Below are 57,671 nucleotides of genomic sequence, written 5' to 3' on the forward strand. Positions count from 1 at the left end.
GTGCATGATCGCCTGCCATGTGTGGGACACCATCGGTGCCCAGGCTGCCGGCATGCAGGGCGCCCTGCTGACGCGCCCACACAATGCCGTGCTGCCCGCCGAGAATGTGCCGACCCCGGACTTCATCGCCGCGGAGCTGATGACCCTGGCGGATCAGCTGATCGCGGCCAGGGAGGCCTGAGCGAGCACTGGCCTCTGAGCTCTCTTTCTAGACTCTCTTTCTAGGCTCTCTTTATAAACTCTCTTCCCAAACTGAGTTTCTCAGCTCTGTCTCTGAGTGCTGCCTAGTAAATAAACGCCGCTCGCCCATTCGGGTGAGCGGCGTTGCTGTTCCTGCCTTCCTGTTCGCTCTTTCCTAGCTTTGTCGTCGATCTTTCTGATTTCTCGCCAACCTCTCCGCTTCCTCGGCGATCTCTCCACCACCTCGCCGTTCGATCAGCTGCCGCACACGGCAGCCTTGCCTCCTTGGCGGGACGCGCTCACTTTAGTGAACGGAAGGCCTTGAGCATCTCATCACGGGTCGCCTGCAGCGCGGCCTGAATCTCCGCCCTGCGCTCGCTGATGCGCCACGAGGGGCCGACCACGGACACGGAGTAATGGCCCTGGCTGGTTTCCAGGCCGATTCCGATCGCGCCGACTCCCTGCATATGCTCATCCTCGTCATGGCCGATACCGGTGCGACGCACCTCGGCCAGTTGCGTCAGCAGTGCCGGCATCCCGAGGGTGTTGTCCGTGTAAGCCATGAGATCCGTCCCCAGCAACCGCTCCACCTGCTCATCCTCGAGATGCGAGAGCAGCACCTTGCCGCTGGCTGTCGCATGCAATGACAGGAAGTTGCCGGCCATCGGTGATACCCGCAGCGGCAGCGGCGACAACACCGAGTGCAGTATCAGCAGTTCGTTGCCGCTCAGACTGCAGAGCACCACCGTTTCCTCGGTGGAGCCGCTCAACGCCTCCAGAAACGACTTGGCATGCGTGGTGATGTCGAGCTGGCTATGGCGCGCCAGCCGCATCAGCGCAGAGCCGAGCCGTATCCCACCATGGCCGTGGATTTCCAGCAGGTCTTCCTGGGCCAGCGCATCGACCAGCCGCTTGACGGTCGAGCGCGGCAGATCGTTCCTGGCGGCGATCTCCCCCAGGCTCATGCCCTGCTCACTACCTTCCAGACTCTTGAGAATCGCCGCCACCCTGGCCACGACCTGCACGCCACTACCTTCTCTTGTGGACACAGACACAACTCCTTAACAAGCTAACTACTTGCCTAACGAAACCACCAAGTGGTACAGTGTACCGCATAACGAGACACCCAAGGTGTCTAGCGCTTCACCTCAAAACGGGAACTCTACAGTGGCCGCTCCTCAACCCTTCAATCTACGACTCGCACTCGGTCTTGTGGGCATTCTGCTCGCATCACTGATGTCCGGTGTGGGAGAGCGTGTCACGCAGACCGTCCTGACGGATGTGGTCGGACACTTCGGCTTCTCCCACGATGAGGGCAGCTGGCTGACCACCATCTACAGCGCGGCGGAAGTCTCGATGATGCTGCTCGCCGGTTGGCTGGCCGTCACCTTCAGCCTGCGCCGCTTCGCGATCGGTGCCTGCCTGTCACTGGCCCTGTTCTCGCTGCTGGTGCCCCTGGCCGACAGCTTCCCGTTGATGGCGGGGCTGCGCGTGGCCCAGGGCCTGGCCTCCGGCAGCATCCTGCCGCTGCTGATGATGTCGGCGCTGCGCTTCCTGCCGTGGCACAGCAAGCTCTATGGCCTGTCGGCCTATGCGATGACGGCCACCTTCGGCCCTTATCTGTCGGCACCGCTGGCCGCTCTCTATGGCGACCTGGGCGACTGGAATCTGGTGTTCTGGGAAACCGCGCCGGTATGCCTTCTCGCCGCCGCGCTGGTCTCCTGGGGCCTGCCGCAGGACCCGCTCAAGCTGGAACGCTGCAAGCAGTTCGACTGGCTCGGTGCCCTGCTGGGCGTCACCGCTCTGTGCGCGCTGGTCGCCGGCATGACCCAGGGTGAGCGACTCGACTGGGGCAACTCGCCGTTGATCGTCGCCCTGCTGACCACGGGCGGGCTGGTCTTCGTGACCTTCCTGATCCATGAGTGGTTCCACCCGATGCCGCTCTACAAGCTGCAGCTGCTGGCACGCCGCAACTTTGCCTTCGGCATCATCACCCTGTGTACCTTCATGTTCCTGACCCTGGCCGCCGGCACCATTCCTGCCGCCTTCCTGGGGGAAGTGCAGGGCTATCGCCCCATGCAGCTGTTCCCGGTCATGTTGACCATGGCCCTGCCGCAGCTGCTGCTGGCACCGCTGGTGGCGACACTGATCAACCGCAAGAGCGTCGACAGCCGCTACGTGATGGCCACGGGCCTGGTGTTGATCCTGATCAGCTGCCTGCTGGGCTCGCAGCTCACCAGCGACTGGAATCGCGACAACTTCTATCTCATCGAGGTGCTCAACACCCTGGGCCAGCCGATGGTGGTGGTACCGCTGCTGATGAATGCCACCGGGGCGCTCAGCCCGCTGGAAGGGCCGTTCGCCACCGCGATGGTCAACTCGCTGCGCGCCCTGTTCACGGTGGTGGCCTCCACGGTCTACGGAAGTTTCCTCGTCACGCGTGAAGCGCTGCACACCACCCGCCTGGGCGAGGCACTCGGCCTGCAGGGCAATCAGCCCGCCGGACTCATCCAGGTCGATGCGGCAAGCGATATCACCACGCGCATCTCCGAGCAGGCCTCCGTGATGAGCTATGCGGATGCCTACCTCGCCATCATCCCCTTCGTGGTGGCGCTGCTGATACTTGTCATGGTGCTGCCGATCCGCGCCTATCCGCCCCAACCGGCGCCGGCACCGGCACCTCAACCAGAGCCAGCACAGCGCACTCAGTCTCAGCCCCCTCAGGCTCAGCCCCCTCAAGCACAACCCTCCGGGGCATAGACACAGACAAAGCCGGCGGCTGCCCGCCAGCCATGATTCAGTCACTTCCCCCTTCTTCGACATAGACGACGAGATACGACACCGACATGAACAAGACACGTACCACCCTACTGTTGAGCGTTCTGGCGCTCCTGCTGGTCGCGACCTACGCGGGCCTCTACTGGAAGGGCCACGATGGCCGCGAAGCCACCAACAATGCCTATGTGCGCGCCGATAGCGTGATGGTGACCACACGCGTCGCGGGCCAGATCGACAAGGTGCTGGTGGAAGACAACGAAGTGGTCAAGGAAGGCCAGATCCTGGCCACGCTGGATGACCGCGATTACCAGGCGTCCCTGCACTCCGCCCAGGCCGATCTCGCCGCCCAGCAGGCAGCGGTCGGTGACCTGGATGCCAACATCGAGCGTCAGCACGCCGTCGTCCAGCAGTCCATCGCCGAGGTGAAGTCCACCCAGGCCTCGCTGCGTTATGCGCGCAATGATGCCAAGCGTTACCGCAGCCTGCGCATGACCAACGCCGCCTCCCAGCAGGACAAGGAAAAGGCCGATGAACAGCAGGGCATCTGGGAAGCCAATCTCGTGCAGGCCCAGGCGGCTCAGCGCTCGGCGGAAAAGCAGATCGGCGTCCTTGAAGCCCAGCGCGTGGAAGCCCTGGCCGAGGTCGAACGCTCACGTGCAGCGCTCGAGCAGGCGGAGCTGAACACCGGCTATACCGTCATTCGTGCGCCGAAGGACGGCATCGTCACCCAGCGCTCACTGCGTGTCGGCGCCTACGTGCAACCGGGTGATTCGCTGCTGGCCATCGTGCCGCACAAGGAAGCCTATGTCGTCGCCAACTATCTCGAGACCCAGATGGCCGAGATGGAGCCGGGCCAACCGGTCGAGATGACGCTGGATAGCCTGCCGGGCAAGACCTTCACTGGCCATGTCGACAGCATCGCACCGGCCTCCAGCAGCGCCTTCTCGGCCGTGGCCAGCGAGAACGCCACCGGCAACTTCACCAAGATCACCCAGCGCATGCCGGTCAAGATCGTGTTCGAGCCGAACCAGCCCGACTTCGACAAGGTACGCATCGGCATGTCCGTGATTGCCCATGTCACGACCCAGCAGCCCTGAGCGACTTGCGACAGCCCTGAAACAGTCAAGAGAAGCGTCCTGGAGGGCACGCCGCCCCGGGACGCCTCTGAAGAACGCCATCACGCCATCACTCGATCATCAACGGGATCAACACCATTAAAATTCGCGCCGCCGTCACCGCCACCCAAGGCCAGCCCTTCGACCTCAAGGACGTCGAACTGGCGTCCCCCAAGGGTGACGAGATTCTGGTACGTGTCGTGGCCACCGGGGTCTGCCATACCGATGCCGCCGCACGCGACCTGGGCATCGCCCCCTATCCGATCGTGCTCGGCCATGAAGGGGCCGGTGTGGTCGAGCAGATCGGTGACAATGTCCGCGACATGGAAGTCGGCGACCATGTGGTGCTGTCCTTCGCACACTGTGGCCATTGCAGTCACTGCCTGACCGGACACCCGACCGTCTGCGAGCGTGGCGGTGAGCTCAACTTCGGCGGTGTGATGGATGATGGCGGCAAGCGCCTGAGCTGTGACGGCCATGACGTGGCCACCTTCTTCGGCCAGTCGTCCTTCGCCACTCACGCCGTGGTCAGCGAGCGCAATGCCGTCAAGGTCGACAGCGATGTCGATCTCGCCCTGCTGGGCCCGCTGGGTTGCGGCATCCAGACTGGCGCCGGCACCATCCTCAATCGCCTCAAGCCGGGCTTCGGTGACAGTCTCGTCGTGTTCGGCTGTGGCGCCGTGGGCCTGAGTGCCGTGATGGCGGCCAAGATCGCCGGCTGCAAGAACATCATCGCGGTCGACCTGCACGAGAGCCGTCTGGAACTGGCCCATGAGCTGGGCGCGACCCACAGCGTCAACGGCAAGACCGAGGACCTGGTCGGCGAGATCAAGCGCATCAACGATGGCGGCAGCGAATTCTCCCTCGAGACCACCGGCGTGCCGATGCTGGTGCGCAGCTCCCTGCAGGTACTGCGTCCGCTGGGCACCTCTGCCATCGTCGGCCTGACCCACGATGTGACCCTGGACGTGCACCACGACCTGATGGCGGAAGGCAAGTCGATGATCGGGGTGATCGAAGGCGACGCCGTACCGCGCGTCTTCATCCCGCGTCTGGTCGGCTACTACAAGGAAGGCCGCTTCCCCTTCGACAAGCTGATCCAGATGTATGACTTCGATGACATCGAACAGGCCTTCGCGGATTCGAAATCAGGCCTGACCGTCAAGCCGGTGCTGCGCATCAGCTCGCTGTAATCAGCGCCTGCGCCACCTGGCCTGTACCTAAAAGCCCCCGTGCGTCACTGACGCACGGGGGCTTTCTTCGTTGGGCGACACGACCTCAGTCAGCGCGCTCGCGCATTGCCTACGACTGACACAGCTGCCAGGCGTCGTGGTCGATATCGAGCATGGCGGCGATGGCGGCCGAGGCGATGACATGCGTCTGGCCACTGGCCTCGTCATGCACATTGAGACCGCCCTGCACCACCGTCACCTCGGCGCGCCCACGGGGAAGCTCGCGCGCCACCGCGTCCGTATCCACGGCGTCCGGCTCCTGGACCGCGATGGTGACCTCGACGCGCATCTGGTGGTGATCGATGCCGAGTGACTGGAACATCACGATGGAGGAATGATGCAGGGCGTCATGCACCGCACGGCAGGCAGCCTTGGTGTAGTCCATGCCGTAGAGGTCATTGCCGGTGCCCATCTCGAGAATGATGCGTTGCTCGCTCATGACTGACCTCCTGCCGACTGCCCGGGCGTGGAAGAAGTGGACGCCGCGCCGGCGGCCGCCGCGCCGGTGGCCGCCATGTCGAATGACACGATGATGGCGACATTGGCGATCACGCTGACCCCGCTGCCATCCGGCTTGGCGACGTCCAGCCCGCCCTTGACCACGCGCACACTGGGCTGACCGTAGGGAAAGATGCCCAGCAGGGCGTCACTGTCGACCTTGTCGGGCTGCTGCACGCCGACCTCGACCTCGATCAGCATCGCCTCCTTGGGGAAGCCGAAGGCGTCCGCCACGTTGAGCGAGTTGTGCCACAGGGCATCGCGGATGCCACGTGCCGCCGCCTCGGTGTAGTTCTGGCTGCGAATGGAGGTGCCCATGCCGAACTGGGTCACCATGCGTGTCTTGGCCACATTACCCCCTGATTTCCTGTCACGGAAAAGACGTACCACTCGCGCCGCCTATCAGCGCGGATGCTTGAAAAGCCCGATCACCCAACCTATCCCGCCCAGCAGCAGGGCGCCCTGCCAATCTCCCTGGAACAGCTCGATCAGCGCCAGGACGATCGCCACCAGCTGCGCACTGCGCACCGGGCTGACCGTCGCTGTGGGCTTGCGGTCATCCTGCTCTGACATGCGGCCTCCCGTCGCTGGCCCGATATCTTTATCAGACGATGACAACGTCGCCCCATCGTTTCAGGAAAGCCTCAAGTAGAAAATACGACTTCCGTCCCCGAGCACCAGCAGGCACCAGCCCCGATCAGCTCATCGGGTCGTGGCAGGCGTCTCAAGCGCCAGCTGGCCCCAGAAGTGGCCGGTGCTGCGCGACAGCGTCGGGTCATTCATCAGGTAGGCAAAGGTGGCCATGGGGTCGAGGTCGGCAAAGGTCTCGGGGTGCAGCCAGCGCGCGATGGCCTCCAGCGCGACGATGGCATAGGGCCCCTGGTGGAAGCCATGCCACAGCGCCATCACCCGGCCCTGCTTGACGGCATCGAGTGACTGCCAGCCGGGCAGTGTCTGCACCATGCGCGCCAGATCGTGCTGGATATCCTCACCCGAGATGCCGATGCCGGCACGCAGGCCATCGCCCTTGGCCCACTGGCCGCCGGTATTGAGAATCGCCTCGGGCGGGTGTGCCAGCACCCACTCCTTGCTGAGGGTGGCACCGCTGACCGGCGCCAGTTCAGCGGCCAGATTGCGCCCGCCGGCCCGCGTGACCAGGTCCGCCACGCCGTTGTGCAGATTGGTACGACAGCAATCCACCTTCACGCCCGGTGCGATGTTGATCAGCACACGCGGCCGTTCGGCTATCGTCGCCAGACGTTCGTCAATCAGCGCCAGATGCGCCGCGATGGTGTCATCCACCTCGCGGGCACGCGCCTCGACACCGAGCACGTCACCCAGCAGGCGCACGCTGACCGGAGCATCCTGCAGCGGATGGTGATTGAACTCGACATACAGGTAGGGAGTGCCGACCTCGTCCAGCAGCGCCGCCAACGGCGAGCCTTCGATACGCGAGCGCTGGGAGAGATCGAACAGCACCAGGTCCGGCGTCAGCGCCAGCAGGGCCTCGCCCTCCAGGCTCGGGGTCGAGGCGCGACTCAGCGCTGGCAGCGTGGCAAGTTGCGGCCAACGCGCTTCGAGACGCTCGGTCATCGCCGGGTCAAACACCGCCAAGGGATAGGCCCAGCCGACGATACGCTCAAGCGGCGCATCCAGCAGCGTCAAAAGCGCATACAGCTGGCGCGGCTGGGCGAGGAAGATGCGCTGCGGTGAGGCCGCAAGCGTCACCTCGCGCCCGGCGAGATCCGTGACCTGTCGTGGAAAGCTGGCCTGGGTCTGCCCCTTGGCGACCGGCTCGGCGGCATGGGCAAGGTTGCCCGGCGCGCTCGAGAAGGCGCCTGCGAAGACAGTGGCGAGTGCCAGCAGGCAGGCGCCTGCCAATCTTGTGCGCCTCGCCATCATCGTCTGGCTCCGACATCGCGCGTGATATGGCCGATATCGGCGTGGGCCGAGTCGGCGACGCGGTCGGTGAGCACCACCGGATGGCCCAGCGAGCAGCTCTCGATACGCGCCTCGATACCGTAAGCCTCACGCAGATGCTCGGCGGTGATCACCTCCCGCGGGGCCCCGGTGGCCAGCAGGCCGGAGGGCGCGAACAGGATGATCTGATCACAGAAACGCAGCGCCAGATTGATGTCATGCAGCGCGATCAGGCAGATGGCCTGCTGCTCCTGCACCACACCGCGTACGCCTTCGATCAAGGCCAGCTGCCAGCGCAGGTCCAGCGCACTGGTCGGCTCATCCAGCAGCAGCAGTTGCGGCTGGCGCACCAGCGCCTGGGCGAGGCCGACCATCTGACGCTGGCCACCGGAGAGTGTGTCCATGCGCCGGAAGGCCAGCGAATGCAGCGACAGGCGCGCGAAGACCTGCTCGACCAGCGAGTCGGTTGCCTCGCGGCTCAACTCGGCACGCGCCGCGCGACAGGCGCTGGCCACGGCTTCGTAGGCGACCAGACTGGTCGGCTGCGGCAGCGTCTGCGGCAGGTAGCCGACATGGCGCATGCGGTTCGCCCCGTGCAGCGACGACAGCGCAAGCTCGCCGAGGTGGATGTCGCCCTTGGCCGGGCGCATGCCGGCAATCGCCTTGAGGAAGGTCGACTTGCCGACCGCATTCGGCCCGAGCACACCGACCAGTGAGCCCGCCGGCAGCGGCGGCAGGTCGAGTTGATCGAAGATCATGCGCCGCTGATAGCCGGTGGTCAGCTGCGAGATCCTCAAGGATGCTTGCGAATCAAAGACGTGATGGCTCATCCCTGCCCCCTGCGCTGTCCGAGCAGCAAGGCGAGGAAACAGGGGATACCGATCAACGAGGTCACGATCCCCACCGGCAGCACCAGGCCGGGTACCAGCGACTCACTGGCCGTCGCGGCCAGGGACAGTACCAACGCCCCCGCCAGCGCACTGCCGGGCAGATAGAAGCGATGGTCTTCCCCCAGCGCCAGACGCGCCATGTGCGGCCCGACCAGACCGATGAAGCCGATGGTGCCGACAAAGGCCACTGCCACTGCCGCCAGCAGGCTGACGCGTAGCAGCGCCGTGCGGCGCAGACGGGTGACCGGCACGCCGAAGCTGCGCGCATGGTCTTCCCCGGCACGCAGCGCTGTCAGCGCCCAGGCACGCCGCATGGCGAAGGGCAGGCAGACGACCAAGACGCTTGCGATGATCGCGACTCGCTCCCATGAGGCTTCCGACAGGCTGCCCATGGTCCAGAACACCAGCTGTTGCAGCGCATCGGGACTGGCCACGAACTGCACCAGCGCATTGACGGCGTTGAGCACGAAGACCAGCGCGATGCCGAACAGCACGATGACCTCGCGACTGGCGCCATACAGCGAGGCCACGGCATCGATGGCCAGAATCGACAGCGCCGCGAACACGAAGGCCATCAGCGCGATGGTGTAGCTGGGCGGCAGCCCCGGCAAGGCCACATCCAGGATGATGACCAGCGAGGCACCAAGCGTCGCCGCGGCGCCCACGCCCAGTGTGAAGGGGCTGGCCAGGGCGTTGTTGAGCACGGTCTGCATCTCGGCGCCCGCAAGCCCCAGAGCTGCACCGACCAGCGCCGCCATCACCGCCGTCGGCAAACGAATCTGCCAGACGATGGCTTCATTGATCGGCCCGTGCGAGCCGGGATTGATGAGTTCGCCCAGCAGATCAGACAGCGCGAGATCGGCAGGGCCGGTCATGATGTCGCCAAGGATGGCCAACAGCAGCGCCAGACCCAGCGCGGCGAGAATCACCACACGTTTCCAGGCGAAGCGCCGGTATTGCTGGGCGAGCGTAGGCGACGGTTCAGGCGCTGAGGCCTGAGCGTGCGCGGGGGGAGACATCGGACTTTTTTCAATCACCAGCAAGGTCTGCCACTAGGAGGAGGAAGTGAACTTCCATGCATCAGGGCCCACCGGAGCCGCCAGGCAGCTCGGCTATCAGCATGAATCATGCGCAGATGATAATGATTGACGCCTGCAGTCACAATGCGCACGGCCGCGACTGGCGATATGCGCGCCCCGGCTCACGCACGCTTCGGCAAATACCCGACTCAGTAAATCTCTGGCTCGGAAAATGACAGGCTCGTAAAGTGTCAGGCTCTGAAATGACAGACTCGGTGAACAGGGCGGCAAAAACTTGGTAGCGTCATGGCGGGTTGCTATGTTCAAGACTCGCTCGCCCCTTCTCTTGCCCAGGAGTCTGACATGGCCCGCCTCACTGCAAAGGATTTTGCTCCCGAGTTGCTGGAGCTGTACGACGGATATGTGCATGGCAACATCACTCGCCGCCAGTTTCTGGATCGCGCGGCGACCTTTGCCGTTGCGGGCATGACGGCCACCTCGATTCTGGCAAGTCTGAGCCCCGACTACGCGTTGGCCTCCCAGGTCGAGTTCACCGACCCCGACATCGTCGCCGAATACATCACCTACCCGTCCCCCAAGGGCCACGGCGAGGTGCGCGCCTATCTGGTGAAGCCCGCCAAGGCCAGCGGCCCGCTGCCGGGCGTGGTGGTGGTGCACGAGAATCGTGGCCTCAACCCCTATATCGAGGACGTGGCGCGCCGCGTGGCCAAGGCCGGCTATATCGCGCTGGCCCCGGATGGGCTGAGCTCGGTGGGCGGCTATCCGGGCAATGACTCCAGAGGCAAGGAGCTGCAGGCACAGGTAGACCCTGAAAAGCTGATGAACGACTTCTTCGCCGCCATCGATTACCTGATGAGCGAGGACCGCACCACCGGCAAGATCGGCATCACCGGCTTCTGCTACGGCGGGGGCGTCTCCAATGCCGCCGCCGTGGCCTATCCGGAGCTTGCCTGTGCCGTGCCCTTCTATGGCCGCCAGCCGCGCGCCGAGGAAGTTGCCGCCATCAAGGCCCCGCTGTTGCTGCACTATGCGGAGCACGATGAGCGCGTCAATGCCGGCTGGCCCGCCTATGAAGCCGCGCTGAAGGAGCACGACAAGGTCTATGAGGCCTACATCTACCCGGACACCCACCACGGCTTCCACAACGACTCCACCCCGCGCTATGACGAACAGGCCGCCAAGCTCGCCTGGGACAGAACTCTTGCCTGGTTCGAGAAGTATCTGAGCTGACCTCAGACGGCACCAGGAAGACGGCCTGCCCGCCTCAAGGCAACGAAGCCAGCCATCACGCTATTCCCGTGGTGGCTGGCTTCGTCATTTTCGAGTGAGACCGATACCGGTCTCTTCAGGCTCAGACCCGCTCTAAACACAGCTCAGCTGCACAGCATGCCACTGGCGACGATCTCGCTGAGCGTGCCCTTGCCGATGCCGCTGATGCGGGTCAGTTGACCGCTGGAACTCCACGGACGCTGACGGATGATATCGGCGGCGCGTGCCGGCCCGATATTGGGCAGGCGATCCAGCTGATCGGCGTTGGCGGTATTGAGGTCGATACAGGTCTGACTCGCCGAACTGGAGGCGTTGGATGCACGACTGGCCACCTCTGCGCCCGCCGCCTGCGGCTGGCCGCCGTCCAGCGGCAGTAACGCCAGTGTCTCGCCGGTCACCGACAGATAGATCGGGGCGTGATCGGAGACATCGGCACGCGCCGCCTCATGACTGATGCCCAGATAGTCCGGGAAGCGGAACACCTCGCCGCTGGCGCTGGGCCATTCGCTCGGCACATACCAGATGTTGTCGTAGAGCGAGGCATAGCGGCCATCGGTCTTGGAGAGCGTCGTTGCGCCCTCGGTGATCAGCGGGCGCAGGCCGAGGGTCCGCAGATCTCCCCAGGCAGGCTCATCCGGCGCCATGTTGAAGTCGCCCATGATGATCGCCGGGGTGCCGGGCGAGATTTCCTTCATCAGGTCGTAGATATCCGCCAGCGCACGGATTTCCGGCGCGCGATCCGCCTTGCTGTCGCCGTAGACGATATGCACGTTGGCGGCGCTGAAGGCCCGCCCGCTGTCCTTGTCGACGAAGGTGGCCAGCAGCGGCTCGCGCGAGAACACATCCTCGGGGTCGAGATAAACGGTAGCCCCGCCCTGATAGGCGATCGTCTTGTCGCGATACAGATAGGCGTAACGCTCGGTATAGGTGCTCCGCCCGACCGCATGGCTGACCAGGCTGTCCCACTCATCGCCGGTCAGCGCCTCAAGCTGCTGCTCGAGCTCGCTGACGACCTCCTCCTTCATCACCTCCTGCAGGCCGATCAGGTCCATATGGCTCGCCACCGCCGCGACCTGCTCGAGATGCTTGCCGTTGTTCCAGCCGGCATGCTTCAGATTCCAGCTGGCGATCACCGCATCCGCCTGACTACTGGCCGCAGCGCCCAGCAGCACGGGCACTGTCAGTGCCATCACCACCCTTCTGGCGATGCGCTCAAGCCGAGAACCGCCAGACGGCTGCCGGCCGCGCGCGGGCTTGCTGTTGCTGCTCGTGCTGCTGTTGCTCATGCTGCTGTTGCCAGCGAAATCCAGGTGACTGCTGCTCGTATTGCTGACGCTACCGCGCTGACCTATCCGTATCACTGCGTGACCCTTGACTGATGACTCGTACACAAAAGACCGTAAGAGACTGTATCTTATGGACTTGTCGTCAAGGTTTATAGAACCACGATATTATTTATTATCCTTTGCGCGACTCTTGATGGATGACAGAGAGCTAGCGCGTTACGCCACCGTCAGCGCCGGACCTTGCCACTTGACCTTTCAGCGCCAGCTTTTACTCTCGAGCGCTGATGCTTCCTTTCTCCAGTCACGAGATCCCATGACCCCATCGTCATCCCTTTCTCCCGGCAGCCTGCTGAATCAGCTGCGCCAGACCACGCCGCTGGTGCACAACATCACCAATCACGTCGCGATGACGCCGACCGCCAATACCCTGCTGGCCATCGGTGCCTCGCCGCTGATGGCGCATGCACAGCAGGAAATCCAGGAGATCTCCACCATCTGTGCGGCGCTGTCGATCAATATCGGCACCCTGTCGCCCAGCTGGATCGAGGCCATGCAGCTGGCCGCGATGTGCGCCCACCGCGATGGCAAACCCTGGGTGCTGGACCCGGTCGGCATCGGCGCCTCCAGCCTGCGCCAGTATGCGTGCCGCACGCTTTTGGAATATCGCCCCAGCGTGATTCGCGCCAATGCCTCCGAAGTGCTGGCGCTGGCCGGTGAGATGAATCAGGGTCGTGGCGTGGACAGCGGCGATGACGGTGAGGATGCGCTGCAGCGCGCCAGCCGGGCCGCCGTCGCGCTGGCGCGCACGCAGAACTGCGTGGTGGCGATGACTGGCCGTGTCGATGTCGTCACCGATGGCCAGCGGCAAATCACGGTTCAGGGTGGCCATGCGCTGATGGGGCGCGTCACCGCCATGGGCTGCGCGCTGAGCAGTGTGGTCGCCGCCTTTCTCGCCGCCTCCCTCGCCGCCTCCCTCGCCGGGCATGACGACACCCTGCACGCCACCGCCGCCGCGCTGGCCTGCTACGCCGAGGCCGGTGAGGCGGCGGGCCAGTCGGCGCAAGGCCCGGGCAGCTTCGTGCCACGCTTCATGGATGCCCTGTATACTCTCGACGCCGATTCCACCCCGCTAGCCTCTCGTCTGGAGCTGACCGATGTCACTTGATCTATCCCTTTACCTGGTCACCGACCCCGCGCTGTGCGCAGAGCGCGGCCTGGAAGCCACCGTGATGGCCGCCGTGCGTGGCGGCGTCAGTGTCGTGCAGCTGCGTGACAAGCACGCCAGCGACGAAGAGATGATCGCTCAGGCCATCCGCCTCAAGGCGCTGCTGGACGAGTACGAGGTGCCGCTGATCATCAATGACCGCATCGAGGTCGCGCTGGCCAGTGGCGCCGATGGCCTGCACATCGGTCAGAGCGATGGCGACCCGGTCGAGGCGCGTCGCCGTCTCGGCGAGGACGCCTTGATCGGCCTGTCGGTCCAGACGCTTGAGCAGCTCAAGGCCGTCGATGTCGAGCGCATCGACTACCTCGGCCTCGGCCCGGTGCATGCCACCCCGACCAAGCCGGATCATGCCGCACCGCTGGGTATCGAGGGGCTCACGCAGCTCGTGCGCTCAAGCCCGCTGCCGACGGTCGCCATCGGCGGCATCTCGCTGGCCAATGCCGGCGAAGTCATGACCAGCGGCACCGACGGCCTCGCCGTCGTCTCGGCGCTGTGCAGTGCCGAAGACCCCGCCGCAGCCGCCCAGCAATTCCTGGCGCAGTATCCTTTCTGATCTGAACTGTGCTGATCTGAGCTGAATTGAGCGGATCCAAGCCCGCCAGTCACGACAACGCCCGCCATGGTCAGCCATGGCGGGCGTTGTCGTCTTTGCTACCTGAACTGATTGAGCTGATTGAACTGATTGAGCGGATCAGCTGGCCGCGAGATCACTCTCGGCATTGGCCACCAGCGCGAACTCTTCCTCGGCGGTCTTCGCCACCAGCTGATGGCGGCTGAAGATGGCGTAGTAGGCGATGCCCACCACGAACAGCACCAGAGTGTAGTTGAAGGCGCGCGGGTCAAAGGCATAGACCCCGGTCAGCGCGATCAGCGACAGCACCAGCGCGATGGAAGATGTCACGATGCCACCCGGCGTGCGATAGGGGCGCGCCATCTGCGGCTGGCGCAGGCGCAGCAGGATATGGCTGGCGGCCATCAGTGCGTAGGAGGCGGTCGCCCCCACCACCGCCATGCCCAGGATCAGATCGCCTTCACCGGTCAGCGAGACCAGGAAACCGAAGATGCCCGGCACCACCAGCGCCCAGGTCGGCGCCTTGCGCTTGCTGGTCAGCGACAGCGTCTTGGGCAGATAGCCGGCCCGTGACAGCGCGAACACCAGACGGCTGTAGCCGTAGATGATCGAGAAGAACGAGGCCACCAGCCCGGCCAGCGCCAGCACGTTGACCAGCGTCGCCAACCCTTCGCTGCCGGTCGCGTTCAGCGCATCCACCAGCGGCACGGCACTGCTGCCGATCGCCTCGGCACCGGCGGCACCGGCCAGCAGGAAGACGACGAGCACAGCGGTGAACATCAGAAACAGCATGGCGCCGATGATGCCACGCGGGACATCACGGGCCGGGTTGCGCGATTCCTCCGCCGCCAGTGGCACCCCTTCCACGGCCAGGAACAGCCACATGCCGAAGGGCAGCGCGGCCCAGATGCCATACCAGCCATTGGGCATGAAATCGCTGGCGCCCCAGGCATCCGTCGGCGCGATGTCGAACAGGCGGCTGCTGTCGAAGTCACCGATCAGCGCGACGGCGGTGGCGATGATCGCGAACACCGCCAGGCCGCTGATCACCATCATCACCTTGAGCGCCTCGCCGACCCCCGCCAGGTGGATGCCGATGAATACCAGGTAGAAGATGGCGTAGATGATCGGGCCATTGATGCCCAGCAGCGACTCCACCGCGCTGCCGATGAAGATGACGATGGCTGCGGGTGCCAGCGCATATTCGATCAATACCGCAAGGCCCGTGAGATAGCCGCCAGCCGGGCCCATGGCCTGACGCGCGAAGCTGTAACCGCCGCCGGCGGCCGGTATCGCCGCTGACATTTCCGCCAGCGACAGCACCAGCGCCAGATACATGATGCCCATCAGTAGCGCCGCGATCGCGAAGCCGCCCCAGCCCGCCTCCGCGATACCGAAATTCCAGCCGGCGAAATCGCCGGAGATCACATAGGAGACCCCAAGTCCCGCCAGCAGAATCCAACCCGCCGTGCCCTTCTTTAACTGGCGTCTGGCCAGATAGTCCTGCTCATTCGTGTCGTGGTTCGTGTCGCGAGTCATGGTGCCGCCTTGTTTCCGTCAAGCATTGTCATTGTTGGATCGGGAGATTCCCGCTGATGCGCTGCCATCCCGTCAGGACAGCAGGAAGTTCTGGATACCGCCCCCGCTCTCCAGCGAGTTGTCACCACTTCTGTCCTTGAGCCCCACCCCGGTGAGGCCGAGCTTGCGTGCCTCGCGCAGCAGGTAATGCAGACGCTGGGCAGCCATGGCGAAGTCAAGCCCTGCCGGGCGCACGTTGGAGATGCAGTTGCGACTGGCATCACTGAGGCCGACGCGCGGCTGCCAGGTGAGATAGAGGCCGAGGCTGTCCGGAGAACTGAGACCGGGGCGCTCGCCGACCATCACCAGCACCGCCCGCGCCTTGAGCAGTTCACCGACTTCATCGCCGATCGCGACCCGTCCCTGCTCCACCACGCTGATGGGTGTCAGCGTCCAGGCATCCGGGCCATCCTCGGCAAGCGCTTCCAGCAATGCCGCGATGAAGGGCGCGGCGTTGTTCTGGACCGCCAGAGACGACAGCCCATCGACGATCACGATGGCCAGATCCGCAGGCTCCGGTGCGAGGCTGGACAACTGCTCACACGAGGCCTCATCGAGCCGTCGCCCGTAGTCGGGGCGTTGCAGATAGGTGGTGCGATCCACGGCGCGGCTGTGCAGATGCTGGATCTGCGGAGCATGCTCGAGCGCTGTGAGCTGGTTGAGGTCCTCGATCAGTCGAGGAATCTCCAGCGGCAGGTGGACGGCATCCTGGGCGCGGGCGTGCGCCAGCTGGAATTCCAGCGAACGATTGGTCGGCAGACTGATGCCGGCACGGCCAAGGCCGATGCGCGCATCCGTGAACTGGCCAAGCCGCTGCCAGGGATTGGGCGTGACGATGGCATCGGGTTCGAGGCTGCGCGAGACCGCATCAGCAGAGGGCTGGTCATGTCTCATGCGTCACCTCCTGTCACCTGACGCAGTGAATTGGCGAAGCGGTCGGGCATTTCGCGCGGCAGTGCCTGGGTGGCGACATCGGTGAAGATCTGCATCTCCTCGAGCCAGGCGGCGAATTCCGGCGCCGGGCCCAGGCCCAGCACCCGCCGTGCATAGAGAGCATCGTGGAAGGAGGTGGTCTGATAATTGAGCATGATGTCATCCGAGCCGGGGATGCCCATGATGAAGTTGCAGCCCGCCACCCCGAGCAGCGTCAGCAGGGTATCCATGTCGTTCTGATCGGCATCGGCATGATTGGTGTAGCAGATGTCGCAGCCCATCGGCAGGCCCAGAAGCTTGCCGCAGAAGTGGTCCTCGAGGCCGGCGCGGATGATCTCCTTGCCATTGAACAGATACTCGGGGCCGATGAAGCCGACCACGGTATTGACCAGCAGCGGCGAGTACTTGCGCGCCACCGCATAGGCGCGCGCCTCGCAGGTCTGCTGGTCCAGGCCGTGATGGGCATCGGCGGACAGCGCACTGCCCTGGCCGGTCTCGAAATACATCACGTTGTCGCCCACCGTGCCGCGCTTGAGCGACAGCGCAGCCTGCTGGGCCTCCGCCAGCACGGAAAGCTCGACGCCGAAGCTCTCGTTGGTGGCCTGGGTGCCGCCGATGGACTGGAAGACAAGATCCACCGGGGCGCCCTGCTCGATGCATTCAATGGTGTTGGTGACGTGGGTGAGCACGCAGGACTGGGTGGGGATTTCGTATTTCTGGATCACTTCATCCATCAGACGCATCAGCTTGATGCTCTGGGCCACGTTGTCGGTGGCCGGATTGATGCCGATCACGGCGTCGCCGTTGCCGTAGAGCAGGCCATCGAGAATGCTGGCAGCGATGCCGGTGACATCATCGGTGGGATGGTTGGGCTGCAGGCGCGTGGAGAGATGGCCGCTCTTGCCGATGGTATTGCGAAAGGCCGTGACCACCTCACACTTCTTCGCGACCAGAATCAGGTCCTGATTGCGCATCAGCTTGCTGACCGCCGCGGCCATTTCCGGGGTGATGCCGGCACGCACCTGCGCCAGCACCGCCGGCGTCGCGAGGTCACTCAGCAGCCAGTTGCGGAAGTCACCGACGGTGAGATGGGCGATCGGCAGGAAGGCTACCGGATCATGCTCATCGATGATCAGGCGGGTGATGTCGTCCTGTTCGTAGGGAATCAGCACGTCGTCCAGGAAGGTCTTGAGGGGCAATTCGGCCAGACACAGCTGAGCGATCACTCGCTCTTCGGCGGTTTCCGCGATCACGCCAGCAAGGCGATCTCCGGAGCGGGCGGGGGTCGCCTTGGCCATCAGCTCGGCCAGACTGGCGAAGCGATGGACCTGACTGCCCAGGGTGTAACGGTATTCGCGACTCATGGGTGATTCCTTGCACTGACAGATGTCATTTCATCTCAGTCGTTTTGCAGGAATCACGCCAATTTCTTCAGGTCCCTCTTTGGTCCTGCACATGCCTGCAGACCCCACGCTGCAAGGCGTACCTTCATGACTGACACGCCTGCACGGCGAGAATGAACATCACCGCGGCGACACCCTCGCACCAGATTGGCGCGCCTTCAGTCATTCGCGAACGGAGGCGAGCAGACAGATGCTGCCAATTGGTGCGCCCGCCCAGCCATGTCGCATGAGATGGGACAAGTGCATCGGCGCCAGATCAGCGACGTGCGCCACCCAGCTCCGTGATGATCGCCTCGCGCTGCTTGAGCGAGGCCACGCCTGCCTCTCCCAGCTTGCTGGCCACCTCGCTGAGCAGGCCTTCGGCGAGAAACATGAAGGCGCTCATGCTGTTGCTGTAGAAGAGGCTGTGATTGGGCACATGGAAGCTGTAGCGCGCCAGCGGCTCCAGCGGGGAGCTGGCCGAATCGGTCAACGCGATCACCACGACTCCGCGTTTCACCGCGACCTCGGCGCAGGCCACCACGCTTGGGGTGTAGGGGAAGCAGCTGGCCACCACCAGCACGTCGCCGGCCGCCAGCTGGGCAAGTGCATCCGCCACGCCCTGACGACTGGCATCCAGCGGCGCCACGTCAGGACGCAGCATGCCAAGTCCATAGGCCATGAACAGTGCCAGAGAATTGAACTGACGCATGCCATGCAGGCGCACGCGCGGGGCTTCTGCCAGCAAGGTGGTGGCGGCCTCGAAGGCCGCGGCGTCCACCCTCTCCAACATGCCGAGAATATTGGCGCTTTCCTGTCGCCCCAACCGCGCCAGCTGCGCCATGGCGGTGCTATCGGCGTCTCGCGCCAGCAGCTGCGAGGCCTGCTGGCTGTAGAAATGCTCGCCATCCGTCACCGCCTGGCGAAAGATATCCTGAAACCTGCTGAAGCCCTCGTAGCCCAGCCGCTGGGCCAGACGCGAGAAGGTCGAGGCGTTCACGCCGGTCAGCTCCGCCAGCTGGCTGATGGAAGACACCGCCGTGCGTTGCGGGGACTCGATCAGCACCGCCAGCACGCGCCGGGAACTCGCGCCGAGACGAATCTCCACCTCACGACGATCGATCGCCGCCAGCAGCTGCTTCAACCCCTCCAGGGTCTCCGGCGGCGAGTCAGGGGATGCGGGCCCGGGGGCTCGGGAGGATGGGGGCATGGGATACCTCCTTGGCAAGGGACAGGACAGATGGCGGCAACGGTAGCATCTCTGGCTGGTCGAGTCCGAAGGCACAAGCGACAACTTGCAATTATTAATTGCATAAACGACAAATGCACTACATATTTGCATTACGCCTTCGCGCCCCCGCCCCACGGAGCCCCCATGAGCCACGTCTTCCATCGCAACCTCCATCAGGACTACCCCACCGCCGTGCAGGGCGATGGCCCCTACATCGTCGACCGAGAGGGTCGCCGTTATCTGGATGCCAGCGGTGGCGCTGCCGTGTCATGCCTGGGCCACAGCGATGAAGCGGTAGCTCAGGCCATCAAGGATCAGGTCAGCCGACTGGCCTACGCGCATACCTCGTTCTTCACCAGCGAGCCGATGGAGCAGCTGGCCGACTTCCTCATCGAGCGCGCCCCCGCAGGGCTCGACTCCGTCTACTTCGTCTCCGGTGGCTCGGAAGCGGTCGAGGCAGCGCTCAAGCTGGCCCGCCAATATTTCGTCGAGATCGGCCAGCCCCAACGCAAGCATCTGATCGCGCGGCGTCAGAGCTATCACGGCAATACGCTGGGCGCGCTGGCCACTGGCGGCAACGCCTGGCGCCGCCAGCAGTTCGAGCCGCTGTTGATCAACGTCAGTCACGTCAGCCCCTGCTACGCCTATCGAGACCAGCAACCCGACGAGACGCCCGAGGCGATGGGCGTGCGTCTCGCCGCCGAGCTTGAGGCGGAAATCCTGCGTCTGGGCGCCGAGAACGTGATGGCCTTCGTGGCCGAGCCGGTGGTCGGTGCCACCCTGGGCGCCGTCACCGCGGTACCGGGCTACTTCAAACGCATCCGCGAGGTCTGTGATCGCTACGGCGTGCTGCTGATTCTCGACGAGGTGATGTGCGGCATGGGGCGCACCAGCAGTCTGTTCGCCGCCGAACAGGAAGGTGTCACGGCGGATCTGATCACCATCGCCAAGGGCCTGGGCGCCGGCTACCAGCCGATCGGCGCGACCCTGGTCAGCCAGCGCATCCGTGATGCCATCGCCAATGGCTCCGGCTTCTTCCAGCATGGCCATACCTATATCGGCCACGCCACCGCCTGTGCCGCAGCGCTGGCGGTCCAGCAGACCATCGAATCCCGCGACCTGCTCACACGCGTCAATGTCCTCGGCGAGGGGCTCAAGGCGCGCCTGAACGAGCGCTTCGCGCATCACCCCCATGTTGGCGACATCCGCGGTCGCGGCCTCTTCCAGGGACTGGAGCTGGTGGCGGATCGCGATTCCAAAAAGCCCTTCGACGCCTCCCTCAAGCTACATGCGCGACTCAAGAAGGCCGCCATGGCCGAAGGCCTGATGTGCTATCCGATGGGCGGTACCCTCGATGGCCGCCAGGGCGATCACATCCTGCTGGCACCGCCGTTCATTCTGCAGGAGTCGCATCTGGACGAGATCACCGCCAAGCTGGGGCGTGCCATCGATACCACCCTTGCCAGCCTGTGACGGCTCAGCTGAAGGCACATTGCCTACCCCACGATCTTTGAATGGATTTGAATGGAGTGACTTTCATGGCGATCACATCGCGCCTGACCGAACTGGATGACGCCAGCATGAGCACGGCTCAGCGCGAGGTACTGGCCGAGATTCTCAGCGGCCCGCGCGGCAATCTGGACGGCCCTTTCCTGGCCTGGATCCACAGCCCCGAGCTTGCCAATCATGCCCAGCGCCTCGGTGCCTTCTGCCGCTACGCCACCGGCCTTGAGCTGCGCCTCAGCGAGCTGGCGATTCTCACCACGGCGGTGTGGTGGAAATCCCAGGCTGAATGGCAGATTCACGCGCCGATCGCCGAGCAGGCCGGCCTCGCGCCCGAGATCATCACGGCGCTGCGCGAGGAGCGTGAACCCGCGTTTGAACAAGACGATGAGCGGCTGATCTATCGCATCACCCGCGCGCTCTACGCCGAGCGGCGCGTCGATGATGGCCTGTACGGCGAGGCCGTCGCGATGTTCGGCGAAACCGTGGTGGTGGAGCTGGTCGGGGTGCTGGGCTATTACGCCCTGGTGGCGATGACGCTGAATGTCTTCGCCGTCCGGCGTGGTGATGACATCCCGCTGCCCTTCGAGGAGCCGAGCCGATCTTGAAACGCGTGTCTTGGAGGGCCTGGATTGCGCCACGCCCGGAACGCTTGAGAACGACACGCCCGGTGACAGCGCGCTTGCCGAGCTGTCGCGCGCGAGGCATGCTCGAAAGGTCCTCTGCTGCGCCCCGGCCCCCCCGGGGCGTGCGTCATTGCGGCGCGAACACCTCGATAACAACAAGATGACCACAAGGTGAGCGATCAATGAGTGATAGCGAACACACGGAAGTGGCCGTGATCGGCGCGGGCGCCGTCGGTGTCGCCTGCGCCCTGTGGCTGCGGCGCAGCGGCCACGAGGTGACGATGATCGAGCGCGAGGGCATCGCCAGCGGCACCTCCTTCGGCAATGCCAGTACCCTGGCGGATTATGGCTGCCTGCCCATCGCTCGCCCCGAGATCTGGCGCAGCATGCCCTCGCTGCTACTGTCACCTGACTCCCCCTTCGTCATCGACTGGAAGTGCCTGCCGAGACTCTCGCCCTGGCTGATGCGCTTCATGGTCCAGTGCAACGCCACTCGCTTTCGCGCCAACAGCGAGATGCTGGCCCAGCTGCTCAGCCATACCTACACGGACTACCAGCCGCTGCTGGACGATGCCCCCGCCGCCGCCGCGATGATTCAGCGCAAGGGCTGTCTGTATGCCTACGGCAAGGCCGAGAACCTGCAGGCCGCACAGGGCGATATCCGACTGCGCGACCAGCTCGGCATCCACCAGCAGGTGCTGACGGCGGACGAGCTGATCGCGCTGGAACCGGCCATGGAAGGCCACACCGCGGGCGGCGTGCTGTTCCCCTCCTCCTGTCACCTCGATGACCCGCAGGTGTTCATCGACACCCTGGCCACCCCACTGCGCGAAGAGGGCCGAATCGTCATCGCCGAGGTCACCCGCCTGAGCCGTCGGGCCTCCGGCATGCTGCTGGAGTACGCCGATGGCCGGCGACTCATGGCGGACCGCGTGGTACTGGCGGCCGGGGCCTGGTCGGCACAGCTGGCCCGCCCGATCGGCGACCGGATTCCGCTGGATACCGAGCGTGGCTATCACATCGAATTCGATCTCGATCACTCGCCGCTCAACCGCCCGACCTGCCCGGTGGAAAGCGCCTTCTACATGACGCCACTGCACAGTGCCGAGGGTGCGCGCCTGCGCGTGGCCGGCACCGTGGAGCTGAGCTCGCTTGCGGGGCCGGCCAACCCGGCCCGTTTCGACTATCTGGAAAGCCGGGTGCGCAAGATCCTGGGCATTGACGCCCCGGTAGCCCGCCGCTGGCTGGGCTTTCGCCCCACCCTGCCCGATTCCGTGCCGGTGATCGGCCCGTCACCCAATGAGCCACGCGTGATCCATGCCTTTGGCCATCAGCATATCGGGGTGACACTGGCAGGCGTGACTGGGCGTCTGGTCAGCGAATGTTTAGCCAAAGGCTCACCAGAGTGGATCACGCCCTGCTCTGCGGCTCGATTTTGACACTCTGGGAGGATTCACGAGGCATCCGCGATGCGGGGCCGCCCGGAGGTCAGGCGCTCCAACAACAACTGCCACTCGCCGCACAGGGTGTCCGCATCGAAGCGCGCGGCATTGTCGCGCGCCAGCAGGGACATCTCGCTGCGGCGGGCTTCATCCGTGATCAGATCACGGATCTCGCGCGCCAGCGCCTCATCGTCCTCGACATCCACCAGCACGCCGCTGCCGCCGGCCAGGATTTCGGCAGGCCCGGTCTCACAGTCTGTCGAGACCACCGGCAAGCCGAAGGATTGCGCTTCCAGCAGGGTCATCGGCAGTCCCTCCCAGCGTGAGCTCATCACGTACAGCGCTGCCCGCTGATACTCCTTTTCCACCTGTGAGGTGCGGCCCACGAAGACGACGCTGTCACTCAGGCCCAATGTCCAGGCCTGGGCCTTGAGGTCATTTTCATCCTCACCCCAGCCGACGATGCGCAGCCGCCAGTCAGGGTGGACCGACACGACCTTGTGCCAGGCGTTCAACAGCACATCGAAGCCCTTCTGCTCCGTCAGGCGCCCGACGGCAAGCACGGTACGCGACGCTGCGTCCTCTTCGCAGGGCTTGGGGAAGTGCGGCACCGGATTCCAGATCGCGCCGACCTTGTCGCGGATGCGATAGCGCGCTCGCCAGGCCTCGGCATCCCGCTCGGTGAGCACCACGATGGCGTCGGCCAGGCGCACGGCGGTCGAGCGCCCCACCGAACGCAGGCGTGAACCATGATCGGTGGCGAGATTGAAATGCTCCCAGCAGATGATCCGGGCGCGCTGGAACGGGGCCCACGGCGCACAGAAGGCGAACAGGATCGAATCCACCAGCACCACCACATCGGCCTGTTGATGGCGGACCTTGGTCAGCAGCGCCGAACTGATGCCCAGCGAACGTCGGGCCCCGCCTCTGGCTTCCTTCAGATTCAGGCAACAGGTCGTGATGCTGTCCTCCAGGGCAAACGAGCTGGTCGCTGGCCCGAACAGACTCGCAATCATCACCTCATGACCCGAGCGCGCCAGTCCGCTGGCGATTTCGCATGTGACACGTTCCGTGCCTCCGTCGCTGGAAAGATTACCGACGACAAACAGAATCTTCATTGGCTCATGCGCTCCACAGGGAAATGCTCGCCGCGAGGCACCCGTCAGCAGGCGCGATAACGCCTTGCTTGATCGAAATGCTCAACTGCGGCGCAGAAAAAACCCGCCACCGACGAGGGTCGATGGCGGGAGATAGGGGGTATGACATGAAGCGGTGCGATCTAGTGCAGAACGCTAATGCAGAATGCTAGCGCAGGAACGGTTGCGCAAAACGGCTGATAGCAAGGCGACCGGCGGTCACCACGTCTTGACCGCTTCATGAAGAAAAATGCCTCAGGCATTTTTTGGAAAGACGGTACGTCAGCAAGACAGCACGTTTAGAAAGAAAACGCGCCAGCAGGACAGCGCGTCAGCAGGACAACACGACAAGAGGAGCGTGCGCGGTAAGCGGGCACGGGGAGCTAGTACGGAAACCGAGCTCGAAAAGCGAGTTCGAAAAGCAAGAGTGGCAAGCGGCCTGAGCGCTGAACGAACACTGCCAGGCATCATGCGAGATGCCAGCTCAACGCGTCTTGCCGATCCCGCCTTTTGAGAGGCACGCTTCGCACTGAGTCAAGGCGGACCTATAACGCGCGCCGTGGCATGGGGGATGAAAAGATAAATCCAATGCCGGCGCGCCAGGCTCAGCTCAATAGCTCAATAGCTCAATGCTGGCACCTGAAGACAGGATCAGCGGCCAGCCATCGGGCGCGACGACTCAGCGTCCTGCTGGCTCGTCCGGCTGGCAGTGATGGCTTCAGTCGAGACGCGATGGATGATGCCGCAGTCTTCACAGTGATAGAGCGGCGCCTTGCCGGCCAGTCGCTGCCACCAATGGCGTTTTACGCGATGTACGCTGGCGCCCCCGCATTGGGCGCAGAAACGATATCCACTCATGACGACATTCTGCTCTCTGTTGATGGTGTTCACGGGCATCCTTCCCTTTGATAACGATCGATCGCGTTCCAGCGAGACGGCCTGTTCAGCGACACGCGCTGTGTCATTGCCAGAAGAAGCACTGTCCCGACCGATTGAGCTCTCCAGGCAGGCGCCTGTCACTCTCACTCGCGGGGCCATTATGCGCGTTAAATCCAGCAGCAGTTCCTGATATTTGCCCAACTGTCGAGAACGATTTTCTTCATCTTCCTGACGAAAATCCAACGGTGTCAATATGTTAGCGTCCCGCCTCAGGCGGTAGCGAGTACTGACTTACGCAACTCGATATCCAGTGTGTGCTGCAGACAGCCCAGATAGGCACGCACCACGATCTGCTGATCAAATTCACGTTCGATACGCACGCGTGCCGCCTGCCCCGCCTCCATCAACGCCGCATGCGTCATGTCCAGACAGCCCTGCATCTGCTGCTCAAGAGACTCGACATTGGCCGCTTCGCACAGCCAGCCCGTGACGCCGGGATTGACCGAGCTGCGACAGCCCGGCACATCACTGACGATCGCCGGACGCCCCATCGAAGCCGCTTCCAGTACCGTGCGCGGCATGCCTTCCCGGTATGACGGCAGCACCAGCACATTGGCCTCGGCCAGGAAGGGGCGTACATCCCGCTGTTCACCCAGGTAGTGCAATATGCCGCGCTCGCGCCAGGCAGCGATTTCCTCATCGCTGATCGCGGTGCGATTGCTGATTCCCGACGGGCCGATCAACCAGAAGCGTGCCTGCGGATAACGCTCATGCAGACGCTCGGCCGCCGTCACGTATTCCCGCACCCCCTTGTCGCCGATCAGGCGTGCGACCATCACGAAGGTCAGCGGTGGCGTCTGCGGCTGCGGCGCAAAGGCGAAGCGTTGCGGGTCGATACCGGCGCCGGGCAGCACGACAGACGGCGTGGACTTCTGCAGCCCGAGGCGCATGAACAGGCGTTGGTCATCGCGGTTCTCGAAGAACACGCAACGCGCGCCACGGTTGGCGAAGCCATACAGCGCCCGTACCCGACGAAACAGCCAGCTGTCGTGTATGAAGGCGGTGCCCAACCCCGAGACGTTGTTGGTATAGGGAATCTTGAGCAGCCGACAGGCCAGTCCCGAATAGACATTGGCCTTGATGGTGAAGTTGAGAACATAGCGTGGCTTGAGTTTCAGCAATGTCCCCAGCAGCGCCAGCAGACTCTTGCCCTCACCGATCAGCGAGGTGCCCTTGCCTTCCATGCCCAGCGCACGATGCTCGACCCTGAGCTCGTCCACCAGGTACTCGCTATGCGCATCGGTGGGCGCAAGGCACACCACGCGATAGCCCGAGTCACGCAGCCCTTCGATGACGCCGCGATGGAAGTTGTAGAGAAAGAACGACGAGTTGGAGACCAGCACCACCGTGGAGGGCTGTGCGTCACGTGTTGGCATGGGGCATTCCTTGCGTGTCATGCGAAGAAGAACATGCGCGAGCATGAGCCCGCGCGACCGGAAGCATCCGGGAGAGAAACCTTGAATAAGGGGAGCCATCGACAAGAGAAACGATCGAGAAGCGACACCAGCGCGAAAGGAAAGGCGTCGTGGCTCGGGCCGGCAGCTCGCTCCAGCAACCCAGTCCAGCAACTCGTTCCAGCAGCTCAGTCCAGCAGCTCAGTCCAGCAACGCAGGCCGGCGTTGCTGCTGCCACAGCCGCACCAGCCCTGTGTCATGCGCCATGCACACCACATAGATGACCAGGAACGGGAAGCGATAGCGCACCGCGGTGCCGTAGTTGAAGACGACCAGTCCATAGATGGTGAAGGCGCCGATCAGATACAGCAGCCAGAAGAGCGTCTTCTCACGCTGGACCTGCCAGCACTTGAGGGTCAGCCAGACAAGGAAGGCGACCACCAGCAGGTTCTCTCCCGACTGGATCAACTGCAGCGCATTGGCGGCTTCCCAGGGCAATGGCTTGATCAGGAAATAGAGCGCGCCCTGGATTCCCGTCACCACGAAGTCTCCGAAGCCCTGAATGACCTCCACATCCTCGATCTTGCCGCCATCCTCCAGATACATGGCCGCGCGGAAGAAGTTGATCTGGTCCACCGCCAGCGGATAGATGACCAGCACACTGGCGGCCAGCCCGACCAGCAACCAGCAGAATCGCTTGGTCGACAGGCCCTGACGGCTGACGTCGTAGAGGAGGTAGATGCCGAGGAAGATCAGCATGATCAGAGCGTTCTGGAACTTGATGATCCATAACGGCAACAGGAAGATCAGCGCCCACATCGGCCGACGTTCGATGGCCAGCAGGAAGCTGCCGAGCATGAAGCCGGTGACCAGGGTGTCACGCAGGCTCAGTGAGCTGTAGAGCACCAGGCTCGGGTAGCACAGCACGAACAGCAGTACCGCGTGGGAGATGATGCCGCGGCGAATCAGCACCATCAGCGCGCCGATATAGAGGAACTTGTTGAAGAAGCCCAGGCTGGTGATGGTTTCCGCCAGCGGCAACGGCAACAGCGCCAGAAATCCCGACGAGACCGAGACGGTCAGGGAGTGGTCCATCGCTCCCCAGTCCATGCTGCGCATGGCCAATACCTGCTCCCAGTAGCGGAACTGGTCCGGCATGTACTCGGCATCGAACAGCACATTGTTCAACAGGTACGGCACCGCACTGCTCAGACTCAGGATGATCGAGACATTGCGCGTCACCCAACCACGCAGAAAGCCCACCATCACCAGTACCAGACAGACGAGCAGGTTGGGCAGGTCGAGCAGAATGTGTTCCATGGAAAGACTTATTCTCGTGCGCCGCTGTTGGCCAGTTCGGCCTGCAGACTGGCGGATGACATGAGGGGCGCAGACGCGCCGGTATCAGCGCTGGTGGCCTGCCGACTCACCACGCCAGAGGTATCGAGGGACGGCGAGGACTGCGCGAGGCCAGCCGCAGCACCCCCACTGCTGACCTGCCAGCCTTGGGACGAGAAGGGTGACGCGCCCTCGGCCTCAGCTGCCGACAGCATCAACGACAGGCACTGCATCAATTGATGCTCGCTCAGCGCGCCCGTCTCCTCATCAGGGGCCAACGGCAACGTCACGACGCGCGCTGCCTCGATCCCGCCCTCGTGGCGTGCCTGGCAGCCGGCTTCATCGCTTTCGACCAGCACCAGTGCCGCATGCGGATACTTGAGCGCCATCCGGCGCCTCAGGCCCCGCGCCTTGCTGCCCGCCGCCACCAGTTCACTGGCCGGTGTCACGGCATGGTGCGCAATCACCGGCACGCGCCAACGATCCAGACGGCGCGCCTTGAGCGCATTGAGGTTGGCTTCCAGACCGCTGGACAACAGGACACACGGACGATGGCGCGCCAGATAGCGCGTCAGGGCCAGAACACCTGTCAACTCAGTGTGCACGCCCAGCTCTACCAGTCGCACCCCATGTGCCAGACCTTCGATCAACTCCTCATGGGCCTGGGACACGATGAGGTCCACCTCGTGACCCAGGCGCGTCAGCCCCGCCGCCAACGCCAGCATCTGGCGAGTCTCGAGGGTCATCTGCCGTGCCACGACCAAAAGCGCCATCCGATGCGTCTTCATTGCCACTCCTTCGCCAGTGTTTGCCTTGAGCCAGGCTTGATCGAGTCAATTCACGATGCCCGCCATGCCATCTGCGCATGGCGGGCATCGTCAGCCCCACTTCCTTCGGTGCATTCAGGCCAGGCGCTGATAGACACTGCGCGCCTGGCGGGCCAGCGGCGCCGGCAACCAGGTCACGACCCGGCGCGCCATGCGCTTGAACGTGCACACCAGCACCTGGCCCTTCTTCTGCGCTGACATCGAGGCCCACTCGGGGGTCATCATCTGGTGGGCGTCCACGCAATAGACGGGCCTGCCGGTCATGCGCGTGATGTTGGTGGCCTGCCCCACCTCGCTTTCGATGAACAGGCGACAGCCGGAGTCACGGTAGTAATCCGCCTTGTGACTTGAATGGCGATTCTGACGCAGCCGCTCTTCCTTGCTGGGCAGGTCGAGCATGATCAGGTTGTCATACTCGACACCGTGCCGGGCCAGCCAGGCGGTCGTCTCGGGACGATATTTTTCCAGCCGGTTGGTGACCAGTGAGTGCACCCGGTAGGTCGGGATATGCAGAGGTGCCGCGTTGGTCAGGAAGTCGCGATAGCGCGGGCCGTCATCGTTCTGCTCAGGCGTCGGGTCGAGGCACAGCACGCCATCGATATCCAGGCAGCTATCGGCCAGCGCCGGGTGATGGAACAGATTCCACTGGAAGGCACGCGGGTGCTCCAGTTCGACCAGATACATGTCCACCCCCACCACCGGTGCCGGGTTGGCATAGATGACGCAGGTGGTGATGTCACAGGGGCATTCTTGCGGAATGCGCGCCAGGGAGGCCTTGAGCGAGGCTCCACTGTTGAAACTGTCGTCGACCAGCAGCACACGCTGATTTTCCCAGGCGCTCTGCGCCGCCCCCCGGACCTTGCGCGTCATTCCCTTGCCGGGCGAGCCGTTGGCGATGAAGGTGTCGAGATCCGTGCAGGCCCGATTGAGCATGGCGCTGATCATGTAGGCCGGCACCATTCCACTGCGCGGGATTCCGACGATCAGATCGAAATTCCCGGCCTGCAGGCGCGACAACTGTCTGGCGATATCCGAACTCAGGTCGGCGTAACTGCGATAATTCATGTTGCGGTCCCCTTGCGACTCACGACGGCCCAAGGCCGATATCCTTCGCGCTTTTGTGTGTTGCAGCGCTTTTTTGATGTCATTGACGACGTCCTGTCATCAAACGCTTCTCTCGCCCTCATCCCCCGATAACCGGGGGCATTCAGGCGCTTTTACGCTTCTGCACTGCGCTGTCGGATGTCACACGACGGCGACGAGTGCCTATCAACCTGGTCATCACATCCTGACGCACGAGGCGCAGCAGCCGACTGCGGTCCATGTGCGAGAGCAGCGCGACCCCCTGGCGGAAGTTGGCCAGGCGCTGCATGGGGCTCGCGGGCGCCATCACGTACTGCTTGAAGTAGTGATAGAGCGGGATATACAGGCTGTCGGAATGCGGCATATGCCGGGTATTGGCATGAAAGACGTCGATGGCCGAGATCATGTCGCGCTGATAGCGCTGTTCGGCCTCGCTTTCCTGCTGCTGCGATGTCCAGGAACCCTTGGCATTGCGGCGATAGACACAGGCAGCATCTTCGTAATAGAGAGTCTCGCCTTGCAGTGCCATGTAGGACTGCAGGAAGAAGTCCATGATCGGGGCGCCGCGATAGGACGCCATCATCGCGTCGACGGTGGCATCGACGCGTCGGAAGCTGAAGGCCGGTGACGGAATGGAGGCGCCGCGCAGCCCGATCACCGCCTCGGCAGAGATCTTCTTCACGCTATCGGCATAGCGGCAGATGAGCGAATGCTCGCCGGTGGCTTCATTGAACTCCAGCGCCGGATGGAAGCAGACCGTCGCCTCGGGATTGGCGTCGAACAAGGCGACCTGACGGGCCAGCTTGTCGGGTTTGATCCAGTAATCATCGCCCTCGCAATAGGCAATGATGTCGCCACGCATCACCGGCATGCAGAAGGTGATCGGCCAGATATGCTGCGAGTACTGGTTCACGTCCTGCAGGATCGGCCGCACGATGTTCGGGTAACGGGCCGCATATTCCTCGATGATTTCCCGCGTGCCATCCGTCGAGACATCGTCATGCACGACGATCTCGAACGGAAAACGCGTGCGCTGCATCAGAAAGCCATCCAGCGCCATGCGAATGTAGTCGCCATGATTGAAGGCGAAGCACATCACCGAGACGCGCGGGGCGCTGAGATCACCCTCCCACTCGGCCATGATGGCGGCTTCCTCGGCGGGCGCCGGCGGCACAGGCAAGGGGCCAGACTGCGGTGTACCATCCATGAGGGGCGTCGCGAGCGCCCGGGCATAACTCAGTTCTAACATGCAGTATTCCCCACTTTCCGTTGTGAAAGACGCTCCTGGATCCAGCCGGCGCCGTACTGCCAGGCCGCGAAGCGCAGCCAGCAGGACAGCAACAGATAGGCCGCCCCAGCCAGCAGGCCTGATACCACCAGCACCACCGGCGTCGGCCAGATGGCCAACAGCGCAGGCACGGCCCACCAGGTCGTGCCCGCCACCGCAGTGGCCAGCAGCAGAGCCGGCAGGAAGTCGGCCAGCTGCTCGCGGATGCTGTAGTTGATCAACTCCCGCGAGAACCAGGCATTGGGGATGTAGGACACCACCGCCACCACGATCTGCCCGATCAGGATCGCCATCACGCCATGGCGCCAGGTCACCGCCAGCACCGCACAGATCAATACCTTCTTGACGATCTCGAGCCCGAGAAACAGGTCCGAGCGCCCCTTGACCTTGAGCACATTGAGATTGAGCGTGCTCAGGGGATACATGACGGCTGCGATACACATCAGCTGCAGATAAGGCACCGCCGCCAGCCACCGCTCGGGCAACAGCGTCAGGAACAGCGGCTCGGCCAGCGCCGCCAGCAACAGCATCGCCGGGAACAGCAGATAGACCATGACCTGCAGGATCTGACGATAGGCACTCTTGAGGCGTACCGGATCCTCCTGGATGCTCGCCAGCGCCGGGAAGGTCACGTTCTGCACCGCCGTCACCAGCTGATTGATCACCAGCTCCTTGAGACGCTCGGCGAAGAAGAACAACCCCGCCACCGAAGCGGAGAACAGCTTGGCGATCAGCAGCACATAGAGATTGACGAACAGCACATCCAGCATGCGTGACAGGAACATCTTGTAGCCGAAGCGGAACATCGCCTTGAACGACACCACGTCGAATTCCAGCCGCGGCCGCCAGCTTCCCCACCACCACATCAGGGCGGTAGTGACCAGCGCCGCCGTCAACATCTGCCCCACCAGTGCCCAGACCCCGAAGCCCAGCCAGCCCAGCAGCACTGCCACCCCGCCCGACACCACGCTGCCGGGAATGCCAGCCTTCATGCGCGTACGAAAATCCAGCGCACGGTTGAGCATCGCGCCCTGAATGACCTCGAAGGAATTGATCAGCACCACGATGCCGCCGATACGCACCAGCACGATCAGGCGTGGCTCGGCATAGAAGTCGGCGATCAGGGGGGCGCTTGCATACAGCAGGCCGTAGGCCAGCACCCCGAAGGCGATATTGCTGAAGAAGGCGGTGCTGGCATCACGCGGCCCGAGGGTCGGCATGCGCAGAATGGCTTGCTGAAGACCCGAATCCATCATGGCCGAGGCGATGGTCAGAAAGACCAGCACCATCGCCAGCAACCCGAAATCTTCCGGCACCAGCAGCCGCGCCAGCAGCAGCGTGACCAGACTGGCCATGCCACGCCGCAATAGCTGATCGGAGAAATTCCACAGAATGCCGATGGCGGTCTTGTTGCTCAGTGACACGAGGCGTGGCCCCCCTGTTGCGAGTGGGGGGAGACATCGCGCGCCAGCGGCCCCGGCACAGGCGCCGTGTCACCCGCAACATTGCCCGCGGCGCGCAGCAGCTCCAGGTCTTCCGGCAGCAGCTGGTACTCGGCGAGTCTGTCGCGCACCTCGCCCGGTGAGCACCACATCAGCATATCGATGATCGACAGGCCGGCGACGAACTCCGCCTGACGCCCCAAGCGACGCGAATCAAGCGGTGTCTGGCAGTAGTCACTCGGCTGGCTGGCGAGGAATGACAGCGTGATGCCATTGGCCGCAAAGGGCGCCGCCTGGTAGAGCTTGCGGCCACCGATGCTGTTGATGTAACCCTCGGCCCCGCGCATCAGTGACATCTCGATCAGACGGTCCTGGGCCTTGAGACTGCGATCGTGCTCAAGCTCACTGGTGAGCAGAAAGCGACACTCCAGCCCCAAGTAGTCACACACCCGCTCGAAGCTGTACTTGCACAGCGCCCCGATGCGGCGATCTTCATGCTGGAACACCGCCTGCAGCAGCGGCATGACCTGTGCGTAATACGGCGCCTTGGCATAAGCGTGATGCAGCGTGGTCAGCAGGCTGTCCGGTGTCGGGCCGAAGACGAGTTCGCTGATCAAGCGGTTGGGCGATGCCTTGGGTACCGACAGCGTGAAGCGATGCGCCTTGCCGCCCAGCAGCACATTGTTGCGATGGATATATCCACGCGGAATGAAGGCGACATCGTCATAGACGAGAAACTCGTCACAGGCATGCATCAGCTGGAAATAGCCGATATGCGGGAACAGATAGGGCTGCATGATCGCGATGTTCATGATCAGGCGGCCTTGACGTGGCGATTGACGATGATGCGCACCGCCCCGAGGATCTCGCTGACCTCAAGCCCCGAGTAGAGCGGCAGACACAGGATACGACTGGCGATATCAGTGGAATGCACGATCTGCGGGGTGATGACATCCTCGTCCTGCAATTCGGCGGCGGGCCGCCCGAGGAAGGACAGCGATTCCAGCGACGGGCAGAAGTAACGTCGTGCCAGATAGCCTTCCTGCTGCAGACGCTGCATCACCTCGAGCAGCATGCTTTCGCTTTCGAGAATGATCGGGAAGTAGGCGTAATTCAGGCTGGCGCCGGTCTGGCGAGTCTGCAGCTGGACATTGCCGCGCAGCGCCTGGGCATAGGCATGCCAGACCAGCGCCCGGCTCTCCAGATTGCCTTCGATCTCATCCAGCACGCACAGCCCCATCGCCGCCTGGAACTCATTCATCTTGGCGTTGATGCCCAGTTCCTCGATGCACTCCGGGCCGGTGATGCCGAAGTTGATCAACTTGCGGGCGCGTTCCAGGTCTTCCTTGCGCTTGAAGATGATCGCGCCGCCTTCGATGCTGTGGAACAGCTTGGTGGCGTGGAAGCTCAGAGTGCTGGCATCGCCATGTGACAGCAGGCTGTTGCCGCGATAGGTCACGCCGAAGGCGTGGGCACCGTCATAGATGACCTTCAGATCATGCGCCTCGCCCAGCGCATCGATGGCCTCGACATCACAGGCATTGCCGAACACGTGCACCGGCACGATGGCACGGGTGCGTGGCGTGATGGCCGACTCGATGCGTGCCGGGTCCAGACACAGGGTGTCGGGGTCAATATCCGTGAATACCGGCTGCATGCCCTCCCACTTCAGGCTGCTGGCGGTGGCGATGAAGGTGAAGGGCGTGGTGATGACCTCCGCCGATTCGTACTGGCCCGGCATCTGGGCGATGCCCAGCGCGCGATAGGCGATCTGCAGCGCCAGGGTGCCATTGCTGACCAGCAGCAGGTTCTCGACGCCCAGGTAGGTTTCCAGGCGCCGAGTGAGCTCCTGCTCGAGCGGGCCGTGGTTGGTCAACCAGCGCCCCTCGAAGATGGAATCCACATAGCGGTCGAAATTCTCCCGTTCCGGGAAGTAGGGACGCGTCACCGTAATCATGATATCGACTCCTTTCGTACATCAGATGAAGGTTGGCTCTGACAGCAGACGAGTGCCGGTGCAGCGCGTTCGCTGCCGGCTTCCTCTGGCAGCGACTTGGTACACGTTTCAGAGAAGTGCCGCACACTCGCCTGCGGAGACACTCGTCTACAGACGTCTACAGAGAGTGCAGGCCCGCTCAGCGCGAGCCGTTGCCGCTGATCACGATCTTGATGGTGCGGATCACCACCAGCAGATCGAGCCAGAAGGAAAAGTGCTTGATGTAGAAGAAGTCGTATTCCAGCTTGCGGATCATGCCTTCCACTTCAGCGGCGTAGCCCTGCTCGACCTGCGCCCAGCCGGTGATGCCCGGGCGCACGACATGGCGGTAGTGGAAGAACGGCACGTCCTTGCGATACCAGTCGGCCAGATTCATCGACTCGGGGCGCGGGCCTATCAGGCTCATGTCGCCCTTGAGCACGTTGAACAGCTGGGGCAACTCATCGAGACGGCACTTGCGGATGAAGCGCCCGACTCGCGTGATGCGCGGATCACTGCCTTCCTGGGTGAAGCCCGCGCCCTTCATGCCGTCATACATGCTGCGGAACTTGTAGACGGTGAAGGGGCGGCAGTGAAAGCCCATGCGCGGCTGGCGGAAGATCACCGGCCCGGGACTGTCGAGGCGAATCGCCAGCGCCGTCAGCAACATGATGGGCGCCAGCAGCGGCAGCATGAGCGCGGCGACGGTGAAGTCCATCCAGCGCTTGATGACCTCATAGTCTTCCCGCGGCGTCAGCGAGCCGAACTCGTTGGCGTAGAGGTGATCCAGCAGCACGCGACCGGTGATCATCTCGTGGGCATGGGTGGCGTGATAGACCGGGATACGGTGGATGGTGCAGTCGGCCAGGAAGCTCTCCCACTCGCTGGGCAGCTCACCGCGCAGGTCCGCCACCACGCCGTCGATACGCGGCAGGCCGACCAGGTCAGGCCCGCGCAACGACAGCCACTCGACGCCCGGGCGGGTGCACAGACTCGGCGCCTTGCCGTAGGGCACCACCGCGAAGCGCATCCGGCGCAGTCGGGTGTCGATGTAGTAGTAGGCCGTGCACAGGCTCACCGCGAGCAGGAAGGACAGGCCGACCTGGTGACGCGAATACTCCAGCCCCAGCACGCCCAGCACCATCATCAAGGTCAGATAGGAGATGACGATCGCCGGCACGACATAGAGGTAGGAGCGCGTGCCCGGCAGGCGGGACAGGCGATTGACCGCCGTCACCGACAGGGTGTACGCCACGCCGGTGCCCAGCAGGGCATGCCACTGATCATCGCTGGTCAGCCACCAGTGGGTGTCACCCTGCATCAGCTGGTTCAACCCTGCCTGGTACAGTGCCGGCGCGATGACCACCACCAGCATCCCGAAGATCAGCTGCAATCGCTTGCTGGCCAGCAAGCGCTCGTAGTGATGCGAGTAACGCCGCTGGTGCTCCATCGACAAGGGTATACCGCTCATCGTGCTTACCTCCTCCGTGATTCAAGCGTCATGAGAGCTGCCAAGCGAGACGATGTCAGGCGTAGCTGTAGTTGTAATAACCGTAGCCATGCTTGTCGCCAGCTTGCGGTTCGATGGCATTCAGGATGGCGCCCTTGACGTGAATGCCATTGTTCTCGAGCTTCTTGCGTGCATGCTCGAGTTCGCGCACCTGGTTCATGCCAAAGCGCGCCACCATCAGACTGGCGCCGACGTGACGACCGATGATCAGCGCTTCGGTCACGGCCAGTACCGGCGGCGTGTCGATGATGATCAGGTCGTAACGCTCACCGAGTTGCTCCAGCAGCTCGGCGAAATTGGGCTGCATCAACAGCTCCGACGGGTTGGGCGGCGCGACGCCACGGCCCAGGAAATCAAGATTGTCGATGCGCGAGTGATACAGCACGCTGTCCAGCGGACTGGCACCGCTGAGTACATCCGACAGACCGCCCTGCTCGGAGGTACGCTGGAAGGCGTGATGCAGGTGACCACGGCGCATGTCGGCATCGATCAGCAGTACGCGCTGACCGGCCTCGGCGCTCACCGCCGCCAGATTGAGGCTGACGAAGCTCTTGCCGATGCCCGGACTCGGCCCGGTGAACATCACCGACTTGCGGCGATTGTCGAGCAGGGCGAAGTGCAGGCTGGTACGCAGGCTGCGCAGGGCCTCGATACTGATGTCCGACGGCTGGGAGGTGGCCAGCACCCCCTGATAGATCTCGCGGCCGCCCTTCTCGCCCTTGAGTCGCACGCGGCGCATCATGTTGTGCTGCTGCGGCGACAGCGGCACCGTGGCGTAGACGGGCAGGTCCAGCGCCTCGATCTGCTCGGCGGTGTCGATGCCCTTGCGCATCGCATGACGCAGCAGCGCGGCCAGCGTGCCCAGCATCAGACCGATCATGCAGAACACGGCCAGCATCAGGGACGTCTTCGGCGAGATGGGCACTGGCTGCAGCACCGCCGGGTCCAGGATGCGCACGTTGCCGACGGTGCCGGCCTTCTTGAGGCGCACTTCCTCGCGCTTGTTGAGCAGCGCGACATAGATTTCCTGGCTGACGGTGACATTGCGGTTCAGATTGAGCGCCTCGCGCTGGGCGGCCGGCAGTTGCTCGGCCTGCTTCTGCACGCGCGCCTTCTCCTGATTGAGCGAATCACGGCGTGCCACCAGCGCCCGATAGGCCGGGTGCTCGCTGGTGTAGGCACGGGACAGCTCGGCCAGGCGCAGCTTGATCTCGGTCAGCTGATTGTCCAGCCCGACGAGATTCTCCATCACCTGCTGACTCTCGGCGGTCAGATCGACCGAGTCGCGACGGCGGCGATAGTCGTTGAGTGCCGATTCCGCCTCATCGAGCTGGCCACGCAGCGTCGGGATCTGGTCGCCCAGAAAGCCGAGCTGATTGTCCGCCTCGGCGGATTCCCGCTCGATGTTCTGCTGCAGGAAGACATTGGTGATGGTGTCCAGGGTGTTGACGATGGCGGTCTGGTCACTGCCGGACAGGCTCAGCGTGACCACCCCGGTGTCGGTGCCATTGCGCACGGCGGTGAAGCGCGACTTGAGCGAGTTGATGGCGCTCAGGTCCGAGATGCTGGTCAGCGTGAAGCGTGCGCCGGGTTCAGCTGACAACTCGCGCACGAAGACCTTGATGCCCTCCGCCAGCGCGTTCTCGCCTACCTTGCCATCGACGATCGCCTGACCCTCGGCATCCAGCAGGCGGTAGCGCTCATCGCCCAGAGCCTCGAGGGTCAGCGTCTGCTGTTGCCACGGGCCACTGAGCTCGAGCGTGGTGACCTTGAGGGTGTCATCGCCCCAGGCGTAATCCTGCCCGCCCAGGCTCGCCGGCAGGCGCAGATGGCGGTTGGAGAGCCAGTCACCGATGACCGGGTAACGCATCGGAGAGACCACGATATTGAGGCGCTCGCGGTCCACGGCCTGGCCCAGTACCAGTCGTGAGGTGAGAATTTCCAGCTCATCGCTGGTGCTGCTCTCGTCGCTGCCGGTCGCCTGACCGGCCAGCGGCCCCAGCAGGCTGGCGCTGCCGCCCTTGTCCTCGATCTGGATCAGGGAATCGGCCAGGTAGATGCGCTGCTGGCTACCGACGAGATAGATGCCCAAGAGGGTGAACAGCAGCGTGCTGCCGATCAGCCACCAGCGTCGATGCCAGAGCAAGGCGAGAATGGTGCTGAAATCGAGTCGGCGCGTGGTGTCCTTGCCAGGCTGTGCAGAAGAGGATGGCATGGGAGAGGTGTACTGATTCATGACGCCGCCTTGAGTAAACGATTCAGGCCCGGCAGGCAGGTGATACGGCAGGTCGCGACGCGACCTGCCATGCGGGAGTGGGACATGACCTCAATCCTCGATGTCATCGATGACCGAGACGAAGGCCCCGGTACTGGTCACGGACGGCAGCAGCTGGCTCAGCACACGGTTCCAGCGGCTGACCGGTGCGGCGGTCACGTAGACCACATCACGCGGTTGCAGCGGGAAGCGCGCGCCCAGCATCAGCGAGGTCGCATCCGAGATATCGAGAATGAAGACCGTGGCCAGCTTGTCGGACTCCGGCGAATTTTCACGCACCACGAAGACGCCTGACGGATTGGCGCGGTCCTCATCGACCCCGCCGGCCCGCGACAGCGCATCGGTGAGGCTCAGACGTTCATTGCCCACCGGCATGTTGCCGGGCTTGAGTACCTGACCAAGCACGAAGACGTTCTGGTCTTCCGCCACCGGCACATTGATCACGTCGCCATCCTTGAGCAGACGGTTCTGACGCATGTCGCCCTGCTGCAGCAGCTGATAGAGACTCAGGTGCTCCTGCTGGCCATCGCGCGTCAGCGTGATGTTGTGGGTGTTGGCCAGTGCCGTGACCCCGCCGCTGGCACTGATGGCATCGATCAGGGTCAGCGGAACATCCGTGACCGGCACGAAGCCGGGTTCGGTCACGGCGCCACTCAGATAGACGCGTTTGGAGCGGAATTGCGCCACCGAGACATTGACCTGCGGCTCGGTGATGTAACGGGACAGCCCCGCGACCAGCGCGGCGCGCACCTCATCCACTGTCATGTCGCGAATGTTGATACGCCCGACATAGGGGTAGAACAGCGTGCCATCCGGCTGGACGATGTAGGTCAGCGCCTCGACCGTCTGACGCTGCACACCGCTTTCCTGAGCCAGGTCCAGCGGCGTGCTCAGGTTGATGGCCAGAATGTCGCCGCCGCCCACGCGGTAGACGTACTGCTTGATGTCATCGACCAGCTCAGGCGGCGCGGGAGCGGTCTGGGCGGGGCGTGCGCGATAGTTGGAGATCAGCCCGGGGGTGATCGGCGTGACTTCCACCTGGTCGGTCAGCGGCGCGACCTCGGCTTCATAATCCATGTGCCCACCGGGCGCGAAGGCACACCCGCTCATCGCCAATACCACGGCGGCAAATGAGAACGCCCGGAGCGTCGTTCTGACCGGTATATCCATATCCTGTCTCTTCCCCTGTGATCCTGACCGCTACCGCCAGGCGCTGTTTCGGCACGCTACCGCCCCGAGGAACTGGCGTTCTCCCCTGCTGCCGATAGCGGCGCCCTGTTGGCGTACATGTCATCTGTCATGGAGTGGTCACGCCTGCCCTGCGATATCCCCGGACACACGTCAGGCATGTGTCCATGACACATGCCCAGGACCGAACTCCGAAATGGAACGTTTATTAGTATTTTAGTAATTCACTACCAGGCATCTAACACATGCAACATATTGCATTGATCGACTTTCTCATCAATCAAGACAACATGACTCATTTGATTAACCAATACTTATAAGATTGATCGCGCCAACATTACTGATTACTTCTTTCTTGCACTTTTATTGACATTTCCGTTCAAGCGACTCGTTGCTTGAACCTGTCAGGAGCCACTGTCGACGGAAGGTTTATGCAGCCCCATCAAGCAGGCGAGACCTGACGATCTCGTTGGCGAGTCAGCTGGCACGGCAGCGTCAGAACGGGATGAGAATTCATGCCCGCATGCATTCCATGGAGAGGTGCGATGATTGAGGTGCAACGCTCGATCGCCCGGAAGCGCCTGCGCCATCTGCCCGACCTGGCAGGTAGCGCGACCTCGAATGAGGCGACCGCCCAATGCCCCGCAAGGCAAGGGACACGCCGCTGGCGCGTAAGGCACCGACGGCTTCGTCAATCACGTCCAATATATCAAATCCATTTAATACAATGTGTTACTGACATTTTCTGCCTGAGCTGACGCACTATCCTGTACGTCTGTGGCAAGCTCGGGTCTGACTGACTACCCAGCGGCAATGACCCCGACCCCAGACTCGACCCCGGGACTTGATGCCTTCTCATGAGGCATTTCGCCGTACCCGGTGTCGCACGCTGGAGCGGTACCTCTAACCGCCTGACTGCCCATCTGCGAGGCCCGGCCTGCTCTTGTCTCGTGCTTGTATCACGCTTGTGTCGCTCGACTCCTGCGCATGCTGCCTGCATGCCTCGGCCATGCTCGGCGACCTCGATAGGCCTTCACATAACGCACGTCGCAGCGAAGAGAACCCGGCGCTTTACCGGCGACGTCTGATTCGCCAATAAGCGACATTACTGTCCCCTCTTCAACAGGGCTGATAATAAATCAATTGACTTCAACAGCAAGGACTTGTCGGGTCGTCGAGACGATTGTACTGGCGGTGATAACTTTAAGCTGCTTCCCCTAATCCTCATCATTGGCAGTCAGGTACCTGACAGACGACAGATTACCCTTAGCGCATCTAATGCGAATTGCGAAATCAAACTACTTTAATTTAGCAACAACTCATCATCTGACTCATCTTTGCAGAATGAGAAATCCCAACCGCACTTTGCACAGGCCCCACATACGCTCCGCAGATCCCTGGATACGCCCCGCAAACGTTTAGCAGATACCGCGCAGATACCTCGACCACGCCTGGACACGCCCCAAAGACGAAAAGGCCAGTGAGTGTCAGCGACACTCCCTGGCCTTTCCAATGGCGATCATGAGCGACGCAACGTGGCCGGCTTTCCTGAACATGCCTTTCCTGAACATGCCCTTCCGTCACTTGGGTGTCCGCTGCGGACACTCAGGGCGTCACCTCCAGCCCCGAGGTGTCCTGCGCCGGTTGGTGGCTGCCATACAGCGCCAGATGCCCGCTCAGGGCAGTATCGATATGATAACTGGCCCCGTAACGGCGCGCGTTGCGGGCGAAGGCACGCCGTAATTCAGCATCCCCCACCAGTCGCCCCAACGCCTCGGCGTAGCGCTCAGGCGTGTGCTGGTCGACCACCAGGCCGTTGCCGACCCGATGCACCACCTCGGCACAGCCGCCGACATCGGTGACCAGCACCGGCAGGCCACTGAGCGTCGCCTCCAGCAGCGAGATCGGCAGCCCTTCCCAGGCGGATGACATGATGAAGGCATCGGCGCTGGCCAGCAGCCCCGCCACATCCGAGATATTGCCCAGCAAGCTGACCTCATCATCGAGCCCGAGCGCCTCGATCTGCGCCATCAGCTGTGCCTTGTGCGGCCCCTCACCGGCGATCCTGAGCGTGAACGCCAGGCCCAGCGCCTTGAGTCTGGCGCAGCTTTCCAGCATCAGGGGGTATTGCTTGGCATCGGTCAGACGTCCGATCGCCGCCAGCTGCACCGGGGCCTGCTGATTCGCCTCGCGCCAGCCACTGGCCTTGAGACGCGCGCCGGAGACGGCGTTGTCGATCTGCACCACCGGACGCGCCGCAATCGGCGCCAGCTTGTCGGTGCAGGCGCGACAGATACCGACGTAGGCCGTCACGCGACGATCAAACAGTCGGAACATCCAGGCCGGCGCACCCAGTTCGATACTGTGCACCGTCATCATCACCGGCAACTGACGCGGCAACCCAAAGGCGAACATCAGTGCGTAATACAGGTGGCAGTGCACCACATCCGGCGCGAAGCGCGTCACTTCCCTGCGCAGCCTCGTCGCGCCTCGCCACGGGCGGCGGCGAGTCTCGATGCCCAGAAACGAGTAGCTGACATTGCCGGCACTCAGCTGGCTCAGAAAGCGATGCTCGTATTCGAGGTCACGGCCACATTGCGCGGCGGTTTCCAGAAAGGTGATATGCACACTGTGGCCAGCGGCCACCATCGCCAGACTCAGGTCCTTGACGTAGACCTCGGCGCCGCCAGAGGCGGGAGTCGAGATGACATGCATGATTCTCACGGCGATAGCCTCCTGCTGTCGTTCATGAAAAAAGTGAGGGCGGCTGCCCTCACTTGTCTGTCCACTGGCTGTCTTGCCTACCACCCTCATCCAGGCGGTCGTCATGCCGATCAGATCACCTTCAACAGCGCCGGGGCTTCCAGGCCCTCAAGCATCGTGCGCCAGCTGGCCTCGACGGTATTGCGCGAGAAGCGGTCCAGACCGTAATCCACATTGGCGCGCAACCTGTCGAGCACCGCCTCATCCCCCAGCACCTCATCAAGCTGACGGGTCATGGCTACCACATCACCCTGCGCGACCAGATAGCCATTGACGCCATGCTTGATGATCTCGCCCGGCCCGGCCGGACACGCGAAGCTGACACAGGGCACACCACAGCTCAGCGCCTCGACCAGCACCAGGCCAAAGCCCTCGAAGCGCGACGAGAGCACGAACAGGTCCGCCGCGGCGTATTCGCGCCGGATATCCCGGCATTGGCCCGGCATCTGCAGCTGATGGGTGATCTTCAGGCGCTCGGCCTGCGCCGCCAGGGCATCACGCTCTGCGCCCTCGCCGACGATGCGCAAGACCCAGCCATCACGGGTCGCCTCAGGCAACGCCGCCCAGGCCTCAAGCAGCAGATCGAAGCCCTTCTGCGGCTCGAGGCGGCCGACGGCCACCGCCACCCTGGGCGACTTGGCGTCTCGTAAGTCCGCCACCTGCTCAGCACTGCTCTCACGACTCTGAAGCGCCTGACGCTCGGCAACGACATGCTCCAGCGGATTGAGGTTGGGCACCACGCTGAGTCGCTCGCGTGCGGCTGGATGCAGACGCTCCCAGTAGTGGCGGTCTTCATGCGACAGCACCACGATGCGGTCGGCGCGATGCGCCGCCAGACGCCGCGCCGTATCACGGCGGGCAACGCCGAGATCCGAGGTGGCATTGAAGTGCTCCCAGCACAGGTAGCGCGTGCGGCGACAGAGCAGCGTCGGCAGCAGGAAGGGCAGGAAGCCGATGCTCTCGACCACCACCACCACGTCCGGGCGCTTGCGCACCACCACCCACAGCAGACGCAGGAACAACCACAGGCCACGCACGGCGCCCAGATGCGAGCGCTCGGGATAGAGTGATTCGTGCACGATATCGTCATGCAGCGGATAGGGACTCTCCGCCGGGCCATATTCGCTGAGGATCTCGACCTGATAATCGCCACTGGCGGCCAGCATGTTGGCGGTATCGGCGCAGGCGCGTTCAGTGCCGCCGGTGCGTGACTGGGCACCGGTATAGAACAGGATATGTTTATGAGTGCTCATGAGGCGTATTGGCTCCGGCGGACAAGTTGCCGGGACAATGCCGGGCTCACTGCATAGCTCATCAACAGCGCCTGCTCCTTCAGCGAGAGCTGGCGCAGAGATGACCAGGACGCTTGTCGCACCTGATCGAGCACGACCTTGCGCACCCGCGAATCATCCGCCGTCTTGTTGATCGCCTGGCGCATGATGAAGCTGACGCCGACAAACCGCAGGCCGCGGATTTCCAGCAGGGCCATGCCATGCGTCGCGGCGAAATGCTCACGATAATGCTCCGCGAAGACCCGCCAGCTGCGGTGGAACTTGTCCAGCTCCTGGTTGCTGAACGGCTTGCGCGTCAGAGAGCCGTCACTGCGCTTGTCGAAGTAATACAGCACCTCGGGCAGATACAGTACGCGCTCTGCGCGTCCGAACAGATCCAGGTTATAGAGGCCATCCTGCGACACGGGCAGATCAGGGAAGCTCAGCGAGCAGGCCAGGTCGGCGCGGATCGCCTTGCCCCAGGGAGACGACACGATGGTGTCATGCATGAAGTCACGAAAGGCCCGGGCCAGCGGGCGCTCCTCGGCCTGCTGGCAGAATGCCAGGCTGTCGTGATCGCCCTTGGGGCCTTGCAGGCAGTAGCGGAAGACCACCGCCTCGGGCGAGTCGAACGCCTCGATGCGGGCCTGCAGAATATCCAGCGCGCCAGGCGCGAAATGATCATCAGCGTCACAGAACAGCACATAGCGGCCGCTGACCAGGCTCAGACCATGATTGCGCGTGCCACCCGGCCCCATGTTGTGAGGATTGCGGCGCAGAACCAGCCGCCCGGGGATGTCAGGCATCTCGCCGGGCGGCGTGGACACTGAGGATTGCTGCTCCATTTGCTGCTGCGCCTGTCGCTCAGCCCACAGGAATCCATCATCCGTCGAGCAATCATCAATGATGATGTGTTCATAGGATGCCTGGTTGTCACGCAAGCTGTTGATGCAGCGCGCAAGACCATCCCCTGAATTGTGATTTGGCGTCACGATGGAAAAGTAAGGCGACTTCCCTGTATAGCGTTTCATGCCCTGCCTTCTTTATTGTTCACTGTCATTGACCAGCACAGCCGACCAGCGCCCTCGAAGCAGAGCACACACTGCACTGAAGAGTGGGTCAGTTCTTGCGACTGACTTTTATTCGCAATTTCTTGGATTTCAGTGCTTGAGTCCCGATCATCCGCCAGAAGCTGATCCTGCACTGAAGATGACAGGTGAACGACGTCACCCTGAGGAGTGGACACTGGAGGGATGTCCGCTCGTGAGAAAGGTAGTGGCAGAAAGTGGCAGAAAGTGGCAGCAAATGGCGACACTTCCTGCCCCGCCGTTGACCACAGACTAATAATCCCCCTCAGCCCAAACAAGCTGCGCTGTCGCCAAAAGCCGAAATCATGAGCGTTTATGCGCCAATCCTCCGGCAACTCATGCCAGATACTGAGAATCAGTGACTACTGAAATACATCCCGCCCACTGAGCCAATTGAGCCGACGCGACCAAAGCCGTCATGCCCGCGGCCTTATATGACGCACATCAACGTGAGCACTTTGCGCGAGTGTCATACTGCCAGAGCGCGATGCAGGCTATGATGGCAGGCATTGGTCGGCCTCCCCGCACGCGCACGGCGCCCGCTCTCAAGCTCCCTTGCCTGACAGCGCCAGGCCTCGCGCATGTTGAAGCCAGTGCCGCCCTGCCCTTTCTGTTCTATCCCCCCTTGCCCACGGAGACTTCATGGAGCCTTGGCAACTTGTCGCCATCATGATGAGTCTGGCACTCGCCAGCTATATCCAGACCCTGACCGGTTTCGCCTTCGGTTTGATCGTGATGGGTCTGCTGGCGACCCTCGATGTGCTGCCCATCGAGAGCGCCGCATTGCTGTGTACTCTGCTGGGCCTGTTCAACAACGGGATGGCCATGCGCGGGCACTGGCGAGAGATCAATCCGCGTCTGGCACGCCGCCTGCTGGTCACCAGCCTGCCAATGTTGCCGGTGGGCTATTTCCTGGCGGTCTGGCTGGGCAGCGAAAGAGCCCCCCTGTTGGGCATGTTGCTGGGCATCGTCATCCTGATCGCCTGTCTCGCCCTGCTGGCTCAACCGGGCCCGCGTGCCACGACATCGCCACGCTGGCACTTTCATACCGCCGGTGTGCTGTCAGGCCTGATGGGGGGATTGTTCGCGGCCAATGGCCCGCCTCTGGTGGTCGTGCTCTATCGTCAGCCGATGACCCTGATCGCCATTCGCTGCACGCTGTTCGGTGTCTTCATCGTCACCGGCATCGTGCGCATGGGCCTCAGCATCGCGGCCCCGGGGCGTATCGGCGACACCCTGCCCCAGCTGCTGCTCGTGGGTCTGTCGGGTGCCCTCGTCGTGATGCTCTTCACCGAGCTGGCGCGTCGCTTCCCGCCGCCCTTGAGTGACAATCGTCTGCGCCAGGTCGCCTATGCCATTCTGCTGGTCTCGAGCGTCAATCTGATCATCAAGGGCCTGATCTGATGACTCAGACTCCACCAGCTCATGACGCGGCTGATTCAGCAGACGATGAAGGCTTCATCGAACTCTCGGAGAGCACGATTGACGCCATCAAGGCCGCGGGCAGAAAGCTTGATGAAGACGTGCAGGCGGGGCGCCTTCCTGCGGGCAGCTCGCGCTGGATGATGGCACCGTCGGGGGAACGCTTCTGCATTCGCCATTCCGGCCCAGCCCTTGATGCAGAGACTGATGAAGACACTGATGGCGAGTCTGAGCCAGACGCTGACACGCATCGCCAGTCACTGGTGACTCGCTGCTGGCAGCGTCTGCTGGCGCGCGTGAAGCGCGCAGGCGTTGCGCGAGGCTGACTCATCGACAAAAGCCCTCGATAGAGCCCTCCATACCGCTGCAACAAAAAAGGGACTGCCCATGGGCAGTCCCTTTTGTTTGCTTCATGGCCTCAAGCGCAGTCGATCACTCCACCGTGACACTCTTGGCCAGGTTGCGCGGCTGATCGACGTCGGTGCCCTTGAGCACGGCGACGTGATAGGAGAGCAGCTGCAGCGGCACCGCGTAGACGATCGGTGCGAGGAAGCGGCACACGCCCGGCACGGTGACGACGTGAACGCCCTCACCGGCCTTGAGGCTGACTTCCGGGTCCGCGAACACGAACAGCTGACCGCCGCGGGCGCGAACTTCCTGCAGGTTGGACTTCAGCTTCTCCATCAGGTCATCCATCGGCGCGACCGCCACCACCGGCATGTCTTCGTCGATCAACGCCAGCGGGCCGTGCTTGAGCTCACCGGCCGCGTAGGCTTCGGCGTGGATGTAGGAGATTTCCTTGAGCTTGAGCGCCCCTTCCATGGCGATGGGATACTGGCTGCCACGCCCGAGGAACAGGGTGTGGTGACGATGCATGAACTTCTCCGCCAGCTGCGCGATTTCCCCATCCAGCGCCAGGGATTGCTCGATCACGTGCGGCAGGTCTTTGAGGCGCATCAGCAGCTGACGGCTCAGCAGGTCATCCGTCTGACCCTCGCCCTTGGCCTGACGCAGCGCCAGGGTGGTCAGCATCAGCGCTACCAGCTGGGTGGTGAAGGCCTTGGTGGAGGCAACACCGATTTCCGGCCCGGCGTGGGTCAGCAGTGACAGGTCGGATTCACGCACCAGCGAGCTGCCCGCTACGTTGCAGATGGCAAGGCTTGCCAGATAGTGGCCGGCCTGCGGGCCTTCACGATTGAGCTTCTGGATGTCACGCAGCGCCGCCAGCGTATCGGCAGTCTCGCCGGACTGGGACAGGGTCAGGAACAGTGTCCCCGGCGCCGCGACCCGCTCGCGATAACGGAATTCCGAGGCCACCTCGACCTGAGCCGGAATGCCCGCGACCTCTTCCAGCCAGTAACGCGCCACCATGCCGGCGTGATAGCTGGTGCCACAGGCGATGATCTGTACCTGACGCACATCGGCGAACAGCTGTGTCAGGCGCGCCACATCCACGACCTGCTTGCCGCTCTCGCTGCCTTTCTCGCTGCCAGCGCTGGCGGCGAGGAAGGAATGGCGCGAGACATCGAAGGCCTCCAGACGCACGCCCTTCGGGTCCAGTCGCTCCGCCAGCGTGCGCGACAGTACACGCGGCTGCTCCATGATCTCCTTCATCATGAAGTGGCGATACTCGCCCTTGCCGGCGGCTTCGACACTGTGTTCGTAACGCACCACTTCACGCGTGACCGGCGTCAGCTCATCGCGGTCGCCGGTACGTTCCAGCACCTGGATACCCGCCGGCGTGATGGCGACCATGTCACCTTCATCGAGATAGATGAAGCGATCGGTGACCGGCAGCAGCGCCAGCGGATCGGAGGCGATGAAGTGCTCATCGATCCCCACGCCGACCACCAGCGGGCTGCCCTGACGGGCACCGACCAGCAGCTCGGGGTTGCGCTGTTCCATCACCGCCAGCGCGAAGGCGCCATCGAGACGCGCGGTGACCGCATTGACGGCCTCCGGCAGTGCCAGGCCGCTGCACAGTTCGCGATCGACCAGGTGCGCGACCACCTCGGTGTCGGTCTCGGAAGTGAAGACATAACCGGCGCCTTCCAGCTCGCCGCGTAGCGCTTCGTGGTTCTCGATGATGCCGTTGTGCACGACAGCAACCCGCTCACTGGAGAGATGCGGGTGCGCATTGTGCTGGGCAGGACGCCCGTGGGTCGCCCAACGGGTGTGCGCCACGCCGATGGCGCCGGACAGCGGCGCCTCACGCAGCTCGTCTTCCAGCGCACGCACCTTGCCCACGGCACGCGCACGACGCAGCTCTCCGGCAGGGTCGATGACCGCCACGCCGGCGGAGTCATACCCGCGGTATTCGAGGCGATGCAGCCCCTCGATCAGAATCTTGCTGATATCACGCTGAGCCAGACCGGCAACGATGCCACACATGAGAAATTCCTCTACTGCGTGCCACCCTCATGGAGAGCGTGGCACGACTGAATGGATGTCTTTCAGGGAGTGCGTACGCAGATCAGGTACGCGTGCTGAATCTTTCAGCGACGTTCAATGCCCGCTTGAGCACTGACGCCTGGGCTGGGATGCCAAGCCGCAAGCTCAAGCCTGATTCAGCAGCAGGGTGTCACCGCGGCCGACCGCGTAGTACATCAGGCCAGCGGCCTTCATGGCAGAAGGCTCGAACAGGTTGCGGCCATCGACCACCACCGGGAAGCCGAGCTGGGACTTCAGCCACTCGCCGTCCAGGGTGCGGAATTCCTTCCACTCGGTGCAGATCACCAGCGCATCGGCGCCCTTGACCGCCTGCTGACGGTCCGCGACCAGTACCAGCTCATCGCGCTCGCCGTAGATGCGGCGGCATTCCTTCATCGCTTCCGGGTCATAGGCCTGCACGGTCGCGCCAGCCGCCCACAGCGCTTCCATCAGCGTGCGGCTCGGCGCATCGCGCATGTCGTCGGTGTTGGGCTTGAAGGCCAGCCCCCAGACGGCAATGGTCTTGCCCTTGAGGTCGCCATCGAAGGCCCGCGACAGCTTGTCGAACAGCGTGACCTTCTGGCGCTTGTTGACGGATTCCACGGCGGTCAGCAGCTCGGCTTCATAGCCGATCTGGCTGGCAGTACGTGCCAGCGCCTGGACATCCTTCGGGAAGCAGGAGCCGCCATAGCCACAGCCCGGATAGATGAAGTGGTAACCGATACGCGGGTCACTGCCGATGCCGCGACGCACTTCCTCGATGTCCGCACCCAGGCGCTCGGCCAGGTTGGAAATCTCGTTCATGAAGCTGATCTTGGTCGCCAGCATGGCGTTGGCGGCGTACTTGGTCAGCTCGGCGGCGCGCACATCCATGAACATCAGCTTTTCATGGTTGCGGTTGTAGGGGGCGTAGCATTCGCGCATGCGCTCACGCACCGCTTCGGAATCGGTGCCGACCACGATGCGCGCGCCACGCGTGAAATCGTCCAGCGCCGCGCCTTCCTTGAGGAATTCCGGGTTGGAGCAGACATCGAAATCGACGCTTGCACCACGGTCCTTGAGCACGTCGTTGACCCGTGCCTTGACGCGGTCCGCCGTGCCCACCGGCACGGTGGACTTGTCGATGATGACCTTGTAGTCATTCATGTGCTCGCCGATGGTGGTGGCGACGGACAGCACGTACTTGAGGTCAGCGCTGCCGTCTTCATCCGGCGGCGTGCCCACGGCGATGAACTGCAGCACGCCATGCTCGACGGCTTCACGCGCGTCGGTGGTGAAGCTCAGGCGACCGGCTTCCACGTTGCGCAGCAACATGCCTTCCAGGCCCGGCTCATAGATGGGAATCTCGCCCTGCTTGAGACCCTCGATCTTGGCGGCGTCCACATCCATGCACACTACGTCGTGGCCGACGTCGGCCAGGCAGGTACCCGTGACCAGACCGACATAACCGCTTCCAAAAATCGTGATCTTCATTGATGTCATCCTTGCTGGCCTTGTCGCCAGATCGTGTCGTGATACTCAAAGTGAAACGAGGCAATGACGGCTGAATCCTGTGCACATCTGACGGCTTTTCAGCGGCAATCGAGGTGGACTTCAGGGCATTTCGCCGTAAAGTTCTGTTCCCTCATGACTCCCTCGGGTTTCCCTCGGGTCTCTCTCAAGAGATGTCTTCGCAGGCGGAATTTCCCGCCTTCATTGGCCGAAAAAGAAATGCCGACAGTGTCCTGTGCAAGAGGATCCCCCCGCATTGAACAGCGATATTTCGTGACTGCGGCGCGAGGTTACCCAACCCACGGGCCAGAAGGCTCGCAGGGTGATTGCAGGTAGACTGCAGATAGCTCGCAGGGAAAAGACGCGCCGCTTGAGTCAGTGACGGGCAATCATCGCTGCCCGAAGTGTGGCTCTGTTATAAAGCAACTTCGTGAAAAGTCATCCTGTCGGGCGCAATATGATCCAAAACATGACCCTATATAACTTGTGACTTATCTTTCTGATCCTGCCTGTCGCAACTTCCCTGATATGCCGCTTGATCAATTGACTACCCGGGCGGCAATGGCCATCTCATGGATGGCCATGCCTTCGCGCTAGAGTCGTCATCAAATCAGAACCGTCAGTCAATGAGAGCCATCAGCGGCGCGGCAGCCATCAGCGAAAGTAATGCTTCGCGAAGGTCGCCAGGTGGCCATGCTTCATGGCGACCGGCGCCTTGCGCAGGAAAAAGGCCAATGACAACGGCGAGAAACGACTGCCGGTAGCGCGGGCAAACATGCGCCCCTTGGTGCGCGCCTTGGCCGGCGTGCTGTAGAAATCGCTGCCGGAGGTGACCCCCGCATGGGCGACGATGCCCAGATTGGCACGCATCAGACGCGCGCCCTGACGACGCGCATCGCTCAGCACGATGAACTCCTCGCCGGAGGGCTGATCGGTGCCCAGGCCGAACTGCTCATCGAAGCGAGCATGGAACTGGCAGAGATCCAGCGCCATGTCGACCGAGCGCACGCGCGCCAGTGACATCAGGCTGTGGGTCTTGAAGGACACCGGCGGCGCGGGCCGATCCGGGTCTCGCTCATGCAGCGGGAAGGCCTTGACGTGGGGGAAGCTGATCGCGGCCGCTTCGGTGCAGGTGAAGGCTTCCATCACCAGCGCGACAGCCTGGGGGTGCAGCTCGATGTCGTCATCCAGCACATAGGCGTAGCGCGTGGCACAGGCGGCCAGCGCCGTGTTGCGACTCTTCGACAGCCCCCGCCCGTCGATCGCCAGGTACTCGAAACGGCTATCGAAATTGGCCAGCGTGTACTCGCGATATTGCTCGCGGCTTGCAGGGTCTGACAGCTGATGCACGATCAAAAAGCGCGCCCCGGGCAGCGCATCATGACGTGGCACGCTGTAGAGGCCGTCATCCAGGGTCGAGATCAGGAAGGTCAGCTCCGGCACCTGGCGACGCGCGCTGTCATCCACCTGGCGTGCCCCGACCAGCACGCGCGGGCGCGAATCGAGGGTCGGCTGCGCGCTTGCATCGGCGTGGCGGGAAGCCGCCGTGGACTCGGTGGAAGGTGTCGCGGACGCCGCGACATCCTGTTCAACGATGTTTTGCATAACCGTTCACCGCGTAATGGACAAAGTTGCGACTGGCGCTGATCACATCCATCCCCAGCACCTCACGATACAGACGCCACTGATAGGCGGCGGCCTTGAACTTGTTGGACGACACGCTGCTCTCGCGACGCGTATAGCGCGCCAGCGGTTCCGGCATGCCCTGCGCCGGGCCCAGCTGACCGATGATGATCAGCCACAGCGCCAGGTCCTGACGCTTGCGGATCGTCGGCATGTAGAAGCGCCCATAACGACCGGCGTCATAGATGGCGGTCAGGCAGCCGATGGAGTTGGAGCGCAGCATGTCGTCACGCGTCAGGCGCTCGGGCGGCGCGAAGTACGAGACGTGCTCGCCCTGCTCATCGACCATCTCGTAGCCGGTGTAGGAGAGCCCGGCACCGGTATCCTGCATGAAGGCGATCTGGCGTTCGATCTTCTCGGGCAGCCAGGCATCGTCGGCATCCAGAAAGGCGATGTAGCGGCCCTTGGCCTCGGCGATGGCACGGTTGCGAGCCCGGCCCGGGCCGCCGTTGGTGTCGGTTTCCAGCACGCGGATCTCGACGCCAGCGGTGTCCAGCGCCGCGAAGTCGTCACGCAGACGACTGGCGGCGCCGTCCGGCGAGGCATCGTCGCTGATCAGGATCTCGCGTACCGGCTCGCTCTGGGCCAGTACCGAGTCGACGGCGGCGTGCAGGCGGCGGTCATAGCCGTAGTTGGGCATGATGACGGAGACATCAGCCATGGGCCTTCTCCTCAAGCGGCTGTCGCTGAACGCGACGCGAGTGTGTGTCTGGGCGCGTGTCTGCGGATGAGTCCTGACGCGCTTGCTCGGTAGTCGCCGCATCGCCGGGCGTCGGCGGCGCGAGACGCGAGATCAGACGCTGATATTGCGGCAACACCGCGTGCGCGCTGTAGCGGTCAAAGCTCTGCCAGGCACCGTTCGAGAGACGCAGCAGAAGCTCGTCATCGAACTCGAGGCGCGCCAGCTCGTGGGCAAACTCCGCGATGATGGCGGCATCCTCACTGCCATCCGCTTCCGCGCTGAGCATCCCGTCACGGCCATGCTCGATCAGCGCCAGCGGGCCGGAACGCACCGGGCGCGACAGGCACGGCAGCCCCTCACGCTTGGCCTCGATCACGTTCATCGGCAGGCATTCGCGCTCCGAGGTCAGCAGCAACAGGCGTGCACGCCGCAGCTCGTGGGAGACGTCCCTGAGCGCGCCGGTGAACAGCACCTGAGTACCGGCAGGCACCGTGCTGTCGTTGGCGCCCTGGAAGACGCGCAGGCCCAGCTCGTTGCACAGCGCCAGCAGGCGTTCACGCTCCGGGCCGTCACCGACCACCACCAGGCGACCGCGACGGTAGCCGGAATCCGCGAAGGCACGAATCGCCAGATCGAGGCGCTTGATCGGCGCCAGACGCCCGACCATCACCACATCGACCTGATGCTCGCAGCCGCTGCGTGCCTCGTCCGCCCGCTGGTCATCCAGATAATTGGGAATCACCGTCGGCGTGAGGCCGCGGCGACGCCAGCATTCGGCATCGACCTCATTGAGCACCTGCAGCACGTCGAGGTGGCGATAGGCCAACTGCTTGACGATGCGCTTGGCACGGCGGTCGTGATGATAGGCGCTGTGCTCCTGGGCGATGATGCGCGTGCGCGGACGCGGGCGCCCCTCGCCATCGACGCCACCGGTACCGCGTGCCGCCAGCTGCGCCGCCAGATGGAAGGCGAAGTAGCCGCTGACCATCACCTCGATCCGCTCCTCCAGCATCAGGCGACGCAGATGCGTCACCCAATGGCGGAAGTTCTGGCGCGTGCCGGTGGCCGGCAGCCCGAGGGTACGATATTCGACACCCTCCAGACGCCCCCAGTAGGGCTCGCCTTCGCGCACCGAGACCAGCGTGACCCGGTGGCTGGCGCTCAGGTCCCGCGCCAGACCATGCATCACCTTCTCGACGCCACCACAGGCACTGATGTCCTGAATCAACAGAGCGACATGTGCCATATCAGGCTCCTCGCACGACAGGCTCGCTGTCGTGAGCGGCAGTCGCGCTGTTGTCGCCGGCAGGCGCATCCGCGGCCATGGCAGCGGCCGCCTCGGCAGCAGCTGGCTTGGGCGCCACCGGTGCCGGGAAGGCAGCGTCATTGAGCTTCAATTCACGCTGACCCCAGACGCCGGCACGTCCCGGTGCACGGCGCAGGAAGTCACGCGTGATGTCGGCGGTGATCGCCAGCTTCTCGGCGATGACCTTCTCGGCCAGCGCCGGGAAGGCCTTGTCGGCGACCAGCTGTTCGATATCGGCCACGATGCGTGCCGGGTCGAAGTTCTCGATGTCCTGCACGCTGTCGCCGAGACCGAAGTCACGCATGATGCCCGGCGCCTTGGGGCCACAGTAGGACAGGGCGTAGACCGGCGTGCCGGACATCAGCGCGAAGATGACCGAGTGGAAGCGGGTGCCGACCAGGAACTGGGCATCGCGGTAGAGATCGACCAGCGCGTCCGGGCTCGGATCGCCCTGCACCAGCTCGATACGCGTGGCGAGGTCTTCCCCGCCCGCCGTTGCCAAGGCCTTCTGCAGATGATCGAACACCAGCTGGGAGATGCGCTGGTCATTCTCGATATCGGTCGGGCCCAGCACGTGCGGTACCACCAGCAGGCGCTCGATACCCAGACGCTCGCGGGATTCCAGCAGTGAGCGCGACAGCACCTCGACACGCTCGGCGAAGGCTTGCTGATCCAGCCCCCACCAGTCGCGCAGGGTGATCACGGCGTACGGCGAGGCCACGCCATTCGGCGCCTTGACCGCGGCATGCTCGTCGCTGGCACGCGGGGCCATGGCGAAGGCCATGTCGGTGCCCAGCAGCGCGTGCGGCAGCTTCGGGTCGGCCTTCTGGGTCATGGCGTGGGTGATTTCCTCACGCGAGACCACCAGGCAATCGCTCAGGGTGCGCAGGAAGAAGCGCTCCTGGGCCGGGGTCTTGAACGGGCCGAAGGAGTGCCCCAGCAGCAAGACGCGCTTGCCGGCCTTGCGGGCCAGCATCACCGGCGCCAGATAGCCGATCAGCGCCAGCCATGAGGACAGCGTCTTCTTGAAGCTGCCGTTGTGGAAGATATGACCGCCCTTGACGACCACCAGGTCCGCGGCGTCGATGATGTCGTTGCCACTCTTGCCCTGCTTGCCGAACATCATCTTGGCGCCCAGGCCAAGCAGCGAGGTCACGAAGCGCAGCTTGTCACGCATCGGCGGCATCAGCGGCTGGCCGACGGTGACGCGTTCACGGTAGCGGCGACGAATATGGCGGAACGGGCCGCGCTCGGTGGCGAACACCTGATCATCGATGGGCAGGATGTCGATGCGGTGGCCTTCGGCCTTGGCCACGCCGGCGCCGGAGACATCGCTGCGGCCCTGTTCGGCATCGATCAGCTGATCGAGAAAGTCGATGGTGCCTATCAGGATGGCGGAGTCGCCCTTGTTGTCGTCATGCCATCCGTGCGTCATGCATATCTTGGCCATGCTGTTCGTCCTTCTGTCCGTAATGTCGCGATTCGAACGCGCGATGCCTGGGGCTGTGTCTGCATGCCCGGCATCGCCGTCATGTCATCAACCGGAAGGCACAGATGCTGACCTTCCGATTCCTGCTGCGCTCGTGAAGCCCGGTCAGTCTCAGGCACTCGCCGCAGCATTGTCTTCGTGTGCCTTGCCACCGCGGGAGAGTGATGGCTGAAAGAGGACCGCCATCGCCAGCATCACCACTTCGGCGGCGACCGGCACACACAGGAAGAGGCTGTAGAGATCGACGCCCAGAAGGCTGCCGGTGTCGCCGGACGCGTTGCCCAGCGAGTGATTGAGCGCCGCGATCGCAAGGCCCCCGCCGACCACCAGCGTGGCGCCGGTGCTCTGGCACAGCAGGCGCTTGCCGTTGAGGCGCAGCGCGGCCAGACGCGTGAAGGCACAGGTGACGAAGGCGTGCACCAGATAGACCAGCGCGAAGGCGCGCAGCGTCAGGGTCAGGCGCGGGTAAGCGCCGCTCAGGAAGTGTTCCGCCAGCCATGGCGCGATCAGCGCCAGTCCTCCCGCCACCGGCAGCGCGAAGCCACTGGCGATGGCCAGGTACTCCTTGAGGCGCGCATCGCCGTGGGTCAGCTTGGGCAGGTAGTAGCGATACAGGCTGGTGGGAAACACATAGAGTGCGAACACGATGGAGGTCACCACCGAGACACTGGCCACCTGAGCGGGCGCAAAGGCGAGCCCGGCCAGAATCACCCAGGCCTGCAGGTAGGCGAACGACATCAGATTGTTGTAGAGAAAGCCGCGACCGCGCGCGAAATCCGCCTTGCTCGGCAGGCGACGCTGGCCCGCGCCCTCTTGGTCCGCGCCCTCATGGCCCGCCGCCGCGTCGGCCTCGGCCCGGGCATCCGCTAGCGCATCACGCGACAGCCACATGCCCAGCGCCATCACGATGACCAGCGCGATGGCGCTGACCATCACGAAGGTCGGCACCGGCGCCAGGCCGAACATGCCGGCGGGGGTGGTCAGCTCGGCGCTGAATTCGGCGCCGGTCAGCAGCGCGACGCCCTGATGATAGAGCGCCGGACCTGCCGCGCAGGCCACCGCGATCGCCACCGCCAGCGATATCAGCACCGTCATCAGATTGACGCGCCCAAGGCGCTCCTGACGCTGCAGGCGCGAATTGACCATCTGCAGGCCGACCTGCTCTGCCCCGGCACGCAGGGCACAGAAGGCGAAGATGAAGGCAGACAGCCCCAGCAGCGGTGCGATGCCCACGGCGAAGGCGATGGCCAGCAAGGCGTAGAGGCCGATGCCGACGCCCATCCAGCGGCGCAGCGCCGCGCCACTGGCACCATCTTCGGTGACCAGCAGCACCTCGTTGCCGCCCATGCGCGCCAGCACGCCCAGCAACACCGCATAGTTGAGGGCCAGGGCATATTCCCCGAAGGCCTCAGGCGCCACGGCTCGCGCCAGCAGCAGGCCCGCCGCGGACGACAGGCCACGCGCCATCAGGTTGAACAGCGAGAAGATCAGCGCTTCGCTCATGACTGACCTCCATTGCCGACCACCAGTGCTTCATCGCTCAAGAAATAGAATTGGTAGTTGTTCAAGAAATCATGATCCTGATTGCCGGCCGCCACCTTCAGCGACATGAAGAACAACGCCATCATCAGCGCACCGCTGATCAGACTGGGCAGCAGCTTGTCGCGGAAGTGCTCGATGACGTCACAGATGACGAAGATGGCAAACGGCAGGAAGTAGTAGCTGGCGCGGGCCACGTGCTCACCATAGGTGATGAACAGGGTGTAGAGCGCCACGCCGATGAACATCAGATTGAAGGCCCAGGGGTCCAGTGACAGGCGGAAATGCTTCCAGAGTCCCAGCGTCCCCAGGCAGATCAGCAGATAGATGACATAGAGCTTCTGCCCGCCCCCGGAAAAATCCTCGAAGTAGTGGGCATAGAGCCCCAGCGCGCTGAGTGCGCTCTTGGCCAGCGGTCCTGCCACGAAACACAGCGGCAGCAGCCCCAGATAGACCCAGAAGGGATAGGCACGTCGCAGCAGCGGGTAGAGCACCAGCAACGGCAGATACAGCGCCAGGGTGTAGTGGAAGCTGGTGCCAACGAGCATCAGCACCAGCGCCGGCAGCCGCATGTCACGCTCCAGACTGGCCATCGCCACCATGAACAGGGCGATCGCCACGTGCTGCTTGACGAAGCCGAAGGCCGAGAGATAGATCAGCGGCAGGCAGACGAAGAACAGCAGGCACCAGGCCAGATTGCGACGGCTCATGACCAGTGCCGAGACGAAGCACGACACGTAGAGGATGGCGGTGATGATGAAGAACAGCTGCGGCTCGCCCCAGGCCCGCGCCATGCGTGCCAGGGCGGCAGGTGCGGGCTCGAGAAAGCTCAGGTCGACCTGCCAGGTGGCCATCTGGCGGTACGAGAAGTAGTCGTACCCTGCGTCGTAACGCAGTGCCATGAACGCCAGACACAGCCCACCGGCCAACCAGGCACCCACCATGCGGGTGCGCTCGTTGGCGGCCAGCGGCAGGATTGCCACCAGCAGGGCCATGAAGCCGACGTAATAGCCACTGACGGTCAGCATGCTCAGCGTGCCCCGAAGCCGGTCAGCATGGTCTTGATGGTACGGCCGACGATCAGCAGGTCGAGCCACACGGAGAAGCGCTTGATGTAGTAGAAGTCGTGCTCGAGCTTCTCGCGGGTCTCGTCGGCGTCAGAGGCGTAGCCCTGAGTGACCTGCGCCCAGCCGGTGATGCCCGGACGCACCACGTGACGGTAGTTGTAGAACGGAATCTGTTCGGCGAATTCATTCACGAACTTGACCTGCTCCGGACGCGGGCCGATCAGGCTCATCTCGCCCTTGAGCACGTTGATGAACTGCGGCAGCTCATCGATGCGGGTCTTGCGGATCACGCGACCGATGCGGGTCACGCGCATGTCATTGGCCTGGGCGAACTGGGCGCCGGTCT

General features: G+C 63.5%; 48 protein-coding genes (2 of these 48 cut by a window edge). 11 read left to right on the plus strand and 37 right to left on the minus strand.

Translation table 11 applies throughout. The features are described 5' to 3' along the window. Window positions 1-181, plus strand: the final stretch of a protein-coding gene (locus AOG28_RS09220; protein WP_054556222.1) for a haloacid dehalogenase type II. It extends 515 nt beyond the left edge of the window; only the last 181 of its 696 coding nucleotides appear in the window; its start codon lies off the left edge, out of view; it ends in the stop codon at window positions 179-181. A gap of 298 nt (window positions 182-479) precedes the next feature. On the opposite strand, the gene AOG28_RS09225 is transcribed toward AOG28_RS09220, so the two are convergent. Next, window positions 480-1,229: an IclR family transcriptional regulator gene (locus AOG28_RS09225; RefSeq protein ID WP_200906770.1), complete on the minus strand. Its 750-nt coding sequence runs from the start codon at window positions 1,227-1,229 to the stop codon at window positions 480-482. A 118-nt stretch (window positions 1,230-1,347) separates the two neighbouring features. Between AOG28_RS09225 and AOG28_RS09230 the strand changes: the two genes are divergently transcribed. The 3 genes from AOG28_RS09230 (at window position 1,348) to AOG28_RS09240 (ending at window position 5,266) form a co-directional block, all read left to right on the plus strand. Then, a complete protein-coding gene (locus AOG28_RS09230; RefSeq protein WP_200906771.1) occupies window positions 1,348-2,940 on the plus strand; it encodes an MFS transporter in 1,593 nt (530 codons plus the stop codon). Window positions 2,941-3,026: 86 nt separating this feature from the next. Further along, entirely contained in the window at window positions 3,027-4,055 is a 1,029-nt protein-coding gene (locus AOG28_RS09235; protein ID WP_054556224.1) for an HlyD family secretion protein, read from the plus strand. A gap of 218 nt (window positions 4,056-4,273) precedes the next feature. Beyond that, the gene (locus tag AOG28_RS09240) at window positions 4,274-5,266 is read left to right on the plus strand and encodes an NAD(P)-dependent alcohol dehydrogenase (RefSeq protein ID WP_235507006.1); all 993 of its coding nucleotides are present in this window, start codon (window positions 4,274-4,276) and stop codon (window positions 5,264-5,266) included. 109 nt (window positions 5,267-5,375) lie between these two features. Here AOG28_RS09240 and AOG28_RS09245 read toward each other — a convergent pair whose 3' ends face one another. The 6 genes from AOG28_RS09245 to AOG28_RS09265 form a co-directional block, all read right to left on the minus strand. Further along, window positions 5,376-5,744: a Lin0512 family protein gene (locus AOG28_RS09245; protein WP_054556226.1), complete on the minus strand. Its 369-nt coding sequence runs from the start codon at window positions 5,742-5,744 to the stop codon at window positions 5,376-5,378. Further along, window positions 5,741-6,154 carry a Lin0512 family protein gene (locus AOG28_RS09250; RefSeq protein ID WP_082388606.1) on the minus strand — a complete coding sequence of 138 codons (414 nt, stop codon included), beginning with the start codon at window positions 6,152-6,154 and terminating at the stop codon, window positions 5,741-5,743. Before AOG28_RS09250 ends, AOG28_RS09245 begins: the two co-directional genes overlap by 4 nt. A gap of 51 nt (window positions 6,155-6,205) precedes the next feature. After that, window positions 6,206-6,376 (minus strand): hypothetical protein, encoded by a 171-nt coding sequence (locus AOG28_RS18440; RefSeq protein WP_160317865.1) that lies wholly within the window; start codon window positions 6,374-6,376, stop codon window positions 6,206-6,208. Between the two features lie 129 nt (window positions 6,377-6,505). Then, window positions 6,506-7,684, minus strand: coding sequence for an ABC transporter substrate-binding protein (locus AOG28_RS09255; protein ID WP_054556227.1), 1,179 nt, complete (start codon window positions 7,682-7,684; stop codon window positions 6,506-6,508). Between the two features lie 17 nt (window positions 7,685-7,701). After that, complete coding sequence (locus tag AOG28_RS09260) at window positions 7,702-8,553, minus strand: ABC transporter ATP-binding protein (protein ID WP_054556228.1); 852 nt, start codon at window positions 8,551-8,553, stop codon at window positions 7,702-7,704. After that, on the minus strand, window positions 8,550-9,632 hold the full coding sequence (locus AOG28_RS09265; RefSeq protein WP_082388608.1) for a FecCD family ABC transporter permease: 1,083 nt from the start codon (window positions 9,630-9,632) through the stop codon (window positions 8,550-8,552). Before AOG28_RS09265 ends, AOG28_RS09260 begins: the two co-directional genes overlap by 4 nt. A 363-nt stretch (window positions 9,633-9,995) precedes the next feature. Here AOG28_RS09265 and yghX point away from each other — a divergent pair, with 363 nt between their 5' ends. Then, the gene (gene yghX / locus AOG28_RS09270; protein WP_054556229.1) at window positions 9,996-10,883 is read left to right on the plus strand and encodes a YghX family hydrolase; all 888 of its coding nucleotides are present in this window, start codon (window positions 9,996-9,998) and stop codon (window positions 10,881-10,883) included. Between the two features lie 143 nt (window positions 10,884-11,026). Here the strand turns inward: yghX and AOG28_RS09275 are convergent, their stop codons facing one another. Then, window positions 11,027-12,112 carry an endonuclease/exonuclease/phosphatase family protein gene (locus tag AOG28_RS09275; RefSeq protein WP_082388661.1) on the minus strand — a complete coding sequence of 362 codons (1,086 nt, stop codon included), beginning with the start codon at window positions 12,110-12,112 and terminating at the stop codon, window positions 11,027-11,029. Between the two features lie 409 nt (window positions 12,113-12,521). Here AOG28_RS09275 and thiM point away from each other — a divergent pair, with 409 nt between their 5' ends. Continuing rightward, a complete protein-coding gene (gene thiM, locus AOG28_RS09280; RefSeq protein WP_054556231.1) occupies window positions 12,522-13,373 on the plus strand; it encodes a hydroxyethylthiazole kinase in 852 nt (283 codons plus the stop codon). Next, window positions 13,363-13,986, plus strand: a complete 624-nt coding sequence (gene thiE, locus AOG28_RS09285) for a thiamine phosphate synthase (RefSeq protein ID WP_054556232.1) — start codon at window positions 13,363-13,365, stop codon at window positions 13,984-13,986. The genes thiM and thiE overlap by 11 nt, the downstream gene beginning before the upstream one ends. A gap of 138 nt (window positions 13,987-14,124) precedes the next feature. Here thiE and eat read toward each other — a convergent pair whose 3' ends face one another. The 4 genes from eat to AOG28_RS09305 all read right to left on the minus strand — a co-directional run bounded on the left by eat (window position 14,125) and on the right by AOG28_RS09305 (window position 19,107). Beyond that, the gene (gene eat / locus AOG28_RS09290; RefSeq protein WP_054556233.1) at window positions 14,125-15,543 is read right to left on the minus strand and encodes an ethanolamine permease; all 1,419 of its coding nucleotides are present in this window, start codon (window positions 15,541-15,543) and stop codon (window positions 14,125-14,127) included. Between the two features lie 72 nt (window positions 15,544-15,615). Next, window positions 15,616-16,476 (minus strand): ethanolamine ammonia-lyase subunit EutC, encoded by an 861-nt coding sequence (eutC, locus tag AOG28_RS09295; RefSeq protein WP_082388609.1) that lies wholly within the window; start codon window positions 16,474-16,476, stop codon window positions 15,616-15,618. After that, window positions 16,473-17,879: an ethanolamine ammonia-lyase subunit EutB gene (locus AOG28_RS09300; RefSeq protein WP_054556234.1), complete on the minus strand. Its 1,407-nt coding sequence runs from the start codon at window positions 17,877-17,879 to the stop codon at window positions 16,473-16,475. The genes eutC and AOG28_RS09300 overlap by 4 nt, the downstream gene beginning before the upstream one ends. Window positions 17,880-18,174: 295 nt before the next feature. Next, window positions 18,175-19,107, minus strand: a complete 933-nt coding sequence (locus tag AOG28_RS09305; protein ID WP_054556235.1) for a MurR/RpiR family transcriptional regulator — start codon at window positions 19,105-19,107, stop codon at window positions 18,175-18,177. A gap of 165 nt (window positions 19,108-19,272) precedes the next feature. Between AOG28_RS09305 and AOG28_RS09310 the strand changes: the two genes are divergently transcribed. The 3 genes from AOG28_RS09310 to AOG28_RS09320 all read left to right on the plus strand — a co-directional run bounded on the left by AOG28_RS09310 (window position 19,273) and on the right by AOG28_RS09320 (window position 22,696). After that, the gene (locus AOG28_RS09310) at window positions 19,273-20,601 is read left to right on the plus strand and encodes an aspartate aminotransferase family protein (RefSeq protein ID WP_054556236.1); all 1,329 of its coding nucleotides are present in this window, start codon (window positions 19,273-19,275) and stop codon (window positions 20,599-20,601) included. 65 nt (window positions 20,602-20,666) lie between these two features. After that, the gene (locus tag AOG28_RS09315) at window positions 20,667-21,239 is read left to right on the plus strand and encodes a carboxymuconolactone decarboxylase family protein (protein WP_054556237.1); all 573 of its coding nucleotides are present in this window, start codon (window positions 20,667-20,669) and stop codon (window positions 21,237-21,239) included. Window positions 21,240-21,439: 200 nt separating this feature from the next. Further along, window positions 21,440-22,696, plus strand: a complete 1,257-nt coding sequence (locus tag AOG28_RS09320; RefSeq protein ID WP_054556238.1) for an NAD(P)/FAD-dependent oxidoreductase — start codon at window positions 21,440-21,442, stop codon at window positions 22,694-22,696. 14 nt (window positions 22,697-22,710) lie between these two features. Here the strand turns inward: AOG28_RS09320 and AOG28_RS09325 are convergent, their stop codons facing one another. From AOG28_RS09325 to AOG28_RS09400, 16 genes are all read right to left on the minus strand, one after another. Further along, window positions 22,711-23,817, minus strand: a complete 1,107-nt coding sequence (locus AOG28_RS09325; RefSeq protein ID WP_054556239.1) for a glycosyltransferase family 4 protein — start codon at window positions 23,815-23,817, stop codon at window positions 22,711-22,713. Window positions 23,818-24,486: 669 nt separating this feature from the next. After that, complete coding sequence (locus tag AOG28_RS18210) at window positions 24,487-24,966, minus strand: hypothetical protein (RefSeq protein ID WP_152965389.1); 480 nt, start codon at window positions 24,964-24,966, stop codon at window positions 24,487-24,489. Window positions 24,967-24,983: 17 nt separating this feature from the next. Then, a complete protein-coding gene (locus AOG28_RS09335) occupies window positions 24,984-26,150 on the minus strand; it encodes a glycosyltransferase family 4 protein (RefSeq protein ID WP_054556241.1) in 1,167 nt (388 codons plus the stop codon). 219 nt (window positions 26,151-26,369) lie between these two features. Beyond that, window positions 26,370-27,488, minus strand: a complete 1,119-nt coding sequence (locus AOG28_RS09340; RefSeq protein WP_054556242.1) for a hypothetical protein — start codon at window positions 27,486-27,488, stop codon at window positions 26,370-26,372. An 8-nt stretch (window positions 27,489-27,496) separates the two neighbouring features. After that, window positions 27,497-28,294: a glycosyltransferase family 4 protein gene (locus AOG28_RS09345; protein ID WP_054556243.1), complete on the minus strand. Its 798-nt coding sequence runs from the start codon at window positions 28,292-28,294 to the stop codon at window positions 27,497-27,499. Between the two features lie 114 nt (window positions 28,295-28,408). After that, entirely contained in the window at window positions 28,409-29,398 is a 990-nt protein-coding gene (locus AOG28_RS09350) for a phosphoribosyltransferase family protein (protein ID WP_152965390.1), read from the minus strand. Window positions 29,399-29,540: 142 nt separating this feature from the next. Next, window positions 29,541-30,665: a glycosyltransferase family 2 protein gene (locus tag AOG28_RS09355; protein WP_082388611.1), complete on the minus strand. Its 1,125-nt coding sequence runs from the start codon at window positions 30,663-30,665 to the stop codon at window positions 29,541-29,543. Continuing rightward, the gene (locus AOG28_RS09360; RefSeq protein WP_082388613.1) at window positions 30,659-32,128 is read right to left on the minus strand and encodes a lipopolysaccharide biosynthesis protein; all 1,470 of its coding nucleotides are present in this window, start codon (window positions 32,126-32,128) and stop codon (window positions 30,659-30,661) included. Before AOG28_RS09360 ends, AOG28_RS09355 begins: the two co-directional genes overlap by 7 nt. Beyond that, window positions 32,119-32,958, minus strand: coding sequence for a WbqC family protein (locus tag AOG28_RS09365; protein ID WP_054556246.1), 840 nt, complete (start codon window positions 32,956-32,958; stop codon window positions 32,119-32,121). The genes AOG28_RS09360 and AOG28_RS09365 overlap by 10 nt, the downstream gene beginning before the upstream one ends. Before the next feature lie 2 nt (window positions 32,959-32,960). Beyond that, window positions 32,961-34,103 carry a DegT/DnrJ/EryC1/StrS family aminotransferase gene (locus tag AOG28_RS09370; protein WP_054556247.1) on the minus strand — a complete coding sequence of 381 codons (1,143 nt, stop codon included), beginning with the start codon at window positions 34,101-34,103 and terminating at the stop codon, window positions 32,961-32,963. A gap of 178 nt (window positions 34,104-34,281) precedes the next feature. Continuing rightward, complete coding sequence (locus tag AOG28_RS09375) at window positions 34,282-35,592, minus strand: exopolysaccharide biosynthesis polyprenyl glycosylphosphotransferase (RefSeq protein ID WP_234368131.1); 1,311 nt, start codon at window positions 35,590-35,592, stop codon at window positions 34,282-34,284. A gap of 55 nt (window positions 35,593-35,647) precedes the next feature. After that, complete coding sequence (locus AOG28_RS09380) at window positions 35,648-37,867, minus strand: polysaccharide biosynthesis tyrosine autokinase (protein WP_054556248.1); 2,220 nt, start codon at window positions 37,865-37,867, stop codon at window positions 35,648-35,650. 90 nt (window positions 37,868-37,957) lie between these two features. Beyond that, window positions 37,958-39,076: a polysaccharide export protein gene (locus AOG28_RS09385; protein WP_054556249.1), complete on the minus strand. Its 1,119-nt coding sequence runs from the start codon at window positions 39,074-39,076 to the stop codon at window positions 37,958-37,960. A 1,623-nt stretch (window positions 39,077-40,699) separates the two neighbouring features. Beyond that, a complete protein-coding gene (locus AOG28_RS09390) occupies window positions 40,700-41,809 on the minus strand; it encodes a glycosyltransferase family 4 protein (protein ID WP_054556250.1) in 1,110 nt (369 codons plus the stop codon). A 119-nt stretch (window positions 41,810-41,928) separates the two neighbouring features. Next, the gene (locus tag AOG28_RS09395; protein ID WP_054556251.1) at window positions 41,929-43,110 is read right to left on the minus strand and encodes a glycosyltransferase family 4 protein; all 1,182 of its coding nucleotides are present in this window, start codon (window positions 43,108-43,110) and stop codon (window positions 41,929-41,931) included. Beyond that, entirely contained in the window at window positions 43,107-44,159 is a 1,053-nt protein-coding gene (locus tag AOG28_RS09400) for a glycosyltransferase family 2 protein (RefSeq protein WP_054556252.1), read from the minus strand. The genes AOG28_RS09395 and AOG28_RS09400 overlap by 4 nt, the downstream gene beginning before the upstream one ends. Before the next feature lie 699 nt (window positions 44,160-44,858). On the opposite strand from AOG28_RS09400, the gene AOG28_RS09405 reads away from it, so the two are divergent. Further along, a complete protein-coding gene (locus tag AOG28_RS09405; RefSeq protein ID WP_054556253.1) occupies window positions 44,859-45,620 on the plus strand; it encodes a sulfite exporter TauE/SafE family protein in 762 nt (253 codons plus the stop codon). Between the two features lie 450 nt (window positions 45,621-46,070). Here AOG28_RS09405 and glmS read toward each other — a convergent pair whose 3' ends face one another. From glmS to AOG28_RS18695, 9 genes are all read right to left on the minus strand, one after another. After that, window positions 46,071-48,029 (minus strand): glutamine--fructose-6-phosphate transaminase (isomerizing), encoded by a 1,959-nt coding sequence (gene glmS, locus AOG28_RS09415; RefSeq protein ID WP_054556255.1) that lies wholly within the window; start codon window positions 48,027-48,029, stop codon window positions 46,071-46,073. 165 nt (window positions 48,030-48,194) lie between these two features. Continuing rightward, complete coding sequence (locus AOG28_RS09420) at window positions 48,195-49,541, minus strand: UDP-glucose dehydrogenase family protein (RefSeq protein WP_054556256.1); 1,347 nt, start codon at window positions 49,539-49,541, stop codon at window positions 48,195-48,197. Window positions 49,542-50,213: 672 nt separating this feature from the next. Continuing rightward, window positions 50,214-51,164: a glycosyltransferase family A protein gene (locus AOG28_RS09425; RefSeq protein WP_054556257.1), complete on the minus strand. Its 951-nt coding sequence runs from the start codon at window positions 51,162-51,164 to the stop codon at window positions 50,214-50,216. Continuing rightward, the gene (locus tag AOG28_RS09430; protein ID WP_043334128.1) at window positions 51,148-51,903 is read right to left on the minus strand and encodes a glycosyltransferase family 2 protein; all 756 of its coding nucleotides are present in this window, start codon (window positions 51,901-51,903) and stop codon (window positions 51,148-51,150) included. Before AOG28_RS09430 ends, AOG28_RS09425 begins: the two co-directional genes overlap by 17 nt. Further along, window positions 51,896-53,170, minus strand: a complete 1,275-nt coding sequence (locus AOG28_RS09435) for a glycosyltransferase (protein ID WP_054556258.1) — start codon at window positions 53,168-53,170, stop codon at window positions 51,896-51,898. Before AOG28_RS09435 ends, AOG28_RS09430 begins: the two co-directional genes overlap by 8 nt. A 1-nt stretch (window position 53,171) precedes the next feature. Continuing rightward, complete coding sequence (locus AOG28_RS09440) at window positions 53,172-54,680, minus strand: polysaccharide pyruvyl transferase family protein (protein ID WP_054556259.1); 1,509 nt, start codon at window positions 54,678-54,680, stop codon at window positions 53,172-53,174. A gap of 150 nt (window positions 54,681-54,830) precedes the next feature. Next, complete coding sequence (locus AOG28_RS09445; protein ID WP_054556260.1) at window positions 54,831-56,222, minus strand: hypothetical protein; 1,392 nt, start codon at window positions 56,220-56,222, stop codon at window positions 54,831-54,833. Beyond that, window positions 56,219-57,286: an EpsG family protein gene (locus AOG28_RS09450; protein WP_054556261.1), complete on the minus strand. Its 1,068-nt coding sequence runs from the start codon at window positions 57,284-57,286 to the stop codon at window positions 56,219-56,221. Before AOG28_RS09450 ends, AOG28_RS09445 begins: the two co-directional genes overlap by 4 nt. A 2-nt stretch (window positions 57,287-57,288) precedes the next feature. Next, window positions 57,289-57,671: the 3' portion of a sugar transferase gene (locus tag AOG28_RS18695; protein ID WP_054556262.1), read on the minus strand. Its footprint extends 913 nt past the window's final position; the window shows 383 of its 1,296 coding nt (coding positions 914-1,296); the start codon falls outside the window, past its right edge; the stop codon is at window positions 57,289-57,291.

Origin of the sequence: Cobetia sp. UCD-24C (assembly GCF_001306765.1) — a bacterium.
Classification (GTDB): domain Bacteria; phylum Pseudomonadota; class Gammaproteobacteria; order Pseudomonadales; family Halomonadaceae; genus Cobetia; species Cobetia amphilecti.

Excerpts from the sequence above, each read along its gene's own strand:
- AOG28_RS09320 (WP_054556238.1), top strand. The coding sequence starts at position 21,440 with ATGAGTGATAGCGAACACACGGAAGTGGCCGTGATCGGCGCGGGCGCC.
- AOG28_RS09365 (WP_054556246.1), bottom strand. The coding sequence starts at position 32,958 with ATGAACATCGCGATCATGCAGCCCTATCTGTTCCCGCATATCGGCTAT.
- AOG28_RS09350 (WP_152965390.1), bottom strand. The coding sequence starts at position 29,398 with ATGAATTATCGCAGTTACGCCGACCTGAGTTCGGATATCGCCAGACAG.
- eat (WP_054556233.1), bottom strand. The coding sequence starts at position 15,543 with ATGACTCGCGACACGAACCACGACACGAATGAGCAGGACTATCTGGCC.
- AOG28_RS09420 (WP_054556256.1), bottom strand. The coding sequence starts at position 49,541 with ATGAAGATCACGATTTTTGGAAGCGGTTATGTCGGTCTGGTCACGGGT.
- AOG28_RS09380 (WP_054556248.1), bottom strand. The coding sequence starts at position 37,867 with ATGAATCAGTACACCTCTCCCATGCCATCCTCTTCTGCACAGCCTGGC.
- AOG28_RS09435 (WP_054556258.1), bottom strand. The coding sequence starts at position 53,170 with ATGGCACATGTCGCTCTGTTGATTCAGGACATCAGTGCCTGTGGTGGC.
- AOG28_RS09395 (WP_054556251.1), bottom strand. The coding sequence starts at position 43,110 with ATGAGCACTCATAAACATATCCTGTTCTATACCGGTGCCCAGTCACGC.
- AOG28_RS09370 (WP_054556247.1), bottom strand. The coding sequence starts at position 34,103 with ATGATTACGGTGACGCGTCCCTACTTCCCGGAACGGGAGAATTTCGAC.
- AOG28_RS09390 (WP_054556250.1), bottom strand. The coding sequence starts at position 41,809 with ATGCATGTCATCTCGACTCCCGCCTCTGGCGGCGCCGAGGTCTACGTC.
- AOG28_RS09310 (WP_054556236.1), top strand. The coding sequence starts at position 19,273 with ATGAGCCACGTCTTCCATCGCAACCTCCATCAGGACTACCCCACCGCC.
- AOG28_RS09375 (WP_234368131.1), bottom strand. The coding sequence starts at position 35,592 with ATGAGCGGTATACCCTTGTCGATGGAGCACCAGCGGCGTTACTCGCAT.
- AOG28_RS18440 (WP_160317865.1), bottom strand. The coding sequence starts at position 6,376 with ATGTCAGAGCAGGATGACCGCAAGCCCACAGCGACGGTCAGCCCGGTG.
- AOG28_RS09335 (WP_054556241.1), bottom strand. The coding sequence starts at position 26,150 with ATGCCAACACGTGACGCACAGCCCTCCACGGTGGTGCTGGTCTCCAAC.
- AOG28_RS09275 (WP_082388661.1), bottom strand. The coding sequence starts at position 12,112 with ATGGCACTGACAGTGCCCGTGCTGCTGGGCGCTGCGGCCAGTAGTCAG.
- thiM (WP_054556231.1), top strand. The coding sequence starts at position 12,522 with ATGACCCCATCGTCATCCCTTTCTCCCGGCAGCCTGCTGAATCAGCTG.
- AOG28_RS09385 (WP_054556249.1), bottom strand. The coding sequence starts at position 39,076 with ATGGATATACCGGTCAGAACGACGCTCCGGGCGTTCTCATTTGCCGCC.
- AOG28_RS09345 (WP_054556243.1), bottom strand. The coding sequence starts at position 28,294 with ATGAAGACGCATCGGATGGCGCTTTTGGTCGTGGCACGGCAGATGACC.
- AOG28_RS09235 (WP_054556224.1), top strand. The coding sequence starts at position 3,027 with ATGAACAAGACACGTACCACCCTACTGTTGAGCGTTCTGGCGCTCCTG.
- AOG28_RS09315 (WP_054556237.1), top strand. The coding sequence starts at position 20,667 with ATGGCGATCACATCGCGCCTGACCGAACTGGATGACGCCAGCATGAGC.
- thiE (WP_054556232.1), top strand. The coding sequence starts at position 13,363 with ATGTCACTTGATCTATCCCTTTACCTGGTCACCGACCCCGCGCTGTGC.
- AOG28_RS09340 (WP_054556242.1), bottom strand. The coding sequence starts at position 27,488 with ATGGAACACATTCTGCTCGACCTGCCCAACCTGCTCGTCTGTCTGGTA.
- AOG28_RS09430 (WP_043334128.1), bottom strand. The coding sequence starts at position 51,903 with ATGGCTGATGTCTCCGTCATCATGCCCAACTACGGCTATGACCGCCGC.
- AOG28_RS09300 (WP_054556234.1), bottom strand. The coding sequence starts at position 17,879 with ATGAGTCGCGAATACCGTTACACCCTGGGCAGTCAGGTCCATCGCTTC.
- glmS (WP_054556255.1), bottom strand. The coding sequence starts at position 48,029 with ATGTGTGGCATCGTTGCCGGTCTGGCTCAGCGTGATATCAGCAAGATT.
- AOG28_RS09245 (WP_054556226.1), bottom strand. The coding sequence starts at position 5,744 with ATGAGCGAGCAACGCATCATTCTCGAGATGGGCACCGGCAATGACCTC.
- AOG28_RS09425 (WP_054556257.1), bottom strand. The coding sequence starts at position 51,164 with ATGCAAAACATCGTTGAACAGGATGTCGCGGCGTCCGCGACACCTTCC.
- AOG28_RS09355 (WP_082388611.1), bottom strand. The coding sequence starts at position 30,665 with ATGTTAGAACTGAGTTATGCCCGGGCGCTCGCGACGCCCCTCATGGAT.
- AOG28_RS09325 (WP_054556239.1), bottom strand. The coding sequence starts at position 23,817 with ATGAAGATTCTGTTTGTCGTCGGTAATCTTTCCAGCGACGGAGGCACG.
- AOG28_RS09405 (WP_054556253.1), top strand. The coding sequence starts at position 44,859 with ATGGAGCCTTGGCAACTTGTCGCCATCATGATGAGTCTGGCACTCGCC.
- AOG28_RS09305 (WP_054556235.1), bottom strand. The coding sequence starts at position 19,107 with ATGCCCCCATCCTCCCGAGCCCCCGGGCCCGCATCCCCTGACTCGCCG.
- eutC (WP_082388609.1), bottom strand. The coding sequence starts at position 16,476 with ATGAGACATGACCAGCCCTCTGCTGATGCGGTCTCGCGCAGCCTCGAA.
- yghX (WP_054556229.1), top strand. The coding sequence starts at position 9,996 with ATGGCCCGCCTCACTGCAAAGGATTTTGCTCCCGAGTTGCTGGAGCTG.
- AOG28_RS09265 (WP_082388608.1), bottom strand. The coding sequence starts at position 9,632 with ATGTCTCCCCCCGCGCACGCTCAGGCCTCAGCGCCTGAACCGTCGCCT.
- AOG28_RS09445 (WP_054556260.1), bottom strand. The coding sequence starts at position 56,222 with ATGAGCGAAGCGCTGATCTTCTCGCTGTTCAACCTGATGGCGCGTGGC.
- AOG28_RS09260 (WP_054556228.1), bottom strand. The coding sequence starts at position 8,553 with ATGAGCCATCACGTCTTTGATTCGCAAGCATCCTTGAGGATCTCGCAG.
- AOG28_RS09450 (WP_054556261.1), bottom strand. The coding sequence starts at position 57,286 with ATGCTGACCGTCAGTGGCTATTACGTCGGCTTCATGGCCCTGCTGGTG.
- AOG28_RS09440 (WP_054556259.1), bottom strand. The coding sequence starts at position 54,680 with ATGGCCAAGATATGCATGACGCACGGATGGCATGACGACAACAAGGGC.
- AOG28_RS09400 (WP_054556252.1), bottom strand. The coding sequence starts at position 44,159 with ATGAAACGCTATACAGGGAAGTCGCCTTACTTTTCCATCGTGACGCCA.